Source organism: Halanaerobaculum tunisiense (assembly GCF_054657635.1).
In genome coordinates this window covers 1-57671 of record NZ_BAAHYI010000007.1, presented here as the reverse complement: position 1 = coordinate 57671, position 57671 = coordinate 1, and the positions used below count along the sequence as shown (strand labels likewise).

Annotated in this window: 53 protein-coding genes and 1 other RNA gene (1 of these 54 running past the window's edge); all 54 read left to right on the top strand. The window is 34.9% G+C overall.

What is annotated here, in order from left to right:
* Positions 1-484, top strand: partial view of a DNA repair protein RecO gene (recO, locus tag ACYQ3D_RS07720; RefSeq protein WP_459837567.1) — the 3' portion only. 272 nt of this gene lie to the left of the window's left edge; only the last 484 of its 756 coding nucleotides appear in the window; its start codon lies off the left edge, out of view; the stop codon is at positions 482-484.
* On the top strand, positions 484-936 hold the full coding sequence (locus tag ACYQ3D_RS07715; RefSeq protein WP_459837566.1) for a DUF4342 domain-containing protein: 453 nt from the start codon (positions 484-486) through the stop codon (positions 934-936). Before recO ends, ACYQ3D_RS07715 begins: the two co-directional genes overlap by 1 nt.
* Positions 937-1166: 230 nt before the next feature.
* Positions 1167-2051, top strand: a complete 885-nt coding sequence (gene glyQ / locus ACYQ3D_RS07710) for a glycine--tRNA ligase subunit alpha (RefSeq protein ID WP_459837564.1) — start codon at positions 1167-1169, stop codon at positions 2049-2051.
* Complete coding sequence (glyS, locus tag ACYQ3D_RS07705; RefSeq protein WP_459837562.1) at positions 2044-4122, top strand: glycine--tRNA ligase subunit beta; 2079 nt, start codon at positions 2044-2046, stop codon at positions 4120-4122. Before glyQ ends, glyS begins: the two co-directional genes overlap by 8 nt.
* A gap of 322 nt (positions 4123-4444) precedes the next feature.
* Positions 4445-5182, top strand: coding sequence for an ankyrin repeat domain-containing protein (locus ACYQ3D_RS07700; RefSeq protein ID WP_459837677.1), 738 nt, complete (start codon positions 4445-4447; stop codon positions 5180-5182).
* 66 nt (positions 5183-5248) lie between these two features.
* Positions 5249-6232, top strand: a complete 984-nt coding sequence (gene glpX, locus ACYQ3D_RS07695) for a class II fructose-bisphosphatase (RefSeq protein ID WP_459837560.1) — start codon at positions 5249-5251, stop codon at positions 6230-6232.
* An 18-nt stretch (positions 6233-6250) separates the two neighbouring features.
* Positions 6251-6595: a hypothetical protein gene (locus ACYQ3D_RS07690; protein WP_459837558.1), complete on the top strand. Its 345-nt coding sequence runs from the start codon at positions 6251-6253 to the stop codon at positions 6593-6595.
* A gap of 76 nt (positions 6596-6671) precedes the next feature.
* A complete protein-coding gene (ccpN, locus tag ACYQ3D_RS07685; protein WP_459837557.1) occupies positions 6672-7331 on the top strand; it encodes a transcriptional regulator CcpN in 660 nt (219 codons plus the stop codon).
* A gap of 19 nt (positions 7332-7350) precedes the next feature.
* Positions 7351-8160 carry a pyruvate, water dikinase regulatory protein gene (locus ACYQ3D_RS07680; protein WP_459837556.1) on the top strand — a complete coding sequence of 270 codons (810 nt, stop codon included), beginning with the start codon at positions 7351-7353 and terminating at the stop codon, positions 8158-8160.
* Between the two features lie 31 nt (positions 8161-8191).
* Positions 8192-8989, top strand: a complete 798-nt coding sequence (locus ACYQ3D_RS07675; RefSeq protein WP_459837555.1) for a pyruvate, water dikinase regulatory protein — start codon at positions 8192-8194, stop codon at positions 8987-8989.
* A 69-nt stretch (positions 8990-9058) separates the two neighbouring features.
* Entirely contained in the window at positions 9059-11731 is a 2673-nt protein-coding gene (ppdK, locus tag ACYQ3D_RS07670; RefSeq protein ID WP_459837554.1) for a pyruvate, phosphate dikinase, read from the top strand.
* Positions 11732-11880: 149 nt separating this feature from the next.
* Positions 11881-12345: a kinase/pyrophosphorylase gene (locus ACYQ3D_RS07665; RefSeq protein WP_459837552.1), complete on the top strand. Its 465-nt coding sequence runs from the start codon at positions 11881-11883 to the stop codon at positions 12343-12345.
* 365 nt (positions 12346-12710) lie between these two features.
* A complete protein-coding gene (gene dnaG, locus ACYQ3D_RS07660) occupies positions 12711-14543 on the top strand; it encodes a DNA primase (protein ID WP_459837551.1) in 1833 nt (610 codons plus the stop codon).
* Positions 14543-15778: an RNA polymerase sigma factor RpoD gene (gene rpoD / locus ACYQ3D_RS07655; protein WP_459837550.1), complete on the top strand. Its 1236-nt coding sequence runs from the start codon at positions 14543-14545 to the stop codon at positions 15776-15778. Before dnaG ends, rpoD begins: the two co-directional genes overlap by 1 nt.
* Positions 15779-15906: 128 nt before the next feature.
* On the top strand, positions 15907-16596 hold the full coding sequence (locus ACYQ3D_RS07650; RefSeq protein ID WP_459837548.1) for a tRNA (adenine(22)-N(1))-methyltransferase: 690 nt from the start codon (positions 15907-15909) through the stop codon (positions 16594-16596).
* Positions 16581-17684, top strand: coding sequence for a Nif3-like dinuclear metal center hexameric protein (locus ACYQ3D_RS07645; protein ID WP_459837547.1), 1104 nt, complete (start codon positions 16581-16583; stop codon positions 17682-17684). The genes ACYQ3D_RS07650 and ACYQ3D_RS07645 overlap by 16 nt, the downstream gene beginning before the upstream one ends.
* Positions 17685-17746: 62 nt before the next feature.
* Positions 17747-18457, top strand: coding sequence for a zinc ribbon domain-containing protein (locus ACYQ3D_RS07640; RefSeq protein ID WP_459837546.1), 711 nt, complete (start codon positions 17747-17749; stop codon positions 18455-18457).
* A 14-nt stretch (positions 18458-18471) separates the two neighbouring features.
* Positions 18472-18873, top strand: coding sequence for a ribonuclease HI family protein (locus ACYQ3D_RS07635; RefSeq protein ID WP_459837544.1), 402 nt, complete (start codon positions 18472-18474; stop codon positions 18871-18873).
* A 64-nt stretch (positions 18874-18937) separates the two neighbouring features.
* Positions 18938-19294, top strand: an RNA gene (rnpB, locus tag ACYQ3D_RS07630) — RNase P RNA component class A.
* A gap of 85 nt (positions 19295-19379) precedes the next feature.
* The gene (pheA, locus tag ACYQ3D_RS07625; RefSeq protein ID WP_459837542.1) at positions 19380-20222 is read left to right on the top strand and encodes a prephenate dehydratase; all 843 of its coding nucleotides are present in this window, start codon (positions 19380-19382) and stop codon (positions 20220-20222) included.
* Between the two features lie 68 nt (positions 20223-20290).
* Positions 20291-21055, top strand: a complete 765-nt coding sequence (locus ACYQ3D_RS07620) for a YebC/PmpR family DNA-binding transcriptional regulator (protein ID WP_459837540.1) — start codon at positions 20291-20293, stop codon at positions 21053-21055.
* 101 nt (positions 21056-21156) lie between these two features.
* The gene (locus ACYQ3D_RS07615; RefSeq protein WP_459837539.1) at positions 21157-21858 is read left to right on the top strand and encodes a BofC C-terminal domain-containing protein; all 702 of its coding nucleotides are present in this window, start codon (positions 21157-21159) and stop codon (positions 21856-21858) included.
* Between the two features lie 65 nt (positions 21859-21923).
* Positions 21924-22514 carry a Holliday junction branch migration protein RuvA gene (gene ruvA / locus ACYQ3D_RS07610; RefSeq protein WP_459837537.1) on the top strand — a complete coding sequence of 197 codons (591 nt, stop codon included), beginning with the start codon at positions 21924-21926 and terminating at the stop codon, positions 22512-22514.
* A gap of 34 nt (positions 22515-22548) precedes the next feature.
* On the top strand, positions 22549-23562 hold the full coding sequence (ruvB, locus tag ACYQ3D_RS07605) for a Holliday junction branch migration DNA helicase RuvB (protein ID WP_459837536.1): 1014 nt from the start codon (positions 22549-22551) through the stop codon (positions 23560-23562).
* Positions 23563-23574: 12 nt separating this feature from the next.
* Positions 23575-23772 (top strand): DUF2905 domain-containing protein, encoded by a 198-nt coding sequence (locus tag ACYQ3D_RS07600; RefSeq protein WP_459837535.1) that lies wholly within the window; start codon positions 23575-23577, stop codon positions 23770-23772.
* Between the two features lie 257 nt (positions 23773-24029).
* Positions 24030-25055 carry a tRNA preQ1(34) S-adenosylmethionine ribosyltransferase-isomerase QueA gene (gene queA / locus ACYQ3D_RS07595; protein ID WP_459837533.1) on the top strand — a complete coding sequence of 342 codons (1026 nt, stop codon included), beginning with the start codon at positions 24030-24032 and terminating at the stop codon, positions 25053-25055.
* A gap of 88 nt (positions 25056-25143) precedes the next feature.
* Positions 25144-26262, top strand: coding sequence for a tRNA guanosine(34) transglycosylase Tgt (tgt, locus tag ACYQ3D_RS07590; RefSeq protein ID WP_459837531.1), 1119 nt, complete (start codon positions 25144-25146; stop codon positions 26260-26262).
* 71 nt (positions 26263-26333) lie between these two features.
* Positions 26334-26621, top strand: coding sequence for a preprotein translocase subunit YajC (gene yajC, locus ACYQ3D_RS07585; RefSeq protein ID WP_459837529.1), 288 nt, complete (start codon positions 26334-26336; stop codon positions 26619-26621).
* A gap of 31 nt (positions 26622-26652) precedes the next feature.
* The gene (gene lepB / locus ACYQ3D_RS07580) at positions 26653-27204 is read left to right on the top strand and encodes a signal peptidase I (protein ID WP_459837527.1); all 552 of its coding nucleotides are present in this window, start codon (positions 26653-26655) and stop codon (positions 27202-27204) included.
* 277 nt (positions 27205-27481) lie between these two features.
* Positions 27482-29722 (top strand): type I DNA topoisomerase, encoded by a 2241-nt coding sequence (gene topA, locus ACYQ3D_RS07575; protein ID WP_459837526.1) that lies wholly within the window; start codon positions 27482-27484, stop codon positions 29720-29722.
* Between the two features lie 95 nt (positions 29723-29817).
* Positions 29818-30483 (top strand): HD domain-containing protein, encoded by a 666-nt coding sequence (locus tag ACYQ3D_RS07570; protein WP_459837524.1) that lies wholly within the window; start codon positions 29818-29820, stop codon positions 30481-30483.
* Between the two features lie 127 nt (positions 30484-30610).
* On the top strand, positions 30611-31831 hold the full coding sequence (gene secD / locus ACYQ3D_RS07565) for a protein translocase subunit SecD (RefSeq protein ID WP_459837523.1): 1221 nt from the start codon (positions 30611-30613) through the stop codon (positions 31829-31831).
* A 5-nt stretch (positions 31832-31836) separates the two neighbouring features.
* On the top strand, positions 31837-32703 hold the full coding sequence (gene secF, locus ACYQ3D_RS07560) for a protein translocase subunit SecF (RefSeq protein ID WP_459837521.1): 867 nt from the start codon (positions 31837-31839) through the stop codon (positions 32701-32703).
* A gap of 140 nt (positions 32704-32843) precedes the next feature.
* Entirely contained in the window at positions 32844-33182 is a 339-nt protein-coding gene (locus ACYQ3D_RS07555) for a phasin family protein (protein WP_459837519.1), read from the top strand.
* On the top strand, positions 33172-33645 hold the full coding sequence (locus tag ACYQ3D_RS07550) for a DUF456 domain-containing protein (RefSeq protein ID WP_459837518.1): 474 nt from the start codon (positions 33172-33174) through the stop codon (positions 33643-33645). The genes ACYQ3D_RS07555 and ACYQ3D_RS07550 overlap by 11 nt, the downstream gene beginning before the upstream one ends.
* Before the next feature lie 13 nt (positions 33646-33658).
* Complete coding sequence (locus tag ACYQ3D_RS07545; RefSeq protein ID WP_459837516.1) at positions 33659-35326, top strand: ABC1 kinase family protein; 1668 nt, start codon at positions 33659-33661, stop codon at positions 35324-35326.
* A gap of 73 nt (positions 35327-35399) precedes the next feature.
* The gene (gene recJ / locus ACYQ3D_RS07540; RefSeq protein ID WP_459837513.1) at positions 35400-38690 is read left to right on the top strand and encodes a single-stranded-DNA-specific exonuclease RecJ; all 3291 of its coding nucleotides are present in this window, start codon (positions 35400-35402) and stop codon (positions 38688-38690) included.
* Between the two features lie 21 nt (positions 38691-38711).
* Complete coding sequence (locus ACYQ3D_RS07535; RefSeq protein ID WP_459837512.1) at positions 38712-39224, top strand: adenine phosphoribosyltransferase; 513 nt, start codon at positions 38712-38714, stop codon at positions 39222-39224.
* Positions 39225-39254: 30 nt separating this feature from the next.
* Positions 39255-41423 carry a RelA/SpoT family protein gene (locus tag ACYQ3D_RS07530; protein WP_459837511.1) on the top strand — a complete coding sequence of 723 codons (2169 nt, stop codon included), beginning with the start codon at positions 39255-39257 and terminating at the stop codon, positions 41421-41423.
* Positions 41424-41533: 110 nt separating this feature from the next.
* A complete protein-coding gene (locus tag ACYQ3D_RS07525; RefSeq protein ID WP_459837509.1) occupies positions 41534-42157 on the top strand; it encodes an MBL fold metallo-hydrolase in 624 nt (207 codons plus the stop codon).
* Positions 42158-42171: 14 nt separating this feature from the next.
* Positions 42172-43653, top strand: a complete 1482-nt coding sequence (gene hemZ, locus ACYQ3D_RS07520) for a coproporphyrinogen dehydrogenase HemZ (protein ID WP_459837507.1) — start codon at positions 42172-42174, stop codon at positions 43651-43653.
* 67 nt (positions 43654-43720) lie between these two features.
* Positions 43721-45289: a peptidylprolyl isomerase gene (locus tag ACYQ3D_RS07515; RefSeq protein ID WP_459837506.1), complete on the top strand. Its 1569-nt coding sequence runs from the start codon at positions 43721-43723 to the stop codon at positions 45287-45289.
* Positions 45290-45321: 32 nt separating this feature from the next.
* Positions 45322-46584 (top strand): histidine--tRNA ligase, encoded by a 1263-nt coding sequence (hisS, locus tag ACYQ3D_RS07510; RefSeq protein ID WP_459837504.1) that lies wholly within the window; start codon positions 45322-45324, stop codon positions 46582-46584.
* Between the two features lie 18 nt (positions 46585-46602).
* Positions 46603-48381 (top strand): aspartate--tRNA ligase, encoded by a 1779-nt coding sequence (aspS, locus tag ACYQ3D_RS07505; protein ID WP_459837502.1) that lies wholly within the window; start codon positions 46603-46605, stop codon positions 48379-48381.
* A 128-nt stretch (positions 48382-48509) separates the two neighbouring features.
* The gene (locus tag ACYQ3D_RS07500) at positions 48510-49400 is read left to right on the top strand and encodes a glycine betaine ABC transporter substrate-binding protein (RefSeq protein WP_459837499.1); all 891 of its coding nucleotides are present in this window, start codon (positions 48510-48512) and stop codon (positions 49398-49400) included.
* 64 nt (positions 49401-49464) lie between these two features.
* Positions 49465-50034: a 5-formyltetrahydrofolate cyclo-ligase gene (locus tag ACYQ3D_RS07495; protein ID WP_459837496.1), complete on the top strand. Its 570-nt coding sequence runs from the start codon at positions 49465-49467 to the stop codon at positions 50032-50034.
* A gap of 256 nt (positions 50035-50290) precedes the next feature.
* A complete protein-coding gene (locus ACYQ3D_RS07490; RefSeq protein WP_459837494.1) occupies positions 50291-51082 on the top strand; it encodes a Cof-type HAD-IIB family hydrolase in 792 nt (263 codons plus the stop codon).
* A 5-nt stretch (positions 51083-51087) separates the two neighbouring features.
* Entirely contained in the window at positions 51088-51678 is a 591-nt protein-coding gene (locus ACYQ3D_RS07485; RefSeq protein ID WP_459837676.1) for an HAD hydrolase family protein, read from the top strand.
* A 56-nt stretch (positions 51679-51734) separates the two neighbouring features.
* Entirely contained in the window at positions 51735-53045 is a 1311-nt protein-coding gene (locus tag ACYQ3D_RS07480) for an AAA family ATPase (protein WP_459837493.1), read from the top strand.
* Positions 53046-53340: 295 nt separating this feature from the next.
* On the top strand, positions 53341-53967 hold the full coding sequence (locus ACYQ3D_RS07475; protein WP_459837492.1) for a YigZ family protein: 627 nt from the start codon (positions 53341-53343) through the stop codon (positions 53965-53967).
* 124 nt (positions 53968-54091) lie between these two features.
* On the top strand, positions 54092-54550 hold the full coding sequence (locus ACYQ3D_RS07470; protein ID WP_459837490.1) for an RrF2 family transcriptional regulator: 459 nt from the start codon (positions 54092-54094) through the stop codon (positions 54548-54550).
* A 58-nt stretch (positions 54551-54608) separates the two neighbouring features.
* Positions 54609-55772, top strand: coding sequence for a cysteine desulfurase NifS (gene nifS / locus ACYQ3D_RS07465; RefSeq protein ID WP_459837674.1), 1164 nt, complete (start codon positions 54609-54611; stop codon positions 55770-55772).
* 16 nt (positions 55773-55788) lie between these two features.
* Positions 55789-56190 (top strand): Fe-S cluster assembly scaffold protein NifU, encoded by a 402-nt coding sequence (gene nifU / locus ACYQ3D_RS07460; protein WP_459837489.1) that lies wholly within the window; start codon positions 55789-55791, stop codon positions 56188-56190.
* 19 nt (positions 56191-56209) lie between these two features.
* On the top strand, positions 56210-57286 hold the full coding sequence (gene mnmA, locus ACYQ3D_RS07455) for a tRNA 2-thiouridine(34) synthase MnmA (protein WP_459837487.1): 1077 nt from the start codon (positions 56210-56212) through the stop codon (positions 57284-57286).
* Positions 57287-57671: the final 385 nt, after the last annotated feature.

Below are 57671 nucleotides of genomic sequence, written 5' to 3'. Positions count from 1 at the left end.
AACGGCTTCTTATCTGGCCGAATTGATTAATGAATTAACAGTTCTTTATCAGGCTAACCAGGATATATTTAAATTATCAGTCTTGACTCTGCAGTTATTAACTCAGCTTGAGGAATTGGATTTATTAATTAGGGCTTTTGAATTAAAGTTATTGGCTTTATTAGGTTACCGACCACAATTAAGTAATTGTATTAAATGTAATAGTCAGTTAGATGAAGAGATCAAATTTAGCTTAACAGAGGGTAGCTTAGTCTGTGCTAGTTGTGCTAGTGGAGAAGTAAGAGACATTAGTTGGGGGACTGTCAAGTTTATGCAACAGTTATTACAACTGGATTATAGACGGCTATTACGTTTGCAATTACCAGACTATGCTAACCAGCAATTAGCTACAATCATTCCTGCTTATATTGAGATGATTATTGAAAAAAGATTAAAGTCTCTCTCCTTTTTACAGAATCTATCAGATATCCAAGGAGGAAAATAATGGAGGAACTAAATAAACTAGACATTATAGTAGAACGGACAGGAGCTAGTTACAAGGAAGCTAGTAAGGCTTTACAAGATGCCCAAGGAGATATTTTGGAAGCAGTACTTGCTATTGATAATCAAGCTACCTCTAATAATAGAAGTACTAATCAAGAACAGACTAGGCAAAGAGAGACTGGAGAACAAGAACAAGACACTAAAAAACAGCACCAGAAGAAGCGAAGATCAAATCGTTTTCAAGTAGGCGGTGACCAGTTAGTTGCTAAAGTAAAAGAGTTGCTTAAACAAGGGAATGTGACGCGAATTATTATTAATAAAGAAGGACAGGTGTTAGTGGATATTCCTGTTACTGCTGGAGTAGTGGGAGTTATTTTAGCCCCTTATTTATCAGCAGTAGCTGCTATAGCAGCTGTAGCTTCCCAGTACGATATCAAAGTGGAGCGTCGTTAGCAGGCTAAATTGACAAGTTAAGTAATCTTTGATATATTAAGAGAAAAAAATGCTGCGATAAAGTAGCAGGGTGGAGGCAGCCTCGTCCCTGGTAGGTGACTATTAGGGAGGGGGTTTTTTCTGATGAGTTGATAGTTAACAGTGTATAGTTTATAGTTTTTTAACTATTCACTGTTAACTATCAATTATCAACTATCAACTGTCAACTAACATATGGGAGGGAATTCGTTGTGGAGTTTCAGGAAATAATTAATACTTTAAATCAGTTTTGGTCCGAACAAGAATGTGTTATTAGACAACCCTATGATGTAGAAGTAGGGGCAGGAACAATGAATCCATCTACTCTTTTACGGTCTTTAGGCCCTGAACCATGGAATGTAGCTTACGTAGAGCCCTGTCGAAGACCAGATGATGGACGATATGGGGAAAATCCTAATCGGTTACAACATTATTATCAATATCAGGTGATTATGAAACCTTCACCGGATAATATTCAAGAAATTTATCTTAAGAGTTTAGAAGCTTTAGGTATTGATCCAGGAAAGCATGATATTCGTTTTGTAGAGGATAACTGGGAAAATCCAACAACAGGTGCTTGGGGACTTGGTTGGGAAGTCTGGCTTGATGGAATGGAGATTACGCAATTCACTTATTTTCAGCAAGTTGGTGGCATTGAGTGTCAGCCTATTCCTGTAGAACTGACTTATGGCTTAGAAAGAATTGCTATGTATTTACAAGAAGTAGATAGTGTCTATGATATTGAGTGGGTGGCAGATGTTAAGTATGGAGATGTCCACCATCAAGGTGAAGTAGAACATTCTACATATAATTTTGAAGAGGCAGATATTGATAAGTTATTAACTTTATTTAACTTATATGAGGATGAAGCTCAAAGTGTAATCGATAAAGGTTTAGTACTTCCGGCTTATGATTATGTACTAAAGTGTTCTCATACATTTAATCTGTTGGATGCTCGCGGGGCTATTTCAGTTACAGAACGGACTAGTTATATTAGTCGGGTCCGCGATTTAGCTAAAGCTTGTGCTCGAGCTTATGTTCAGCAGCGAGAAGAGTTAGGTTATCCATTGTTAAAGGAGGGACAGAATGATGAGTAAGGATCTATTATTAGAGATTGGGACCGAAGAAATTCCGGCTAGATTTATGCTCTCTACTTTTGAACAATTAGAAGAGTTGGCCCAAGAAAAATTTTCTAACCAGCGGATTGAAGTAGGTAATATTAAGGCAACTGGTACTCCAAGGCGCTTGGTATTATACCTTAAAGATGTAGCTGATAAACAGGATGATTTACATAAAGAAATCCGTGGTCCAGCTAAAAATATTGCTTTTGATGAGGAAGGAAATCCTACTAAAGCTGGTAGTGGGTTTGCTAAAGGACAAGGGTTAACTCCAGAAGAATTAGAAATTAGAGATACTGATAATGGCGAGTATGTTTTTGCTTGTAGTACAGAACAAGGAAAGAATACAGAAGAGTTACTACCAGAAATTTTACCAGAAATAATTACTGACTTGGAATTTCCTAAGGCTATGCGGTGGGGCAACCAAGAGATGAGTTTTATTCGGCCGATTAAGTGGTTGTTAGCCTTATACGGAACAGAAAAGATTGACTTTTCTGTAGCTGGAGTCGAGACTGCTACTTGGAGTAGAGGACATAGATTTTTAAGTTCTGGTCAAGTAGAAGTCACTCAGCCAGCTGCTTATTTTTCCACTCTAGAAGAAGAGTATGTGATTGCTGATCATCAGCAGCGCCAAAAGATGATAGTAGACCAGATAGAAGCGATTGAAGCAGATCAAGGAGTTAATGTTATTGTAGATGATGAATTGTTAACAGAGGTTAACTTCTTAGTTGAGTATCCTACTGCTTTATGTGGTAGTTTTGAGCAGCAGTTTTTAGAGTTACCATCTGAGGTACTAATCACTTCTATGCGTGAACATCAATGGTATTTTCCAGTAGAAAATAATGCAGAAGAATTAGAAAATCTATTTGTCACTGTTAGAAATGGAACTGCTGAACATATTGCTACTGTCCGAGAAGGAAATGAAAAAGTACTTCAGGCTCGGTTAGCAGATGCTAAGTTTTTCTACGAAGAAGACCAAACAGAAAGTTTAGAGTCTAAAGTAGAAGAGTTAAAAGATATTATCTTCCAGGAAGATTTAGGTACTATCTATGATAAGGTAGATCGAATGATTGCTTTAGCTGAGGAATTTGGTCAGCAACTAGAGTTAACTTCTGGCCAAGTAGACCAGGCAACTAGAGCAGCAAAGTTAGCTAAAGCTGATTTGGTAACAGAAATGGTTAATGAATTCTCCAAATTACAAGGAGTAATGGGCCGTGAATATGCTTTATTGGATGGAGAAGACGAAGAAGTAGCTACAGCTATCTTTGAACATTATCTACCACGCTATGCTGAGGATATTTTACCAGAGACTAAGGTAGGTCAAGTAGTCAGTATTGCTGATAAGATTGATAATATTGTAGCTTGCTTTAGTGTCGGAATAATTCCGACAGGTTCGCAAGATCCTTATGCTTTAAGACGGCAAGCCCAAGGAATTGTAAGAATTATTGCTGAGACGGAATTAGATATTACCTTAGATAGTTTAATTGATCCTGCTTTAAAGTTATTAGCTGATAAGATTCAACGATCAGAAGCTGAGGTTAAAGAAGATATAATTGACTTCTTTAAGTTAAGATTAGAGAAGTTATTAGAAGAAGAAGGTATAAGATATGATGTTAGAGATGCTATTTTAGCTACTAATTATGTTGATCTAGATGATACTCTAACAAGAGCTAAGGCAGTAATGGACTTTAGAACTAATGAGCAATTTATAGATTTAATTGAAGTCTTTAATCGAGTCAATAATTTAGCTCAGAAGGCTCCTGAAGAAGTCGAAATCGATCAGGAATTATTTACATCTGATGCTGAGGAAGAATTATATACTACTTATAAAGAATTAAAAGCTAAAGTAGATCAACTATTAGCTGAACAGGATTATAGTACAGCTCTAGAGGAGTTAGTTACTATTAAAGAGGCAGTTGATGCTGTATTTGATGCTGTACGAGTTATGGCTGAAGATCAGGAAATAAAAGAAAATCGCTTGAGTTTATTAAAATTAGTAGCGAAGTTATTATCACAAGTAGCTGATTTAGAGCAGATTGTAATTGATTAACAACTAAATCAATTTAAAGTTGGCCCTGGATCTATTTTAGATCCAGGGTTTTTTTTAGCTGATTTATTGAAATATATATAATAAATGTTATAATATGGATATAAAAAATATTAGGAAGATAAAAAAAGGAATAGCACTCATTAAAAGTACAATAAAAAGGATATAGTGTACTACATTAAACCTAATATGATAAATAATTATACTTTTTAAGCTAAAAGTGTTGCATTTTATCTCTTTAATCAGTATAATATAGTTGAAAGATGAGTATAATACATGGTAGAGAAATTGATTTATATCTTGAGGAGGGATTAGTTTGGTAGCTATGTCAATGAGAACAGATAAAAAGTCAAGAGAAAGAAATAACTATGGAGATACTATGTTGATGCAGGCCTTACAAAATAATGCTGATTTAGATACAGTTAAGTCACTAGTTGCTTCAGGAGTTGATGTTACAGCCCGTAATAGAGCAGGAACGACTGCTTTGATGTTTGCAGCTTGGTATAGTACTAATCAGGAAGTAATTACTACTCTAATTTCTGCTGGGGCCAATGTTAATAGTCATTCTGGAGTGGGGAAGACGCCTTTAATGTATGCTGTACGGTATAATACTAACTTAGAGATAACTAAAGCTTTATTGGCGGCTGGAGCAGATGTGAATGCCCAAGAAGGATTAGGGAGAACAGCACTAATGTATGCTACTGAAAATGAAAAGAGTCAAGATTTAATCTCAATTTTACTTACAGCTGGAGCAGATATTAATCAACCAGACCATTCAGGAATCACTCCTTTAAGTTGGGTTATTAAAAATCATCCTCAGCCAGAATTATTAAATAAATTAATTGCAGCCGGAGCAAATGTTAACTCTAGAGATCAGAAAGATAGAACTCCTTTAATGATAGCGGCTCAAGATAGTGATTGGCAGACAATGTCTATTTTACTTGAGCAGGGAGCCGACCCCCAAGCAGTTACTGTTAATGGATTAACAGCTATTGATTATTTACAGGAAAATCAGGATATTCAGGATAATAGAATTTATAGAGAGTTAAAGCGAGCAAATTAGTATTGTTGGGTAGGTAGTGTAGTATTAATTATAAATTTACAAATATAGAGGAGTTGATCAGCAGGTATGAATTCGTTAGCTTTAAAATTTGTTAAAGTAACAGAGCAGGCTGCTTTAGCTGCTTCCCAATTGGTTGGTAAGGAAGATAAAATTGCAGTTGATCAAGCTGCAGTAGACGCTATGCGAGAAACTTTTGCTACTATTAATATTAAAGGTGAGATAGTAATTGGAGAAGGACCGAAAGACAAAGCTCCAGCTTTGTATACTGGAGAAAAAGTAGGGTGTGGTAGTAAAGAATTAGATATAGCAGTTGACCCGGTTGAAGGAACTGATTTGGCAGCTAATGATTTACCTAATTCTTTAGCTATGGTGGCTGCTTCTGATAAAGGTAACTTATTTAAGGCGCCTGATATGTATATGGATAAAATAGCTGTTGGTCCTGAAGCTAAAGGGATAATTGATTTAACAGCTACTCCAACTGAGAATATAAAAGCTATAGCTAAAGCTAAAGGAGTAGATGCTTGTGAGTTAACAGTAGTTATTTTAGATAGACATCGTCATAAAGAGTTGATTAAAGAAGTAAGAAATACAGGAGCTAAAGTTAAACTAATAAATGCTGTAGATTCAGTTGCTGGAATAGTTACTGCATTAGGTGAAATAGATGTTGATGTATTAATGGGAATTGGTGGTGCTCCAGAAGGAGTTTTAACAGCAGCTGCTCTAAAATGTTTGGGTGGAGATATGCAGGTTCAATTACATCCTCGTAATCAAAGTGAAATTAACCAAGCTTTAAAAATGGGGATTAGTGATATTAATAAGGTATTTACTATTGATGATTTAGTTACAGGAGAAAACATTATTTTTGCTATGACTGGGATAACAGATGGTGAGTTATTAACTGGAGTACAGGAGAATAAAACACATTCTCTTGTAATAAGTAGCCAACCAGGAAATCAATATATTAGAGAGATAAGAACTTTAAGTGATAACCAATTAACTAAGGTTAGTGCAAGTAATAAGCAAGTAGCTAAAGTTGAATTATGTAGTTAATGAAAGAGGAGGATTAAAATGAATAATTTAAATCAAAAGCAAAAACAAAGTAGTGTAGAAATTTTAGGTATGTTAGATCAGTTTGGATATTTATCTGTAAAAATTAGTAATTGCATATTGTCAGTAGAAGAGATTAAATTTTTTGGAGTAGAACAATTTGGATTTCAAGTTACTGGAGATGGGGTTAGTGTATCTCAAATAAAAAAAGTCGGAAAAGATTTAATTGTATTATTTGATATTAGGGAGTTATTGAGTAAGAAGCAGATTAATTCACAAATTGTAGAAGGAGTTATTAAAGTAGACGGACGGGAAATTGGAAGGGATAAACTTAGTATTTCTTCATTTATTAATAGTGTGAAATAATTGCTAGTTTTTTCAAATGACTTATTACTTATTATAATAGATATGTAATTAAATATAGGATTTAGGTTGAAAGGGAGTGGTTGCTATCAATTTAAGTAAACGGCAAAAGAAAATAATTGAAATAGTAAAAAATAATGAGCCGATTCCCAGTAAAGAAATAGCTAAACAATTAAATTTAACTAGAGGAGCTTTACGATCTGATTTATCTGTTTTAACTATGGCTAATATATTAGAAGCAAAGCCTAAAGTAGGTTATTTTCATTCTCAGGATAATTCATATTTAAACGATTTTGATGAATTATATGGTAAGAAAGTGAAGGAAATTAAATCAGCCCCTGTGGTAATAAAAGAAGAAAATAATTCTATTTATGATGCAATAGTAACTTTATTTTTAGAAGATACTGGATCTATTTTTATAATAGATGATAGTGAATCTTTAGTGGGTGTTATTTCTAGAAAAGATTTATTAAAAATAACAATGGGAGAAACAGATATGAATCAAGTTCCAGTTAGTATAGCTATGACTAGAATGCCTCATATTGTTACTGTTAAAGATGAAGATACTATTTTAGAAGCAGCTAAAAAGATAGCTGATTATGAAATTGATGGAGTACCAGTAGTTGAAGAATTAGATAAACAGTTAGATGATTCTAAAGAACGCAATTTAAAAGTAATTGGAAAGGTAAGTAAAACTAATATTACTCGAGTGTTTGCTGATTTTGGAATAGAAATTTAAGAAGGAGGAATTGATCATAGTGATTGATAGTAATTATATTATATATTTAATATCAGATTCTACTGGTAAGACAGTTGAAACAATGATTAATTCGATAGTTATTCAATTTGATATGGAGCAAATTGAAAAAAAGAAATTTACTAATGTATCTACAATAGATAATTTAACGGATATAATTAGTCAGGCTAAAAAGGAAGAACAGAATGTGATTTTAGCTTATACTTTGATATTACCAGAGTTATGTGAGTATATAGAGGAAGAAGCAGCTAAATATGATATTCCAATAATGGATATTATGGGACCATTTATGAATCAGTTTTCACAAATTTTAAACCAACAACCTCAGTTAGAGGTAGGATTAAGTCATAATGTAGATCAGGGAGTTGTTAAGCGCAAGTCTTGTATGAATTTTAACATTAGATCAGATGATGGAAAGGATCTAAATAAATTAACTGAAGCTGATTTTGTACTAATTGGAGTTTCTAGAACCTATAAAACTCCATTAAGTATGTATTTGGCTCGGTATAATCATAAAGTTGCTAATATTTCTTTATCGCCAGAAGTAGAAATTCCACAAGAAGTTTATAATTTACCTTCCGAAAAAATAATTGGACTAACAATTGATCCGGTTACATTACAAAGAATTAGACAACAAAGATTGAAGTTAATGGATGTTAACTATAAGATTAGTTATATTAAGTTAGAAAGAATCAAAGAAGAATTAAAATATGCTCAACAGATTATGAATAAGTTAGATTGTCAAGTTATTGATATAACTGATACTTCTATTGAAGAGATATCCAGTCAAATATTATCTATGTTAGATTGAAGGAGGGACAAAAATTACTGCTGATGGGAAATTGGTAATATTTATTATATCTGATTCTACTGGTAAAACAGCTGAAACTGTAGTTGATGCAGTAGTTAGTCAATTTAATCCTGATACAATTGAAATAAGAAAATTTAATAAAATAACGAATATGAATAAATTGACTAAAGTAGTTGACAGAGTAAAAAAAGAGCAAAAAGTTATTTTAATATATACTTTGATAAAACCAGAATTATGTAATTACATAGAAGATAAAGCAGAGAAATTTAATATTCCGGTAATAGATATTATGGGGTCAATTATTTCTAAATTTACCCAAGTGTTAAATGATTCACCCCAATTAGAGCCGGGTTTAAATCATAAGATTGATAATAAATATTTTGAAAGAATAGATTGTATAGAATTTACTGTAAATTGTGATGATGGACAGTGCATAGAAAGGTTAGGAGAAGCAGATATAGTTTTAATTGGGATTTCTAGGACATCTAAGACTCCGTTAAGTATGTATTTAGCACATCAAGGTTATAAAGTAGCTAATATTCCTCTAATTCCTAAAGTTTCTCCTCCTGTAAAATTATATAGGTTATCATCTGATAAGATAGTAGGTTTAACAATTGATCCTATGGCTTTACAACAGGTTAGAACAGAAAGAGTGAAAGAAATGAATTTTAATTATCAATCTGATTATACGCAAATGAGTAAAATTTTAGATGAAATTAGTTTTGCAGAAAAAATTATTAATGACATAGGAGATATGAAGATTAATGTAACTAATAAATCAATTGAAGAAGTAGCAAGTAAAATTTTGTCTAACAAAAGTTTCTTATAAATTAGTTAACTAATTTATAAGAAACTTAAATAGAAATAAATTTATTTCTTAAAAAAGAAAGGGGATAAAATGGCTGTTAATAAAAAAGCAATTAACAAAAAAGATACTGATGAAAGATATATTTATTCTTTTGAGGAAGGTTCTTTAGATTTAAAATCATTATTAGGGGGTAAGGGTGCTAGTTTAGGAGAAATGACTAGTTTAGATCTACCTGTTCCTCCTGGAATGACGTTAACTACAGAAGTTTGTAATCTTTATTATCAAAATAATGAAACATTGCCTAACTTTTTACAGGAAGAAATAAAAGAGCGTTTATCAGATTTAGAGAAAAAAACTGGTAAACAATTTGGAGATAAGGATAATCCATTATTGTTATCAGTTCGTTCTGGAGCAGTAATTTCTATGCCAGGTATGATGGATACTATTTTAAATTTAGGATTAAATGATCAATCAGTTAAGGGATTAGCTAAAAAAACAAGTGAGCGGTTTGCTTATGATTGTTATCGTCGGTTTATTCAGATGTTTGGGGATGTAGTATTGAAAATTGATTCTTATAAATTTAATAATATATTAGATAGACTAAAAGAGAGATTAGATTTAGAAAATGATTTAGAGTTAACAAGTGAAAACTTAAAGAACTTAGTTTCTAAGTATAAATCTATTATTAAAGAAGAAGCTGGAATTGATTTCCCACAAGATCCAAAAGAGCAGTTGATTACTGCGGTAGAAGCTGTTTTTGGTTCTTGGAATAACAAGCGAGCTATTGTTTATCGTGATGCTCACGATATTGATCATGATTTAGGAACGGCAGTTAATATTCAAACAATGGTATTTGGAAATATGGGGGATGATTCTGGAACTGGTGTTGTATTTACCAGAAATCCATCTACAGGAAAAAAAGAATTTTATGGTGAATATTTATTAAATGCTCAAGGAGAAGATGTAGTAGCTGGGATTAGGACTCCTAGTTCTATTAAATCTTTAGAAGAAAAGCTACCAGAGGTTTTTGAACAATTAGTAGGTATAACTAAAACTTTAGAAAATCACTATAGAGATATGCAGGACATTGAGTTTACAATTGAAGAGGGAGAATTATATTTATTACAGACTAGAACTGGGAAGAGAACTGCTAAGGCTGCTATTAAAATAGCTTCAGATATGGTTGAAGAAGGCTTAATAACCGAAGAAGAAGCTTTGTTGAGGGTTACTCCTGAGAATATTGAAAAAGTGTTACATAGACAAATAGATCCTGAGATTGATAAGGATGTTATTACTGAAGGTTTACCTGCTTCTCCTGGAGCAGCTGCTGGTAAAGTAGTATTTTCAGCAGATGAGGCGGAAAAGTTAGCTGAAAGAGATGAAAAAGTAATTTTAGTCAGTTTAGAAACAACTCCTGAAGATATTAATGGTGTATTAGCTTCAGAAGGTGTATTAACTACTCGAGGTGGAATGACCAGTCATGCTGCAGTGGTAGCGAGAGGTATGGGGAAACCTTGTGTTTGTGGTTGTAAAGAAATTAAAATTGATTTTGAAAATGAAGAATTTTTAATTGGGGAACAAAAAATAACTAGAGGAGATTATATTACGATTGATGGTACGACTGGTGAGGTAATTTTAGGTAGTGTAAAAATGATGGATTCGAAGTTAAGTCCAGAGTGTCAACAGATATTAGAGTGGGCTGATGAATATAGGGAATTAAATATCAGAACTAATGCAGATAATAGAAAAGATACCAAAAAAGCTTATGAGTTTGGAGCAGAAGGAATTGGGCTTTGTAGAACGGAACATATGTTTATGGCATCTGATAGATTATCAATAATGCAAGAGTTAATTTTAAGTGATTCGGAAAAGCAAAAACAAGAAGCTTTAGCAGAATTAGAATTAATCCAACAAGATGATTTTGAAGAAATTCTTACTGAAATGGAAGGTTACCCAGTAACAGTACGTTTGTTAGATCCACCATTACATGAATTTTTACCTGATTTAATAGAATTAACTAAAGAAGTAACAGAATTAAAGTATCAAGAAAAAGAAACGGAGCTACAAGAGAAAGTAGATTTATTAAAACAGGTTAAAGAAATGAACGAATCAAATTCAATGCTAGGCTTTAGAGGATGTAGATTAGGAGTAAAAATACCTAAAATATATGATATGCAAGTTCGAGCTTTAATCAAAGCAGCTATTAAATTAATAGATAATGGTATAGAACCTAAATTAGAAATTAAGGTTCCATTAGTTACTCATGTTAATGAATTCAAGTTTTTAAAAGAAAGAATAGAGCAGTTGGCAGATGAATTATTAGAGCAAGCTGGAGTGAATCTAGAATATAAAGTAGGGACTATGATTGAATTGCCAAGGGCTTGTATGACAGCAGATCAAATTGCTGAAGTAGCTGACTTTTTCTCTTTTGGAACTAATGATTTAACTCAGACTACTTTTGGGTTTAGTCGAGATGATGCTGAAGGTAAGTTTTTGAATTATTATTTAGATGAAGGAATTTTAGAAGATAATCCATTTATTACTTTAGATGCAGCTGGAGTAGGAAAGTTAGTTAAATTTGCTACTGATCTGGGGAAAGAAGTTGATGAAGATTTAAAGGTAGGAATTTGTGGAGAACATGGTGGAGAACCAAAATCAATTGCCCAATGTCAAGAATATGGTTTAGATTATGTTAGTTGTTCTCCTTATCGAGTACCAGTAGCTCGATTAGCAGCTGCCCAAGCTAAAATAGAATCTAATTAATAAAAAGAAAAGTTTGGTAGATTATCTACCAAACTTTTTGATTTTTTGTAAAGGCTAAAAATATTGCCATTATTATTCATGGGGGGGATAATGAATTAATAATAATCTTAACTATCCAATAATAATATTTTTGGATAGGAGGTTTAATAATGGTTGAATTAGAAAAAAACTATAATACAAAAATAAAAGCAATAGAATTTACTGTAGCAGCTGATGATAGATTGGATTGGGCTAAGTTAGATAAGGCAGATATTATTTTAACCGGTGTTTCTTGTACAGCTAAAACTCCTCTAGCTTTGTCTTTAGCTTATCAGGGACATAAAGTAGCTAATTTTCCTGTAGTACCTGAACTGGATTTTAAATTATCTAAATTAGTAACCTATCAAGCTAAGATAGTGGGCTTAACAATTGCTGCTTATCAGCTAAAGAAGTATAGAAAAGAAAAATTATTAAACTTAGGGTTGGAGTTAGCTACTGAGTATACTACCCAAGAACGAATTCAAGAAGAACTAACTTACTTTCGGCGAATAATGAATGAACTAGATTTGCCAGTTGTTGATGTAACTGATAGACGGGTTGAGGACTTGGCTAAACAGATTAATCAACTTAAGTAAGTTCTTCTCCTAGGTAGTTGCCTAGGAGTTTTTGGTTAAGAATTTAGATTTTGAATTGGCTAATAGCTAATAATTTATAATTCAGGGGAGGAATTTCAATTATTATCTTGTAATTATAATATAGTGGTTAAATTAATAGTAAAAATGTCTTTTGGTGATAGATTACGTCGAAGAATGTAATTGATTTAAATTGCAGATTTAGTATGAGTCATCTGCTATAGGAAATAATAATGAATAGATTTTTTAAGTTTGGAGCAGGAATTTGTATAGAATTGTCGAAAGTCTTTTAGTGCCGTAGAAGGCACTTTACTAGTTTATAAAGGAGGATGACTTAGGGGATAATAGTTGCTAAAGGGTGAATCATTTTGAATCATGGTTATTATAGTGATGATTTAATTGAAAAAATTAGGTATAGTAATGATTTAGTGGAGATTGCTAATGAGTATACTAAGTTAAAATCTAAGGGCAGTAGTTATATGGGCTTATGTCCTTTTCATCAGGAAAAAACCCCTTCTTTTAATGTTAATCCTGACCGGCAGTTATATTATTGTTTTGGCTGTGGTGTAGGAGGCAATATCTTTAATTTCGTTATGGAAGTGGAAGGGCTTAGTTTTGTAGAGGCAGTAGAATATTTAGCTGATAAAGCTAATATTGATCTGCCTGATCAAGAGACTTCTGTTCAGAATAGAAAAAAGAGAAATCAAAGGCAACAATTGCTTGAAATTCATAAGTTAGCTACTAGGTTTTACCAGTATTTATTATTGGAATCAGATATTGGGGAAGTAGGTTATAAATATCTTAAAGAACGAGGCTTCACCGAAGAAATAATGGAAAAATTCAAATTAGGCTTTGCCCCTGATAGGTGGGAACAGTTATATAAATTTTTACAAAAGAAAGGCTATTCGGATGAAATTTTAGCTAAATCAGGGTTGGTGATTCCTCGTAAAAATTCTGCCGGATATTATGATCGGTTTAGAAATCGGATTTTGTTTACTATTTGTAATCATCGTGGACAACCTATTGGTTTTGGAGGCCGAGTATTAAGTCCAGATGATGAGCCAAAATATTTAAATTCGCCCCAAACTACAGTATTTGATAAAAGTTATAATCTGTATGGCTTGGATCAAGCTAAACAATCAATTCGCCAGCAAGAAGAAGCAATAGTAATGGAAGGATATACTGATGTGATCACTGCTTATCAGCACGGGATCAAGAATGTAGTTGCTTCTTTAGGAACTTCTTTAACTCAAGGTCAAGCTGAGCTACTCCATAGATACGCTGAGAAAGTTTATATTGCTTATGATGCTGATATAGCGGGTGCTGAAGCAACAGTGCGTGGGCTAGATGTCTTAAAAAAAGAAGGATTGGCTGTAGAAGTTATTCAGTTACCTGTCGATCAGGATCCAGATGATTTTATTAAAGCAGAAGGGGCTAGCTCTTGGCAAGAATTGATCAAGCAGGCTGTTCCGTTAGTCCAGTTTAAAATAGATAATGTTTTAGAGGCTAATACACTTCAAGATGTAGATGATAAGCTAGCTATAGTAGAGGAATTATTGCCGATTTTAGCTAATATTGAGGCTGATATTGAACGAGATGAGTACTCTAAACTAGTAGCTGCAGAATTAAATATTGACTTGGGAGTACTTAAAAAAGAAGTTAATCACTACAGGAACTATCGAGTTCAAAGTAATCAGGATAGAAAGAAGCAAACTAGGTATAATATTAATAATGATTTAGCAGAAGAATTAGATGATAAACAGGTAAGTGGATATGATAGTGCAGTAGAAGGATTAATCAAGATTGTGATCAATCATCCTGAATTTATAACTAAACTACAACAAGAATTATCTCCTAATGATTTTAATAATAATAAATATCAACAGATTATTTCTCATATTTATAATTATGCTGCTGAAAGTGATAGATTTGTAGTGGCAGATTTAGTAGAGCAAGTTGAGGCAGAAGAACTCAAAAACTTGTTACTTAAGTTGTCGGTAGAAGGCGTAGTTAATGGTGACTTAAATAAAATGTTTGCTGATCATATAAGTAAAGTAAAGGAGTATCAATTAAGAATGAAAATTGCAAGTTTAGATTCCGAAATTAAGCAGGCTGAAGCTGAAAATAATGTTAGTAAATTAAATCAATTATTACAAGAATATCAAAAGTATCAACGTTTGTTGCGAAAGGAGGGTAACTAATGGCTGCACAACCACAAATGATGCAAGAGGAAATCAAAAGTTTATTAGATAAAGGTAGAGAGGCTGGTCAGTTGTCTGAGGATGATATTCAGCAGACTTTATCTGATGTGGATTTAGATGAAGAACAACTAGAGGAAATTTATGATATCTTTGCTGCGGAAGGAATTACAGTAGTGGATCAGGATGATGCATCTGCTACTAATGCTAGCCAAGAAGATGACTCGGAGTATGATGCAGTAGATACCGCCTCATTATTAGAGGAATTAGGTTTATCAGTAGATGATGGTGAAGATGATCAAGATGCAGCTGAAGATGAAGAAGAAGATTTAGATAAGGAAGCAGAAGAAGATGATGAGGAGGAAGATTTTGACTTTAGTGATATAGATTTTGGAGTGCCTGATGCAGCTGGCATTGATGATCCAGTTAAGATGTATTTAAAAGAAATTGGTAAGGTTCCATTGTTAGATGCTGATGAGGAAAAAGAGTTGGCCCGGAGAAAAGATGAAGGAGATAAAGAGGCTAAGCAGAAGTTAGCAGCTGCTAACTTGAGGTTAGTAGTTAGTATTGCTAAAAAATATGTAGGTCGTGGGATGTTATTTTTAGATTTAATCCAAGAGGGTAATTTAGGATTGATCAAAGCAGTGGAAAAGTTTGATTACACTAAAGGATACAAATTTAGTACCTATGCTACTTGGTGGATCAGACAGGCTATTACTCGTTCTATTGCAGATCAGGCTCGAACAATTCGAGTACCCGTGCACATGGTAGAAACAATCAATAAATTAATTCGAGTAACTAGACATTTAGTTCAGGAATTAGGTCGCGAACCTACTGATGAAGAGATTGCAGATGAAATGGACTTAAATCCAGAAAAAGTACAAGAAATTAAGAAGATTGCTCAGGAGCCTGTGTCTTTAGAAACTCCAATTGGGGAAGAGGAAGACAGCTATTTAGGTGATTTTGTTGAAGATGAAAATTCACCAGAACCAGCAGCTGCGGCTTCTAGAATGTTACTCAAGGAACAGTTAGATGGAGTAATGGATAGTCTAACAGATAGAGAGAAAAGGGTATTAGAACTTCGCTTTGGAATTGAAGATGGTCGTTCTCGTACTTTAGAGGAAGTAGGAAAAGAGTTTGGTGTTACTCGAGAAAGAATTCGTCAGATTGAAGCTAAGGCTTTACGGAAACTAAGACATCCTAGTAGAAGTAAAAAGTTAAAAGACTATTTAAACTAAGAAGCAACTCCATCTAGTAATAGGTGGAGTTTTCTCGTTTTGAATTCAATGTAATTTTAGGAAAATACTTGATATCAAGCGATTAATTTAGATATAATACTAACAAAACCTATAATAAGGAGTGGAGTATGAACTTATCCCCGCGTTTAAAAAAGATAGTATCTGTCTTGGAGTTGCCTACTAGTCTGTCTGATATTGGAACAGATCATGCTTACCTGCCAATTTATTTGGCGCGTAATACAGAGTGTACTAAGTTAATTGCTAGTGATTGTAATCGACAACCTTATCAGGCTGCTATAGATCATGTTAGGGAAGCTGATGTGGCAGACAAGGTTGATGTTAGATTAGGTTATGGTTTATCAGTTTTGGATAAGTATGAAGTCAATACAGCGGTGATTGCTGGCATGGGCGGCCAGACTATTCGCCAGATTTTGGCTGAGGATTATGATTTAGCTCATAGTCTAAAGCGGATTATTTTACAACCTATGGTGGGGGCTGGTGCTTTAAGAAAGTGGTTAGTGGAAAATAAATTTGAGATTATCAATGAAGCATTAGTGGCCGATGATGACCGGTTTTATCAGATTATTGTAGTTACGCCAGGAGCAATGGAGTTAAAAGATGATTTTTTATTGGAAATTGGCCCTAAATTATTAGAGACAGAAGATCCTTTATTAGATAATTACTTAACTGATTTAGAAGAAAAATGGCAGACTATTAAGTCTGATATCACTACTGAAGCTCCTCAACATCCTAAAATAGAAAGATTAGAAACTAAGTTAAGAAGAATTCAGGAGGTAAAAGAATGGCTGTCAAATTAGAGAAGATAATTGCTGCACTAGATGATTTAGCTCCATCTAGCCTAGCAGCGGAGTGGGATAATGTTGGTTTGCAGTTGGGGGATTCTAAGCAAGCTATAGATAAAGTATTAGTTACTTTAGATATTAATCAACAAGTGTTACAAGAAGCAATTAATAATAACGTTGATTTGATAGTTGCTCATCATCCTTTTATCTTCAAGGGACTCTCTCAAATTGATTTTACTACTCCTAAAGGGCAAATTATTCACCAAGCAATTAAGGAGGATATTGCTTTTTATGTAGCTCATACTAATTACGATATTGCTCCTCAGGGGCTAAATGATTTATTAGCTGCTAAGTTAAAAGTAACTGAGACAGAAGTTTTAGAAGTTACTAGTAGTCAACAATTAAAAAAGTTAGTTGTTTTTGTACCTCAAAAGGCCCTTGATCCAGTTAGAGAAGCTATAGCTCAAGCAGGAGGAGGTTGGTTAGGAGACTATAGTCATACTGCTTTTTATCAAGCAGGAACTGGAACTTTTAAGCCTTTAGAGCAAGCAGATCCCTATTTAGGTCAGCCAGGTGAGGTCAATCAGGTTGCAGAATATAGATTAGAGACAATAGTTTCTATAGATAAATTAGATCAGGTAATTAATGATTTGCTAGCAGTTCATCCTTACGAAGAAGTTGCTTATGATATTTATCCTCTTGATAAGCAAGGTAGTCAATTTGGATTGGGAAGGATAGGCAAGTTAACCACAGCTACTACTTTAGAGGATTATAGCCAATTAGTTAAAGAAGAATTAGATTTAGAGCAAATTAAGGTTGTAGGGGATTTAGAGGCTCAAGTAAAAAAAATAGCTCTGTGTAGTGGTAGCGGTGCTGATTTGATTACAACTGCAGCTAATAAACAGGCTGATGTACTAGTTACTGGAGATGTAAAATATCATGAAGCTCAAATGGCTAAGGAGAATGAACTATATTTAATTGATGCTGGACATTATGGGACAGAAAAAATCATGGCCCAAGGTATGGCTGAATGTTTACAACAAGAGATTACAGTTGAGGTAGTACCGTCGCAAATTAATACGAATCCGTGGAAGGTAATTTAGGTAGGTCAGTAGTTGACCTACCTTTTTTCTATGACACTAGTTTAGAAAAAGGGGGAGTTATAATGAGTAAGATTGACTTATTATATCAATTACAGAGTTTAGATGAGCAGATGACAGAAATAGAAGAAGGTAGTGGAAATGATTCACTTGAGGAAGAGATTGCAAGTTTAAAAGAGGAGATAGAAAAATTAAAGCAAAAAAAGGAAGTTACTCAGGCTGATTTAGCTCAGGTAGAAGAAAAGATTAAAGAACAGGAATTCGTAGAATCAAGAGTAGAAAGACAGAAAGAAGATTACGAAAAACAATTGTATAGTGGGGAAAATTCTAACCCTAAAGAGTTAGAGCAGTTAAAAGAAAAATTAGAGTCAATTTCCTTAGAGAAAGAAGAATTAGAAGAAAATTTATTAGAGCTCATGGTGCAAGCTGAAGAAATAGAAGAAGAGATTAAGCAGTTAGAAGAAAAAATTGCAGAGCAAAAGAGAGAATTATCCGCTGTAAAAGAAAAAAAGGAAGAACAAGAAGAGGAACAAGTCCAGGAATTAGAATCTATAAAAGAAAGACGCCAAGAAATTATAACCAGTCTAGACGAGGAAGTATTAGCTAAGTATGATCAGTTATTAGCAAGTAAGAATGGTAAAGCAGTAGTCAAAGTAGAGGATGGTTATTGTCTGGGGTGTAGAATGTCCTTGCCTATAAAATTGGTTAGTAAGGTAAAAGCTAATCAAGAGTTGATCTTGTGTAATAGCTGTGGTAGAATATTATATTGTAATTAAGGAGGAGTGGATTAATGAATTTAGTAATGTATACTGATGGAGGATCAAGAGGTAATCCTGGTCCAGCAGGAGTAGGGGCAGTTGTTTATAAAAATAAGGAACCAATTAAAGAAGTTACTGAGTATATTGGAAAAGCTACTAATAACGTAGCAGAGTATCAAGCTGTAGTTTTAGGACTTAGATCTTTACTAGAAGATTATAGTCAGGCTAAGATAGAAGTTAGAGCTGATAGTCAATTATTAGTTAAACAATTAACTGGGGAATATAGGGTTAAAAGTGATAATTTACAACCACTTTATACAGAGGTTACAGAATTAATAGATAATTTTAAGGAAGTCCAATTTATTCATATTCCTCGTGAACAGAATCAGAAAGCTGATGAATTAGCTAACCAAGCTATGGATCGAGGTATTTAGTTTAAATTATATTGACAACTCTTTTAATTCGTGTTATAATTACTTTAGAATTGAATAATTGTAATAAGTAGATTGGATAGTCGTAAGTATAGCGTAAGGCTATATTTGAGGAAAGTCCGAGCTTCACAGAGCAGGATGCTGGATAACGTCCAGCCGGAGTAATCCGCGGGAAAGTGCCACAGAGAGTATACCGCCTAGCCTAGCTAGGTAAGGGTGAAAGGGTGCGGTAAGAGCGCACCGGGTCTCTGGTGACAGATCCGCAGGGTAAACCCCATCCGAAGCAAGGTTGAATAGGGGGAGGTTAAGAGCTGCTCGCTCAGCTTCCCGGGTTAGCCGCTTGAGGTGGTAGGTAACTGCCATCCTAGATAGATGACTGTCGCCTGCAAAGGTACAGAATTCGGCTTATAGATCTACTTATTACTATTTCAGGGCATCCTTAGGGGTGCCTTTTAATTATATTAGAGGATGTTTATTTTTAAATTGATTAGTACTAAGGAGTGGATAGAATGAAGATGGGATTTTTAGGTCCGCAAGGTACTTTTGCTGAATTAGCAGCTCAAAAATACCAAGGGGAGGTAACTGAATACTTAGCTTATCCTGACTTAAGAAGCTTAGTAACAGCAGTTAAAGAAGAAACAATTAATGGAGCGGTATTACCGATTGAAAATTCATTACAAGGAGCAGTTACTTTAACTTTAGATTTATTAGTAGAATTTGATTTGTGGATTACAAATGAGATTATAATCCCTATAGAACATAGTTTGTTAGGAAGAGATGATGCTTTAGCAGGAATTAAACATATAATTTCTCATCCTCAAGCTTTGGCTCAATGCCGTAGGTTTTTGGAGACTAATCTAGGAGATTATAAAGTACATACAGCTAATAGTACTGCTTCAGCAGTTAGAAGACTTCCCAATTTAGATAGTACTTGGGCAGCAATTGGTAATCAACATGCTGCTCGGAAATATCAACTTCATGTTTTAGAAGAAGGGATTCAGGACAATCAAGAGAACTGGACTAGGTTTATTGTTTTAGCTAAAACTGATAATCAGCCGACTGAGCAAGATAAGACTTCTTTGATTTGTTCTCCGCTAGAAGATCATCCAGGAGCCTTATATAATATTTTGGATGAATTTGCCCAGCGGAATATCAATTTAACTAGGATTGAATCACGACCAGCTAAGAAGTTACTAGGGGATTATATATTCTTTATAGATTTTGTAGGCCATCGCCAAGATAATAAAATTCAGCAGACATTACAGGAGTTACAGGCGAAAACTTCCTGGTATAAAATGCTGGGTTCATACCCTAAATCAACAGTTATTGAAGACTATTCTGCTGACCAGTGAAAATTGAAAATAGCTAAGTGGTATGTTAAAATAAATAATTGATACTTATATATTAGGGGGGGATTCGGATGGCTGGACACTCTAAATGGAGTAATATTAAACATCAGAAGAAAAAAGAAGATAGAAGACGGGCCAAATTGTTTTCTAAGTTAGTTAAAAAGATTACTGTTGCTGCTAGAGAAGGTGGTGGCGACCCAGAAGTTAATAGTGATTTGGATTTAGCAATTCAAAAGGCTAAAGATGCTAATATGCCTAAGGATAATATTGAACGGGCTATTAAGCGAGGAACTGGAGAACTAGAAGGTGTTGATTACGAAGAATATGTCTATGAAGGTTATGCTCCAGCTGGAGTGGCATTATATATGGAAGTAATGACGGATAATAAGAATAGAACTGTCTCTGAATTAAGACATTTATTATCTAGTCATGGTGGTAATTTAGGTGAAGATGGCTGTGTAGCTTGGATGTTTGAGAGAAAAGGGCAGTTAGTAATTGATCGGTCTGATTATGAAGTGGTTGAAGAAGATGCTATGTTAGATGCTATAGAAGCAGGAGCTGAGGACATAGAATTTAATCAGGAAACTGTTGATATTTATACAGATCCAGAGGATTTACAGGATGTGCGAGGAGTTTTAGAAGATGATGGGTATCAATTTGACTCAGGAGATTTAGTGATGATACCTAATAATGAAATCACTTTAGATGATCCAGCTGAGGCTAAAAAAGTAGTCAAGGTAATGAATAAACTAGAAGACCATGATGATATTCAGGATGTCTATGCTAATTTTAATATTTCTGAGAAAGTGATGGAGGAAATTGCAGACGAAATATAATTTTAATTGCGCCTCTTCAATCTGGTTGGGAAGTAAATGTTTACTGGAGCCTATTATAGGGAATAATAAAGGGTGACAGTATAAAGGTTGGAGGGGTTTTAATGAAAGTTATTAAAAGTATTTTAGCAATAGTAGCTTTTATCTTTTTGGTTGCTGTAATAACTTATTTAGGTTTAAATGGACTACAAGTTTCTGGAAGTGATTATTTCTTTGGCTTAGATTCTAAAACTGATAATGAACCTGAACAAAGTAAAGAGTTAAAAGATTTAGTTAAAAAAGAACAACAGAAGTTAAATCAACGACAATCTGATCAAAGGCAGGTTGATGTAGATACTGAATTGATTCTTAAACAAGTTAATTCACTGGAAGAAGAGAAGATACTCACTCATCAACAGACTGATGATTCTTTGGTAGGTTTATCGCAAGAAGAATTGGCTAATCAATTAACTACTGGAGAGATTACTCAATTTAGTCCTCAAAAAGTAGTTATTGAGGTAAAAAAGGAACAACAGACTCAACAACCACCTAAGTTACAGGATATAATTGATACTGATCAAAATTCGGAGTCTGAAGAAGATTCCAGTCAGGAATCTAATAACCTTTATTTGGGGATTAAAGATGGTTATGTAGCTGTTTATCGCGGAGAAGTTTTAGGCGAGCATGAAGTAGTGGAGATTAGAAAAGATATACGAGTTGAGGATCTATCTCAACAAGATCTAAAAGAGTTACAACTAGGAATTAAAGTAGAAAGTAGAGAAGAAATGTTAAGTTATTTAGAAGGTTTAGCTAGTGCTACAAACTAATCTTTGCTAGTAAAACAGTCTATTGGTGACTGTTTTTTTCTTTTGGTTAAGCGGGGAGGGATAACATGATATCTTATTTAGAGGGCCAACTTCTTAGACAGGGACTGGATTATGCAGTGGTTAAAGCTCAGGGGGTAGGCTATAAAGTTTATCTACCAACTAGTTTACAAGATAGTTTAACTGCTAATAAGCAGATTGAATTACATATTTATACTTATGTTCGAGAAGATGCTATTAGATTATATGGTTTTGCTACAGTAGAAGAATTGGAATTATTTGAGAGGTTGCTTGGTGTGTCTAAAATTGGCCCTAAGGTTGCCTTAGGGGTGCTAGGAAGTCTATCGGTTAGAGAATTTAAACTAGCAATTATTAATGGAGAAACTGAGACTTTAAAGCAGATCAAAGGAATCGGGAATAAGACAGCTAAACGTCTGATTTTAGAGTTGCAGGAAAAAGTAGAAGTAGAGCAACTTACTGAGTCAAGTCAGGAACCAACAGTATCTAATAATCAAGTTAATGAGGCAGTGCAAGGTTTAGTTAATTTAGGTTATACTAAGTCTCAAGCTCGTCAGGCGGTACAGAAGGTTACCCAGGAAGATGCCAATCAAGATGTGGAGTCGATAATTAAAGCTGGCTTACAGTGTTTGAGTCAATAAACTATAAATTTTTAATTACATAGGGGGTGAAAAGATGGAAGAAAGATTTGTATCTGCTGATCAGAGGGCAGATGATGACTTGGATTTAAACTTACGACCACAAAGCTTTGCAGATTATATTGGCCAAGAGAAGGCAACAGAAAATCTTAAAGTCTTTATTCAGGCAGCCAAAAATCGCGGTGAATCTTTAGATCATGTTTTATTGTCTGGGCCCCCTGGTTTAGGGAAGACAACTTTAGCTAATATTATTGCTAATGAATTAGGAGTTGATATTAAAGTTACTTCTGGGCCAGCAATTGAAAAACCAGGTGACTTAGCAGCAGTATTAACTAACTTAAAGCCCCATGATGTGTTATTCATTGATGAAATTCATCGTTTGAATCGGGTGATTGAAGAGATTTTATATCCGGCTATGGAGGATTATTCTTTGGATATAGTAGTCGGGAATGGGCCTAATGCTCGTTCTGTAAGATTGGACTTGCCTACTTTTACTTTAGTAGGAGCTACTACTAAAGCTGGAAGCTTAACTTCTCCTTTGCGCGATAGATTTGGAGTTTTAAGCAGATTAAGTTTTTATCAAAAAGAGGAGTTGGCCCAAATTGTAGTTAGGTCTGCTCAAGTATTAGGGGTCAACATAGAAGAAACAGGAGCTTATGAGATTGCTCGTAGATCGCGGGGAACACCTAGAATTGCTAATCGATTTCTAAAAAGAGTCAGGGATTTTGCTCAAGTAGAAGGCGAGGGGATTATCACTCAAGAGATAGCTCATAAATCTCTATCCCGTTTGGAAGTGGATGAACTTGGCTTGGATAGAATCGATCGTAAAATCTTAACAACTATTATAGAGAAATTCAGCGGTGGACCAGTAGGGGTAGGTACTTTATCAGCAGCAATTAATGAAGAACAGGAGACAATCGAAGACGTTTATGAACCTTATCTATTACAACTAGGCTTTTTAGAGCGGACTCCTCGCGGAAGAAAGGCTACTAAATTGGCTTATGAGCACTTTGATTATCAGTTTGAAGAAGCAGAGGAGAGCCTCTTTTAAGGAGGGAAAGTTATGAAGTTACCTAATCTAATAATTTGGTTAGGAATTATTTTGATTAGTGGTGGACTAGCTTGGAAAGCTGGATTACCTATAGGTAACTTACCTGGAGATATTCATATAACAGGGGATAACTTTAGTTTTTATTTGCCGATCACTACTTCAATATTAGCCAGTATAATTATTTCTTTGTTATTGCGATTAATTCAGTAGAGAATCTTATAAGCTAGAAAGGTTTCGAGTGTCTTTTACACTGACCTTATAATTTTTTGTTCATGGGTGTGAAATAGAAGGTGAAATGAGATTGGGTTAAGCAAATTTATTATTTGGTTAATCTCATTTCACCTGGAATGTAACACGAACAAAAAAGTATCCGAAGGAAAAAAGTTCTCGAAACCTGATTACAAAGTAAAATATTAGATCAAATATTTTTTATATTATAAATGCTATCTAAGTTTGGAGGAATTAAGATGAAAGTAGAAGAATTTGATTTTGATTTGCCAGAGGAATTAATTGCCCAAAAACCTGTTGAACCACGAGATGAGTCACGGTTGATGGTAGTTGACCGTCAACAAGATGAACTCAAACATCAAACTTTTAACCAGATAGTTGATTATTTTAAACCAGGAGATGCTTTAGTGCGCAATAATACTAAAGTGATTGCAGCTAGATTATTTGGTTCTAAAGTAGAAACAGGTGGTAAAGTTGAGTTTTTGCTACTAAATCGGGTTGAACTTGATACTTGGGAGACCTTAGTTAAGGCTAATGGCAAGGTTAAAGTAGGAACCCAAATTGTATTTGGAGAAGGAGAATTAATGGCTACAGTACAAGATGTAACTGATTTTGGAGGCCGAGTAGTTGAGTTTGAGTATGAAGGAGTCTTTGAGGAAATTTTAGATAAATTAGGTAACATGCCTTTACCTCCTTATATTAAAGAAGAATTAGATGAGCCAGATAAATACCAAACGATTTATGCTGAAAAAAGAGGAGCTGCAGCAGCGCCGACAGCAGGTTTGCATTTTACAGAGCGTTTGTTACAGGAGTTAAAGGATAAAGGAGTTAAGATTATCGATATTACGCTTCATGTTGGGTTAGGTACTTTTAGACCAGTTAAAGTTGATCAAGTAGAAGAGCATGATATGCATGCCGAATATTATGAGGTATCTAAAGAAGCTGCTCAGTTGATTAATGAGACTAAAGAAGCAGGTAATCGAGTGTTTGCAGTGGGTACAACAACTACTCGTACATTAGAGACAGTAGCAAATGATAAAGGACAAATAGAGGCTGAGCAAGGTTGGACTGATATCTTTATTTATCCAGGTTATAATTTTAAGGCAATTGATGCTTTAATTACTAATTTTCATTTACCCCAATCAACATTAATTATGATGGTAGCTGCTTTGGCGGGACAGGAGAGAATCTTAACTGCTTATCAAAAAGCAATTGAAGAGGAGTATAGATTTTATAGTTTAGGTGATGGAATGCTTATTTTATAGTGTACAGTGTATAATGTAGAGTTGATAGTTGAAAAACTAATTAAAACCTAATTGTAAATTGTAAACTAAAAACATTGGAGGGACTAAGATGGCAAAGTTTGAGTATGAATTGGATAAAAAGTGTTGTGATACTAAAGCTAGAGTAGGAGAGTTAGCAACTCCTCATGGTAAGATAGATACTCCTATTTTTATGCCTGTAGGAACTAAGGCTACAGTTAAGGCGATGAGTCCAGAAGAATTAACGGAGATTGGGTCCCAGATTATCTTAAGTAATACTTATCATTTATATTTACGCCCTGGTCATGAATTGATAGCAGAAGCTGGTGGATTACATGAATTTATGAATTGGGATCGTCCTATCTTAACTGATAGTGGTGGGTTTCAAGTCTTTAGTTTAGGTGATTTAAATGAGGTGACAGAAGAAGGCGTGGAGTTTCAGTCTCATCTTGATGGATCTAAACACTTTATTAGTCCTGAACGATCAGTTGAGATCCAGATGAGTCTTGGGGCTGATATTATTATGGCTTTTGATGAATGTGCTCCTTATCCAGCCGACAAGGAGTATATTGAAGAGTCTTTAGAAAGGACAACTAGATGGTTAGAAAGATGTATTGAAGCTCATACTCGAGATGATCAAGCTTTATTTGGAATCATGCAAGGAGGTATGCATCAGGATCTTAGAGAAAAAAGTGCTGCTCAAATTACTCAGTTTGATCTACCTGGGTATGCTATTGGGGGCTTAAGTGTTGGTGAATCTAAAGAAGAAATGTTAGAGGTGCTCGATTATGCTCCTGAGTTACTACCAGAAAATAAGCCTCGTTATTTGATGGGAGTAGGAACGCCTTATGATTTATTTGAAGCAGTTATGCGTGGTGTAGATATGTTTGATTGTGTTTTTCCAACTAGAGTAGCTCGTAATGGAGCTGTCTTTACTAGTCACGGACGGATTACAATTAGAAATGCTCAGTTTAAGAAAGATTTTACTCCTATGGATCCGGAGTGTGATTGTTATGCTTGTCAAAACTATACTCGAGGTTATATTAGACATTTAATCAAACGGAATGAGATTTTAGGGTTAAGGTTGACCACTTATCATAATTTATACTTTTTATTAGATATGATGGAACAGATCCGAGAAGCAATCCAGGAGGATAGATTTTTGGAATATCGAGCAGAATTTTATGATAAGTATGGATTAGAAAGTTAGATTTTTCTGTAAAAGCCAGGAGTTTAAAGTTGTATCTTGAATATATAAATTAAAGAATAGGAGGAATAGGAATGAGTAAATTATTGATTAGTGTAGCTCCATGGATTATTATGTTTGGGGTATTTTGGTTTATATTCATCAGACCACAGAGAAATAAGCAACAACAGCACGAGGAGATGATAGCTAAGTTAGAGCAAGGTGATCAGGTAATAACTATTGGGGGGATTAAAGGACAAATTACGGAAGTAAAAGATGATGAGCTAGAATTAAAAATTGCTTCTGAAGTGGAGATTAATATTTCACGTAATTCAGTGCGTAGCTTAGCTGAAGAAGAAACAGCTGAATCAGAAGAAGCTTAGGCAGAAGAGTAGGTTAGGGAGGCTAACTAAAGTGGTCAATAAGGAAACCATTAGAGAAGTTATAGAATCAGTGGTTATTGCAGGAGTTTTAGCATTTTTTATTATAACTTTTATCATTCAGTCTTTTATAGTCCAAGGCCATTCAATGGAAGATACTTTACATGATGGAGAAAGATTATTTGTTAATAAATTCATCTATTATTTTCAGACTCCAGAACGAGGGGACATTATAGTGTTAGAACCTAAAGGTGGCTCAGGAAGTAAGTATATTAAGCGAGTCATTGGTTTACCAGGGGATACAGTAGAAATTGTATCAGGTAACTTATATGTTAATGACCATCGAATCAAAGAAGATTATATTTTAGAACCAATGTATGGTAATTTTGGCCCTTATCAAGTACCTAAGGAACATGTTTTTGTTCTGGGGGATAACCGAAATCATAGTTCAGATAGTAGAATGACTTCTTTAGTAGGTTATGTACCTTATGATGCTATTAGTGGGCGAGGTTTTTGGGTTTACTGGCCACTGACTAACATGAGGATTATTGATGATGTTTCTTATCCCAAATTGAATAGCAAGTAAAAAAACTAATAAGTTGCTCATATGAGCAACTTATTAGTTTTTAAAAGTTAATATTTATATCTCTTCTCCACATAATAAAAATGATAGGGATGATACTTTTTAATAAAAACTCCCGAATGCGGGGGTTTTTATTTTTGCTGATTAGGATAGTAATTTAGAGTTTATTATATAGATTGGTTGATTAAATGCTATTATCTGCTATAATTATTTGTAAACTGATTTAAATAGTAAAGTAAAAAACTGATATAAATTGGTAAAAGGAAGGAGATAATTTGTTATGGAATACGATTTAGTTGTAGTAGAGAGTCCAGCTAAAGCTAAAACAATTAGTAAATATTTAGGAGAAGGATATAAAGTAGAACCTAGTTTAGGTCACTTTCGTGATTTACCAAAAAAGGAATTGGCAGTGGATATAGATAATGATTTTGCTCCTACTTATGTCATTACTAATTCTCAAGCACTAAGTAATTTACAAGAATCGAACAAACAGGCTGATACTGTTTATATAGCAAGTGACCCTGATAGGGAAGGAGAAGCAATTGGGTGGCATGTTAAAGAAGCTCTTGATTTACAAGATGATGATTATCAACGAGTTACCTTTAATGAGATAACTAAAAGTGGGGTTCAGGCTGGGATTAATAATCCTCGTGATATAGATATCAATAGAGTTAATTCACAACAGACAAGACGGATTTTAGATAGATTGGTAGGCTATAAGTTATCGCCTTTATTATGGAAGTTTATCAGACGAGGCTTATCAGCTGGTCGAGTCCAGAGTGTGGCTTTGCGAATGGTAGTAGATTTAGAACGAAAGATTGAAGTTTTTGATCCCCAGGACTACTGGATTATAAAAGGGGCATTTGCGACTAATTTAGAAAATTTCAAGTTAAATAAAGTAGCTGATAAACCAGTTAAGAAATCTAGATTATATAAACAGGACCAAGTAGAGAAATTAAAAGAAGATTTAGCTACTGGTGATAAATTTAAGATAACTGGGTTACAGACAGAGAAGAAAAAGAAATATCCTTATCCCCCTTTTACAACATCTACTCTCCAACAGACAGCCTATAAAAAATTGAAGTTTTCTTCCAAAAAGACTATGTATCTGGCTCAACAATTATATGAAGGAATAGAAGTGAATGGGGAAACTGTAGGTTTGATTACTTATATGAGAACAGATAGTACTCGAGTTAGTAAGCAAGCCCAAAGCCAAGCCCAAAAATTTATTGCTGATAATTTTGGTCAGGATTATACTTATAGTTATTCTCGTAATGTTTCTAAGCAGGCGCAAGATGGTCACGAAGCTATTAGACCTACTTCAATTTATCGAACCCCGCAAAAAGTAAGTAATAGTTTAACTCAAGACCAATATAAGTTATATAAGTTAATTTGGAATAGTTTTTTAAATTCTCAATTATCGCCAATGGAGTATCAACAACTAGAGATTTTGGTTAACAAAGATGGTTATGAATTTAGAGGGCTAGTTAATAAGATTATATTTGAAGGATATTTTGTTAATCTGAATCGGGATAATTCTAACTATAAAAGTCAGTTACCAGAGTTAAGCCAAGGTGAAAGATTAAAGTTATCCAATTTAGCTGTCAATAAAAAAGAGACTACGCCACCTAGGAGATATTCAGAAAGTAAGATGGTCAAGACTTTAGAAAAAAAGAATATTGGGCGGCCCTCTACTTTTAGTAATATTATTTCTACTCTAAAGAAAAGAAAGTATATCAAAGTTGAACATGGTAAATTCTACCCTACTACTTTGGGGATCAAAGTTAATGATTTTTTAGTCGAACATTTTCCTAATCTAATCAATGTTGATTTTACAGCTAAGATGGAAGAGGGACTGGATACAATTAGTGATGGTGATTTAGATTGGCAAGAATACTTACATGATTTTTGGTCTACTTTTGAACCTGAGTTAGATGAGTTGGCAACTAAGGAAGTGGATAAAAAGGCGTATCAAATTAAAACTGATATGAGTTGTAGTGAATGTAATAGTGATTTAGTATTAAAGGAGGGTAAGACTGGTAAATTTTTAGGTTGTGCTAATTATCCGGACTGCCAGAATACAGTTAATATTCCCTCAGGAATTGAAATTGATAGTAGACAGATTAAGGATGGTTATTTAGAAGTTAAAGAGCAAATTAAAAAAAGACAACAACAGATAGAGAAGCAAAAATCTCAACCAGTAAAGACAGATTATCGTTGTTCTAATGGTCACCCTATGGTAGTTAGAGATGGGAAACAGGGGCCATTTTTAGGTTGTAGTAAATTTCCTAAATGTGATTGTGAGGATACAATTAGTATTCCTGATGGCTTTAAGTTGCCAGAAGGGGAAAATATTGTTATTAAAGAAGATCTAGAGCAGTATAAAGAGGCTGGAGGGAAGTATGGTCACTGTCCAGAATGTGAAGGTTTACTAAGGAAGGTTTCCGGTAGAAGAGGGGCTTTTCTAGGTTGTAGTAATTATCCTCAGTGTAAGCACACTGAACAATTAGAGGATAATTAATTACCACCTTAGTAGGGTGGTTTTTTCTTTTTTTGAATAGGTTAGATATATCCTAGCATACTAAAAATAGGAGTAACTAGGAAAGGAGACTGATAATGAGTGATATTACCCTAAAAGATATCAGAAATAGTAGTCGTGTTAAAGCTTATATCCAGGAAGCAAATGATCATTTAGGCAGTCTTGGTTATACTGAACATGGGTTTCGCCATGCTAGTCTAGTAGCAGAAGTAGCCGGAAGAATTTTAGCCGAATTGGATTATACGCCCCGGCAGGTGGAGTTGGCCCAGATTGCTGGTTATTTACATGATATAGGCAATTTAGTTAATCGAGCTGACCACGCTCATAGTTCTGCTTTATTAGCTGAGAGAATATTAACTGAATTTGATGTCTCCTATCAAGAAATTGGAGTTATTACCGGGGCTATAGGAAGACATGACCATCGAGATGGAGCAGCTGTTGATCCTGTGACTGCTGCTTTGATTATTGCCGATAAATCTGATGTACACTATAGTCGAGTTAGAAATAGAGAGGTTGCTACCTTTGATATTCATGATCGGGTGAATTATGCTGCTAAGGGCTCAGATATAGAGATTAATCAACAGGAAAAGACTATTACTTTAGATGTAGAGATTGATACTGAAGTAAGCTTGGTTATGGAGTACTTTGAGATCTTTCTAGATAGAATGGTAATGTCTAGAAAAGCAGCTGAGATTTTAGATTGTCAGTTTCATTTACTGATTAATGGGGCGCAAATAATGTAGTGTTCAATAATTGATTTGCTATAGATATAGTAATCAATTGACAAGCCACCTTGTCAGAAGATATAATAAAGTTGTTAGTATGATTTAAATTATAGTATTAGAAAGGAATAAGGAAGGGGCAACAGAAATGAATTGGAGACAAAAAAGAATTGGTAAAGTTGTTAGTATGATAGCTTTACTATTATTAGCTACTTATTTTCTTTATCCGTTAAATGAAAGTATTAAGTTAGGGCTTGACTTACAAGGTGGTACTCATGTAGTCTTAAGAGCTCAAGATACGGAGCAAAATCAGGTAGATGATAAGGCGATGAAAAGGGTTATGAGTGTTATTAATCGCCGAGTGAATGAAATGGGGTTAACTGAACCAGTTATTCAACGGCAAGGTGAAGATCGAATTATAGTTGAATTACCAGGTGTTAATGATCCTAATGAAGCAATTGAAACGATTGGTAAGACAGCTCAATTGAAATTTAAGGATGAAGCAGGGAATGTCTTAATGACAGGTGAATATTTACAAGAAGCAAAAGCTCGTTTTGGCGGACAATTTAACCAACCTGTGATTGTTATTAAATTAAATGATGCAGGTAGTGAAAAATTTGCTGAAGTAACGAGAAATAATGTAGGAAGAAGAGTAGGAATTTATTTAGATGATGAATTATTAACTAATCCTAATGTTCAGGAGCCAATTACTGGTGGTGAAGCTAGTATTACTGGCTATGAAAGTCTTAAAGAAGCCCAGCAAGATGCTTTATTGTTGAGAGCAGGTTCTCTACCTGTCCCAGTTAAGGTGATTGAAAATAGAACTGTGGGTCCTACTTTAGGTCAAATTTCTATTAATAAGAGTATTAAAGCAGGGATTATTGGTCTGGCTTTAATTGTTTTATTTATGACTTTGATGTATAGATTACCAGGGTTTTTAGCTTCTATTGCTTTAGCTTTTTATTCAGTAATAGTCTTAGGAACTTTAGCTGGTTTAAATGCTACTTTAACTCTACCAGGAATTGCTGGTTTAATCTTATCAATTGGTATGGCAGTTGATGCTAATATTATTATCTTTGAACGGATTAAGTATGAATACCAAGCCGGTAAAACTATTAAGGCAGCAGTTGATTCTGGATTCCAGCGAGCTTTTAGAACTATTTTAGACTCCAATGTAACGACTTTAATTACAGCTGCTATTCTGGCTTACTTTGGAACCGGAACTATTAAAGGATTTTCTATTACCCTTAGTATTGGTATTTTAGCTAGTATGTTTACTGCTATTATAGTTACTAGAATGCTTGTTAATTTAGCTTTAAATACTGATTTACTTAAGCAAGATAAACTTCTCGGTTGGTCAAGGAGGTAATTGGCGTGAATATTATTGAAAATAGAAAGTTATGGTTTATTATATCTGGTTTTTTAATTACAGTAGGGTTGATTTCTATTTTAACCCAAGGCATGAACCTAGGAATAGATTTTTCTGGCGGAACAATTATGGAGTTTCAATTTGATGAAAAAGTAATGACTGATGATGTTCGTGATATTTTAGCTGATTATGGATTAGACAAAAAGAGTACGCTCCAGACAACTGGGGGCCCAGGAATTATAATTCGAACCCAGAAGTTAGACCACGATCAAGTTGTTTCTTTACAGCAGAAGATTGAAAGTGAATATTCTACTGCTGAGATGCTAAGGACTTCTGTAGTAGGGCCAACTATTGGACAAGAGTTGCGGGCTAATGCTTTTTGGGCGTTAGTGGTAGCAGCTTTAGCTATCGTAGCTTATATTAGTTTTAGATTCCAGTTTAGATTTTCAATTGCTGCTTTATTGGCTTTAGGACATGATATTTTGCTAGTTATGGGTCTTTTTTCTCTGCTAGGTCGGGAGATTAATAGTCCTTTTGTAGCAGCTGTATTAACTATTGTAGGTTATTCTATCAATGATACAATTGTTATCTTTGATAGAATTAGAGAACGGATCAGATATGCTAAACGGAATGAATCTTTTGCCAAAATTAATAATCAAGCGATAATGGAGACAATACCACGATCTATTAATACCTCAATTACTACCTTATTGCCGATTTTAGCGGTTTTATTCTTAGGTGGGGCTACTATTCATACCTTCATGTTAGCTGTATTAATTGGGATGTTATCAGGAACGTATTCTTCTATTTTTGTAGCTAGTCCTATATTAGTAGCCTGGAATGAACGAGAGGAAATGAGCCGTCAAATATAGTTATTCAACCTGCCTCAGTTAAATCAGACTGGGGCTTTTTAATTTATGGAATAAGATTTAATTGGGAATGGTTAAATAGTGTGATATAATAAGTAATGAAGTTGGATATATTAGTTATATAACCTATTGGAGGTGGGCTGATGAATAATTTATTTCGTGAGTTGATGGTTAATGGTTTAGGAGCTTTATTTTTAACTAGAGATAAGTTAAAAGAACTTATGGATGATTTAGTAGAACAAGGTAAGATGAATCGGGAAGAAGCAGAAAATTTTATTGATGAGATGATGACTGGAGCTAGAAAGCAACGGGAGAAATTAAAAGAGAAGATTAAATCTGAGCTACAGGATAGTTTACAGGATGAAGAACGAATTAAAGAGTTAGAAGAACAGGTAAACAAGTTGGAGTTACAAGTAAAAGCTTTGGAAAAAGAAGTAGAAAATAAATCAGACCAACAGAGGATAGAAGTTGATGATGCTTAAGGTAATTGCTATAATCATTTCTATTTTTGGAGTGTTAGGAACTTTATTGCCTGGTCTTCCTGGCACTCCTTTAATCGTTTTATCGGCTTTATTTTATGGTTTGATTGCTGGAGGAGAAGTAATTGGATGGCAATTGGTAGTAGGTTTGTTATTGTTGAGTCTGTTAGCTGAATTTAGTGAATATTTATCTGGTCTAGTAGGAGTTAAGTATTTTGGAGGCAGTAAGTATGGTTTGATAGGAGCAGTGGGAGGTTTTGTAGTAGCTGTTATTTTCTTAGGTCCGTTAGGAATTATCTTCGGACCGTTATTAGGAGCGATTATAGTTGAATTAATTACCGGTAAAAAATTACAGCAGGCGGTTAAGGTAGGTTTAGGCACTATTGTTGGCCAGTTAAGTGGTTCTGTTATTTCTTTGTTAATTTCATTAGTTATGATTAGTTGGTTATTGACGAGAATTTTCTAGGATGGTGGAGTAAATGTTACGAGGACTAACCAGAAGTTACCGACATATTAAGCGTTATCGTCAGATAGTAGAAGTATTGATCAAACATGGTTTTGGTTATTTAGTAGAAGTAATGGATTTGTATCATCTAGTTCCCCTCCGGAAGAGATTTAAGACTTTAGATTCTTCCCAACCATCTAAGGATACCCGAGCAATTAGATTAAGAAAGGTGTTAGAGGAATTAGGTCCTGCTTTTGTTAAACTAGGCCAGTTATTAAGTACTAGACGTGATTTATTACCTCGCCGATATATAGAAGAGTTAGAGAAGTTACAAGAAGAAGTTCCCCCCATGGAGTTTAAGCAGGTGGTTGAGATATTAGAAGAGGAATTAGGAGAGAATTGTCAACAGTATTTTACTCATCTATCAGCTACACCTTTAGCTTCTGCTTCAATTGGTCAAGTCCACCAAGGTACTTTAAATAATGGTGAACAAGTAGTAATTAAGGTACAGAGAAAAGAGATTGAGAGTGTAATTGAGACTGATTTGGAGATTATGGCTAATTTGGCCCAGGTATTAGAGAAGCAATTATTTAGTAATTCTTTTATTAGTCCGATAGAGATAGTTGATAATTTTTCTGAGTTTATCACTAAGGAACTGGATTATAGAATTGAAGCCCGGAATGCTAATAAATTTGCCAAAAATTTGGCTGATGATGCAGAGATTAAGATAGCAGCTCCTGTTTGGGAGTTAACAACTCGTCGTCTCCTAACAATGGAGTTTATTGCTGGTCGTAAACTTGGTGATCTAGAAGACAAAGCTGTTAAGCAAGAAATAGCTGAGAGAATAACTAAATCATTTATGAAACAAACCCTACTTCATGGTTTCTTTCATGGGGATTTACATCCGGGGAATATGATTATTACTGTTGATAATAAATTAGCTTTAGTTGATTTTGGACTAGTTGGTCAGCTAAGTCGTCCTGATCGCGAGGCAATTGCTACTTTATTTATTGCCTTGATTAAAAAGGATACCGAAAGAGCAGTTAAGGAATTATTAAAGTTAGGAGCTGTTACGCAAGAAGTTGATCGGCAAGAATTACAGAGAGATTTTTATAAATTAATAGATGATTATTACGGAGCTACCTTAGAAGAGATTGAATTAGGTCCAGTTATCAATCGGATGTTAGATCTGGCTTTTGAATATCAGATTAAACTTCCTTCGGAATTTATTTTGTTGACTAAATCGCTAGTGACTGTTGAAGGAGTAGTCTCTAATTTAGCACCTGAGCTAAATATTTTAGCTTTAGCTAAACCTTTTATCTACAAATTATTTAAAAAACGCTATCATCCGAAAGAATTAATTATGTCGTTGACGAGAGAACTAAGAAGTATTACAGAAGTTATGACTGATCTACCTGATGACTTACAACAAATTATGCACTTGCTTAAAGATGGTAGTCTGACATTTAAAATTGAACATACTAAGTTAGATGATTTAATCTGTAAATTAGATATTATAACTAATCGTTTATCTGTTTCACTAATTGTTTCGGCTTTAGTCATTGCTTCTTCACTAATGATGTTGACAGATAAAGGCGCAACCGTCTTGAACTTTCCAATAATTGGAATTTCTGGTTATTTGATAGCTGGAGTGTTAGGAATCTGGTTAGTGATTTCTATTTTTCGATCCGGTAGATTTTAATAGTTGACAATTAATAATTGACAGTATACAATAAAAAAATGTGAGTAAACTACTAAATTAGGAGCTGGAGACTGTGCAACAGGATATAATCTGGCAGAGGAAAGAAATTGATTCTAAATTGGTAACAGAATTAAGTACTAAGTTAGATATTAGTAGAATTACAGCTTGTATCTTAGCTAAACGAGGGTTTAGGGATTCTCAGAAAGTAAAACAATTTTTAAAGTTTGATTTGTCTGATTTACATAATCCGTATCTATTATCGGGGATGAAAAGGGCAGTAACTAGAATATGTAAGGCTCTGCAGGCCGAAGAACAGATAGTAGTCTATGGAGATTATGATGTAGATGGGATTGCTAGTACTAGTTTGCTAGTTGATTATTTAACTGGTTTGGGTGCTCAAGTGGATTATTATATACCTAACCGGTTAACAGAAGGGTATGGGTTAAACAAAGAAGCTTTAGCGCAATTAGCTCAGCAAGGAGTGGATTTAATAATAACGGTTGACTGTGGAATTAAAGCTCACCAGCAGATAGAGTATGCTACTCAGCAAGGGATAGAGGTAATTGTAACTGATCATCACACCCCAGCTGCTGAGGCTCCTGTAGCGGAAGCGATAATTAATCCTCACCAAGATAATTGTTCTTATCCTGATCAGGATTTATGTGGAGTCGGGGTTGCTTTTAAGTTAGCGCAAGCTTTAGCTTTAGAGTTAAGGTCAGAGGGGCAATTACCCTTGTTAACTGAGTATTTATCCTTAGTTGCTTTAGGAACAGTAGCTGATATTGTTCCTTTGCGGGGAGAAAATAGGATAATTACTAGTTATGGTTTAGAACAGTTAAATCAACTTAGCTGCCAAGAAAATCCAGGGTTAGCAGCTTTGGTGGAAGTGGCTGGTTATAGCGAACGAAAAATTAAAGCGGGAAATATAGCTTTCCAATTAGCTCCGCGAATTAATGCTGCTGGTAGGTTAGCTAAACCTAGTCAGGCGGTAGAGATGTTATTAGCTGCTGATTATAACCAAGCTAAGAAATTAGCTAGTAATTTAAATGAGCTGAATAATAAGCGCCAAAAGATTAGTGCTAGAATTCTTACTGAAGCTGAAGAAGCAATTAAAGACTTTGATTTAGAGGAAGAATTAGTTTTAGTTCTTGCCTCACCTAACTGGCATGCTGGGGTAATTGGGAATGTAGCTTCTGATCTGCAGGAAAAGTATCATCGACCGATAGTTTTAATTGCTCTAGATGAAGAAGTAGGTCAGGGTTCCTGCAGAAGTATTACTAATTTTAACATCCACACTGCTTTAGCTGAGTCTGCTGAGTTACTAGTTGATTTTGGGGGACACAAGCAAGCAGCAGGTTGTACAATTGCTAAAGAGCAGATTCCGCAGTTAAGAAAACAGCTTAATCAGTATGCTCGCCAGGTATTAACAGAAAAAGATCTGCTTCCTAAACAAAGAGTTGACTATCAAGTTAAGTTAAAGGACTTATCTTTTGCTTTATTAGCAGAGTTAAATCAGTTGGCTCCTTTTGGTTATTGCAATCCTCGGCCTGTTTTAGAAGCTAATAATCTGACAGTTGATAGATTCCAGGTAATAGGTAAAGATAATAATCACTTAAAATTATTTTTTGCAGTTGGTGAGCAAGAGAGAGAAGGGATTGCTTTTAATCAAGCTGATTTTAAAAATAAATTAGTCGGTCAGCAGATAGATTTATTATTTAACTTAGATCGCAATGAATGGCAAGGTAGAGTTAACTTACAACTTAAGGTCAAAGAAATTAAAGTAGCTAATTTGCAATTATCGGATAAACTACAGGCTGTTAGTGAGGAAATTTTGGCTGCTAGAGAACCTAAAGAGGAGGCAACTTTAGATTGGTTTTATATCTCTTTAACCGAGATTCAGTCAGCCCAAGTAACTAATTTAAGTTTAGGAGAAGAAGTATTTTTGCTACCGGAGGGTAAAGAAGAAATTGTTGTTTTATCTAGTAAACAAGTTCGATTAGGGCTGTTGCCTGTTGATCTAGCAGCAGAACTAGTGCCTTATTTGGAGGCAGGAGTTAAATATCGCTCTTTTGTTAGTGGGATTAATCAGTCCCCAGCTGAGGTTAAGCTATTTATAACTAGAGAGTTGAATTACAAATCTCAGGTAGAAGAGATGATAGTTGCTAAAAAGCAAACAGAGGTTACTGCTGTTAAATTAAATACTGAGCACGAAAGATTTAATTTACTTCGTGATCTGACTGTTACTCGAGCTAATCAGGAGGCTACTTCACTAGTAGTTTGGCCTAGAAAGCAGTTAGTAGAAGAAGAATATCAGAACCTTAAACTGAAGTTACCAGAAGTGAATCTTTATCGAGGCCATAGTGCTCTCTCTTGTAGACAAGAAGAGCTATTGTTAGCAGCTTTAAGGTCAGGAGCAGTTGATATTTTACTGGCGACACCTGAATTTATTAGCGCTTATAAGCAAATACTTATTAATAAGATTACTAATTTAGTTTTAGCTGATTGTCCTCAGGATAAAATAGTTAAGTTAAGTAATCTTTTTTCTCCAGCCCAAAAACTAAGTTTATCTTTAGCAAGTAAGGTGGATAATATTGAAGTGATAGACCACCGAGGTCTGTTGGCAGCTGAAAAAATAGATTATTTAAATGATCTACTGAAGCAAGACCAACAGATATTAATTTATGTTGCTAATAAGCGAGAAAGTGTGGAATTAACTTCTCGGTTATGGGCTAGTCAGTCACACCTGAGAGACCAAGTGGCCTATTATAATTCTTATCTGGACCTAGCAGATAAAAAACAATTAATTAATCAATTTAAACAGGGCCAACTAAGCTGTCTAGTAGCTACATCTGCTTTCAAACCACAAGTTACTCTGTCGCAGTTAGAGAGAATAGTACTTTATCAGCCTAGTTTTAACCGACTGGAGTTTCTCCAGCAGGTTAGTTATTTACAGAATAAACAAGTTTCTTCTCAACTGGATTTATTATATAACCAACAGGATTTACAACAGCAAGCAGAATTAATTAACTCGATAGCACCTAATCGGGAATTATTGCAGGAGTTATACCGACTTTTATTTAAGTTAACAGCTGATAGAGAGAAGATTACTATATCTAATAACCAGTTAGTAGATAAGTTACAAACTAGAAGTCAACAACTAATTACAGTAACCACTATTCAGACTGGGGTAGGTATTCTAGCTGAGTTAGGCTTGCTAACAAGAAGTAAAGGGCTAAATAAAGAGATTAGTTTAGCTCCACGACCGGAAAAGAAACTAGACTTGACTAGCTCTGTACGTTATAATGAATGCGTTGCTGAACGAAAGGCGTTTATTGAGTTCAGAGATTTTTTGCAAACTATTTAGAAGTGAAAGGGGAGACAGATAATGAATTTAGCAGATAAAATTAGAACTATTTCAGATTTTCCAGAGGATGGAGTCGAGTTTAAGGATATTACTACTCTATTAAAGGATGCAGATGCTTATCAGGAAGCGATTGAGAGGATTGCTAGTCGCTATCAAGAGGAAGAAATAGATTTAGTGATTGGGATTGAAGCCCGGGGCTTTTTAATTGGAGCACCGTTAGCTTTGGAGATGAATAAAGGATTTGTACCTGTCCGGAAGCCAGGTAAGTTGCCAGGAGATTTAGTGAGAAAAGAATATGATTTAGAATATGGTAGTAATACTTTAGAATTACATAGGGATTCAATTAATGAAGGGCAGAATGTTTTAATCGTTGATGATTTATTGGCTACAGGTGGTACTGTTGGTGCTACTGCTGAATTAGTTGAAGAACTAGGAGGCAATATTGTAGAAATTGCTTTCTTAATGGAACTGGAATTTTTAAATGGTAGAGAACAGATAGAGGATTATGATGTCTTTTCTTTGCTAAAGGAATAGCCTACAAAGTAGTGGAGGAATATAATTATTATGGCGTCATTAGATGAGATTTTAAGAGAGGTAGAGACTTATATTGAGCAGCCGGATTTAGAATTAATTAAAAAAGGATATTATCTAGCTAAAGAAGCTCACCAGGGCCAAGCTAGGCTTTCTGGTGAGGCTTTTGTTAGCCATCCTTTACAGGTGGCTAAGATCTTAGCTGAGTTAGAGTTGGATGTAGTCTCTATTACGGGAGCTTTATTACATGATGTGGTCGAGGATACAGCGATTACAGTTGAAGAGATTGAAGAGGGATTTGGATCTGAAATTAGATTACTAGTTAATGGAGTTACTAAATTAAATAAGATTGATTTTAAGACCCGCGAAGAACATCAAGCTGCTAGTTTACGGAAAATGTTTTTGGCCATGGCTGAAGATATTAGAGTGGTGTTAATTAAACTAGCTGATCGGTTACATAATATGCGGACTTTAAATTATCTTGGTGAGGAAAAACGAAAGCGAAAAGCTAATGAAACAATTGAAATTTATGCTCCTTTAGCGCATCGTTTAGGGATGTCCCGGTTAAAATGGGAATTAGAGGACTTAAGTTTTAGATATTTGGAACCAGATAAGTATCATGAATTAGCTAATAAATTAGCTAAAAATAGAGCCGAAAGAGAAGCTTATATTGAAAAAGCAATTGCTATCTTAAGAGAGAACCTAGATGAAGTTGATATTGCAGGGAAGATTTATGGTCGACCTAAGCATTTGTATAGTATCTATCAAAAGATGATTAATAAAGAGAAAAGCTTTTCTGAAATTTATGACTTAACAGCTTTGCGGGTGATTGTTGATACAGTCAAAGAATGTTATCAAGTATTAGGGATTTTACATGAGATCTGGAATCCAATGCCTGGCAGAATTAAAGATTATATAGCCATGCCTAAATCTAATATGTACCAGTCACTACATACTACAGTAATTGGCCCTAAAGGAGAACCACTAGAGATCCAGATTAGAACCTGGGAAATGCACCGAATAGCTGAATATGGAATTGCTGCTCACTGGCGTTATAAAGAAGGGAGTCCAGCTGATGAAGACTTTGAAAAGAAGATTTCTTGGTTACGTCAGCTTTTAGAGTGGCAGCGAGATTTAAAAGATGATAAAGAATTTATGAAGAATTTAAAGATTGAGTTATTTGAGGATGAGGTATTTGTCTTTACTCCCCAAGGGGATGTTATTCCCTTGCCTAAAGGGGCTACCCCAGTTGATTTTGCCTATCATATTCACACTGATGTAGGGCATAATTGTGTCGGAGCTAAAGTTAATAGTAAGATGATTCCTTTGGAGTATAGTCTGGAGAATGGAGACATTGTTGAAATCTTAACTTCTAGTGCTAGCGGGCCTACTCGAGATTGGCTTAATTTTGTCCAGACTTCTCGGGCTAAGAGTAAAATTAAGAAATGGTTCAGAAGCCAACGGAAGGATAAAGCAATTGCTAAGGGCAAGGAAAAGCTAAACAAAGAGTTAAGTAAAGAACAGATAAGTCTTAGTGAAGAAACTAAACGGGAAAAGTTAGCTGAGATTGTTCAGGATTCAGGTGTAGCTAATATCAAGGGATTATACGCTGAAATTGGAAATGATAAATTTTCAGTAGCTAGTATAGTGGATAAATTACGTCCTCCAGAACAAACAGAAGCAGAAGATATTTCGCCCCAAGAAGAATTAGATAAGCTACAGCAACCAAAGGTAAAAGATACTTCTAATAATCAAGGGGTAGAAGTCAAAGGCATGGAAGGCTTACTAGTTAGAATAGCTAAGTGTTGTAATCCAGTGCCTGGAGATGACATTATAGGCTATATTACTAGAGGACGAGGGGTTTCAGTTCATCGGACTGATTGTCATAATCTAAGAGAGTTAAAAAATAATGAACCAGAAAGAATTATCGGTGTAGGATGGCAGGTGGATCAGAAAGCTTCCTATGATGTAGAGCTGGAAATTAAAGCTTTAGACGAGCATTCTTTATTAAATGAATTAACTTCTGTGATTTCTGATGCTGGAATCAATATTTCTTCAGTTAATGCAAGAACGACTAAAGAAAAAATAGCTTATATTAACTTATTAATTGAAATCAGTAGCCTTGATCATATGAAGGATGTAATCAATAAATTAGAGAGCATTGATGGAGTGCTGAAAGCACAACGAGCTAATCCAAATTAATTTGGTTTCGTCATATTCTCGTAAAAAACATAGTCTATAATAATTATTGTAGAGTCAAGATAGAACTTATTTTAAGAATTTAACCTGTTTTATTAAGTGAGGGATATCCAATGTTAGTAAAAAGAATAGTAGTCGGAAATCTAAAAGTTAATTGTTATCTAGTAGTTGCTGAAGAAACTAACCAAGCCTTAGTGATTGATCCTGGTAGTGAAGCAGACAAAATACTAACAGCAATTGCTGATCAAGGATGTCAGGTGGAGTATGTAGTGAATACCCATGGTCACGCTGATCATATAGCAGCTAATGAAGAATTATTAGCTGCTACTGGAGCGCAATTACTGATCCATGAGACTGATAGTAACTTTTTACAGGATTCTGATTTGAATTTATCATCTTCTCTAGGTGACCCTAGAGAAGAGGTGGTTTCTCCTCCAGCAGATAGATTACTTACGGCAGGAGATAAGATTAAGTGTGGTGCTCTGACTTTAGAAGTGATCTATACTCCAGGACATACTCCTGGTGGTATCTGCCTAAAGACTGACCAAGAATTATTCAGTGGTGATACTATCTTTAGTCAGGGAGTAGGTAGAACTGATTTGCCTCATGGAGCTTTAGAGGATTTGCAAACATCTTTAGATAAGATAGCAAAGTTGCCAGAAGATTTAAAATTATATCCAGGCCACGGGCCAACTTCTACTTTAAAAAAGGTTAAAAGAAGTAATCCTTATCTTTAGAAAGGATTGAAAATATGCAAGTAGGACTTGATCTACCAGAGAAATATTATGGAGCAGTTAAAGGAATGCTTAATGTCTTGCTACCCGAGTTAGAAATAGCTCGCATTACAGAAGGTAATAATTTTACCTTACAAGTTAAAACTACTTTAAATACTACAGAAGGAATTAAAGTAGTTAGTTCTATTGTAGAGAACGAAGAATATAGAGAAGAAATAGTAGACCAGGAAATTTTAGCTAATGAGTATAATGAACATGATGTTAGTAAGAGATGTAGGAACAGAGTTAAATTAAGTATCTATCGTCTACTAGCTGATTATTTAGAGCAACCTTTGAGTCCTTGGGGGATTTTAATTGGGGTTCGACCTACTAAACTTGTTCATTCACTCTGGGATAGAGGATTTAGTCAGTCCCAAATAGATCATCTGTTAGCTGATGTCTATGGGTTGGCCCCGAAAAAAAGAGAGCTACTATTGACTATAGTTGCTAAAGAGCGGAAGTATTTGCCCACTCCTCAAGAGGCTACAGAAAAAATTAGTCTTTATGTAGGAATTCCTTTTTGTCCGACACGATGTGCTTACTGTTCTTTTGCCTCTTATCCGCTTACATCTCACGAAGAATATCTAGCTGATTTTTTATCCACTTTGGAGTATGAAATAAAAGAATTAGGCCGGAAAGTAGTTGAGTTGGGTTTAACTGTTGATACACTTTATTTTGGTGGGGGGACACCAACTATCTTATCAGCTAAGCAGTTAAAGAGCATAATTTCGCAGTTAAAAAAGGAATTTCCTCTGGCTGATTTAAGGGAATTTACTATAGAAGCTGGGCGTCCCGATACGATTACTGCGGATAAACTCCAGACTTTTCAGCAAGCAGGAGTGGATAGAATTAGCATTAATCCGCAGACTATGAACCAAGCTACTCTGGATCGGATTGAGCGTCAACATACAACCAAGCAAGTTAGAGATAGTTTTTATTTAGCTAGAGAACTTGGATTTGATAATATCAATATGGATTTGATTATAGGTCTACCAGGCGAGCAGGTGGCTGATGTAGAAGCTACGTTAGCTGCTATTAAAAAGTTAGCTCCTGCTAGTTTAACTGTTCATACTTTAGCTGTCAAGCGGGCAGCACGCTTAGATGATCAAGTCGAGCTTCCTAGTGGTCAAGAGGTTACAGAGATGTTAACAGCTACGAAAAAGTTGGCCCGGGAGTTAGGTTTAGAACCTTATTATATGTACCGGCAAAAGAATACGGTAGGTAATCTAGAGAATATAGGTTATGCTCAACCTGGTTTAGAATCTATTTATAATATTTTGATGATGGAAGAAAGGCAGACAGTAATTGGTTTAGGTGGGGGAGCATTTACTAAATTAATTGATCCTGAGGATTGGTCCTTGGAAAGAGAGATCAATCCTAAGTTTCCTGCTCAGTATATTGCAGAAGTAAAAACTAGAACTAATAGAAAAATAGAGAAATTGACATCTCTAATAAGATAAGTTACAATATTAGGTAGCAGTGTGCAAAGTTGAGTTAATTTAAACCCTAAAGGGAGGCAAAATTAATATGTTAAACTTTTTTAGGAGAAATACTAAAATTATAGCAGCTATAGTTGCAGTTCTTTTTGTAGCTGGTAGTGCATTAGTTTATTTGAATACAAGCGGTAATCAACAGGCTAATCAAGCTAAAGCTTCTAATAGACCGGTTGCTACTGTGAATGGAGAAGATATTAATTATCAAGAATTTAATTCTCAACTAAGTCAAGTTATGCAACAGTATCAACGATCACAAGGTCAGGTTTCTGCTGATAGAATTTTGCCACTTAAGTCTAGAGTGTTAAAGGGAGCAGTTGAACGTGAATTATTAAATCAACGAGCAGCAGAGGAAGGATTTAAGGAACGAATTACTGATGAAGAGGTTCAAACAGAATTAGATAATTATATTGAACAAATGATGCAACAAGCTTCTGTTTCTTCCGAAGAAGAGCTAGATAAGTTATTGAAGAAGAGAGGACGTAGTTTAGCTGACTTTAAAGAAAGAGTTAAAGGGAGAGTTAAAGAAGTATTAGCTTTACGAAAATTACAGAATAAGATCACTGGTGATGTGGAAGTATCTGAATCTGAGATCAAAGAACAGTACGAAAAAATAACAGCTAGTCATATTTTATTCAAAACCAATAATAATCAGACTGCTGAAGAAGCAAAAGCAAAAGCTGAAAAGGTATTAGCTAAAGTTAAAGAAGGACAAGATTTTGCTCAATTAGCTAAAGAGTACTCTGAAGGACCGTCAGCTGATAAAGGAGGCCAGTTAGGTAGCTTTGGACGTGGTAAAATGCTACCTAGTTTTGAAGAAAAAGCATTTTCTCTAGAAGTAGGAGAAGTTAGTGAACCAGTTAAGACCAAGTCTGGTTATCACTTAATTAAGGTAACAGATAAACAAGAAGCTGAAGGAGAAGAATTCGAAAAGAAAAAGAAAGATATCAAGCAGAAATTATTACAGAAGAAACAAAAGAAAGTCTTTAGTAACTGGTTAGAGGATGCTAAAGAAGAAGCTGAGATTACAATTCATGAACAGGAGATTAAAGCTTATAAAGCTTATCAAGACAAAAATTATCAACAGGCGATCTCTGGTTACAAAGCTGCATTAGAGAACAAACAGGAAAGTGCTTCTTATTTGTATAATAATTTAGCTCAAGCCTATCAAAAGCAAGACAAGACTGATCAGGCAATTGAGACATATAAAACAGCAATGGAGAAGTATCCTAAGCAAGTAACTTTCCACAAAAACTTAGCTGGTTTGTACCAGAAAACAGATCAACCTGAAAAAGCAATTGATGTGTATGAAACAGCTCTTGCTAAAGAAGAAAGTGATGCTCAATTACACTTTAATTTAGCTAATTTATATCGCAAGTTAGATAAAAAAGATAAAGCTTTAGAACAATATGATAAATTCTCTGAATTATCCGGCGATAACTTAATGGCCCATTATAGATTATATACTATCTATCAAAAGATGGGATTAACTGAAAAAGCTAAGCAGGAGAAGAAAAAAGTACAGGAGCTTCAGAAGAAAAAACAACAACAGCAAAAGAAAAAGCAACAACAAATTAAGCAACAACAACAAAATCAGCAGTAAATAATTATTAATTTGCAATAAGGAGGATGGAAATGAAGTATCAAGCTGCTAGAGGAACTAATGATATTTTACCTCAAGATACTGCCAATTGGCAGTATCTTGAGAATATTGCTCAAGAAGTATTTAGTACATATAATTATCAAGAGATTAGAACACCTATTTTTGAAACAACTGCTTTATTCCAACGAGGAATTGGGGAAGCCACTGATATTGTGGAGAAAGAAATGTATACTTTCCAGGATAAAGGAGATAGAAGTTTAACTTTAAGACCAGAAGGTACTGCTTCAGTAATGCGTTCTTTTTTAGAAAATAAGATTTATGGCCAAGCCCAACCTACGAAATACTATTATATGGGACCTATGTTTCGTTATGAAAGACCACAATCCGGACGTTACAGACAGTTCCATCAGTTAGGGGTTGAAGTGCTAGGAACTGATGATCCAGCTGTTGATGCTGAGATTATGGCCTTAGGAATGCAGATTATTAAAAAGTTAGGACTTGATAACTTAGAAGTTCATTTAAATAGTGTTGGATGTCCTGATTGTAGAGCTGAATATAGAGAAAAATTATTAAATTATTTTGAGCCCTACTTAGATCAATTGTGTTCTGATTGTCAAGATCGCTATGAACGCAATCCCTTGCGTATTTTAGATTGTAAGGAAGATAGAGATAAAGAGTTTATGACAGATGTTCCTAAATTATATGAAGAGTTATGTACTAGCTGTGCAGAACACTTTACTAGTGTTCAGGAGTATTTGGATTTATTAGATATTGATTATGCTTTAGATGCTACATTAGTGAGAGGACTTGATTATTATACTAAAACAGCTTTTGAAGTTATTTATAAAGGTTTAGGAGCTCAGGATACTGTCTTTGGCGGTGGCCGTTATGATGGTTTAGCCCAAGAAGTAGGAGATCGTGATATTCCTGGAGTTGGTTTTGCTATGGGAATGGAGCGGGTTTTACTAACTCTAGAAGAGCAAGGAATTGAACTACCAATTGATACAGGGATTGATTTATTTATTACTACAATTGGAGAAGAGGCTAAACAGGAAGCCTTTGCTTATCTTTATAAATTACGCCAAGCTGGTTTAAGGGTAGAGATGGATTATTTAGATCGTAGTGTAAGTGGACAGATGAAACATGCTGATCGTAATAATGCTCAATACAGCATTATTTTAGGTGGTAATGAATTAGAGTCTGGAGTAGCGACTATTAAGAATATGGAGACAGGAGATCAAGAAGAGGTTGCATTAGGTAATTTAGTTACTAAGATGGAGGAACTTATACAATAGCATAGGAGGGAAGCAATAATGAAAGGAATAACTAGAAGCCACTTGTGTGGTCAATTAAATAAAAAACAAGTTGGAGAAGAAGTCACTCTTACCGGTTGGGTACAGCGAAGACGAGACCATGGTGGTGTTATTTTTGTTGATTTAAGAGATAGATTTGGACTAGTTCAGGTAGTATTCAATCCAGAAGGTAACCAGGAAGTATTTTCTCGGGCTAATGATTTAAGAAAAGAATATGTAGTTGCTATAACTGGTGAAGTAAAAGCTAGACCAGAGGGAATGATTAACGATGAGTTAGCTACTGGAGAAATAGAGGTGCAAGCTTCTAGCTTAGAGGTGCTAGATGAAGCTGCTACTCCCCCATTTATGATTGAAGATGATATAAAAGTGGGAGAAGAATTACGATTAAAACATAGATATTTGGATCTGCGTAGAAAATCAATGCAGGATAATATTGTTCTGCGTCATAAAGTAAAGAAGGCAGTTAGAGATTACTTAGATGAAGAGAAATTTTTAGAAATTGAAACTCCTATTTTAACTAAGAGTACTCCGGAAGGTGCTAGAGACTTTTTAGTACCTAGTAGAACTAATCAAGGCCAATTTTTTGCTCTACCTCAGTCACCGCAATTATTTAAGCAATTGCTAATGGCTTCGGGGATGGAGCGTTATTTCCAGATTGCGCGTTGCTTTAGAGATGAGGATTTACGAGCTGATCGTCAGCCTGAATTTACTCAGATTGACATGGAAATGTCCTTTATGAAACAAGATGAGATTATGGAGTTAGTAGAAGGTATGATTCAAGAGGTTTTTGCAGTAGCAGAGTTAGAAGAACCGACTGAATTTCCGCAGATGAGTTATCAAGAAGCTATGGATCGTTATGGTACAGATCGGCCTGATACACGATTTGGGATGGAATTAATAGATATTTCTGATATTGTAGCTGATAGTGAGTTTAATGTCTTTAGCGGTACCGTTGCTGATGGTGGCCAAGTAAAAGGGATCAATGCTTCCGGATGTGCTGGTTTTTCTCGCGGAGAGATAGATGATTTGACTGATTTTGTAGGAGTTTATGGTGCTAAGGGATTAGCTTGGATTAAAGTAACTGAAGAAGGAGTTGACTCTCAGATTGCTAAATTCTTATCTGAAGAGGAGATTACAGATATCGTAGATAAAATGGAAGCTCAGCCAGGTGATTTATTATTATTCGTAGCTGATACTCCTGAAGTAGTTGCAGCTTCTTTAGGTAACTTAAGATTAAAATTAGGTGAAGAATTAGATCTGATTCCAGAAGATGAATTTAACTTCTTGTGGGTAACTGATTTCCCACTAGTAGAATGGGATGAGGAACAGGGGCGCTATGTCTCCTTACATCATCCATTTACTAATCCGCAGCCTGAGGATGTAGAGCTATTAGAAAAGAAGCCAGAAGAGGTAACAGCGCAAGCTTATGATTTAGTCCTTAATGGAATTGAAATCGGTGGAGGAAGTATTAGAATCCACAATAGTGACTTACAAAAGAAAATTTTCAATCTTTTAAATATGTCTGAGGCAGAAGTGGAAGAAAAGTTTGGATTTTTACTAGAAGCTTTTGAGTACGGGACTCCACCGCATGGAGGTATTGCTTTTGGACTGGATAGATTAATTATGTTACTTGGTGGATTAGATACTATTCGCGATGTAATTGCTTTCCCTAAAACGCAGCAAGGCACTTCTCCATTGACTGATGCGCCATCAGATGTATCGCAAAGACAACTTGATGAGTTAGGAATTGAGATAGAAGAAGAAATAGAATTAGAGTAGTAAGTAAAGGCTAGCCTTTAGGCTAGCCTTTTTCTATATTAAAACAGTTTATACCTTGACAATTAGAGAGGGTTGTGTGATAATGCATTAGCAGTGTTGGACGAAAAAAATAGGGAGGTACCAGATTATTGACTAAGGAGAGTAAGTTATTGGTATTGGTGATTTTGCTTATTAGTAGTATTTTACTTTTAGTAGGTTGTGGAGGGACTAAGAAGAATAATGCTAAATCTAAGACTGACAAGGGAACGATTAAAATTGGTATGAATAATTGGGCGGAAAATATAGCTATCTGTAATATGTGGAAGATTTTATTAGAGGAACAGGGGTATGATGTAGAGATATTTAATGGTCGTAAAGCTCCCATCTGGGCTGGATTAGAAGAAGGGAGTATAGATTTTTACCTTGATGTTTGGCTTCCTAAAATTGATGCTCCATACTGGAAGAAATATAAAGATGATTTAAAGAAATATGGTCCTTGGTTTAAAAATACAGGAATGGGACTGGTTGTTCCTGAGTATGTAGATGTAGATACTATTGAAGAACTGAAGAACAATAAGGGTAAATTTATGAAAAGTGGAGAACCTACTATTGTAGGAGCTGATGCTGGAGCTAGTGTGATGCGAATGACTAAAGATGCAATTAAAGAGTATGATCTTGATTATGAATTAATGGCTAGTTCTGGACCAGCAATGACTAGCGCTTTAAAGCGAGCTTATCAGAAGAAAGAACCAATAGTAGTAACTTTATGGAATCCACACTGGGTATTTGCAGAGTTTGATTTAAAATATTTAAAAGATCCAAACCATATTTATGGTAAATCGGAAGATGCTTTTGTAGTAGCAAATAATGATTCTGCCAAGCAGTATCCAGAAGTTATTAAGTCGCTTAAGAAATGGAAAATGGATGACCAAAGTTTAGGAGAACTAATGTCTGTAATTAATAAAAGTGATGATGCTCAACAAGGTGTCCAAGAATGGGTAGATAATAATCGAGAGTTAGTTAATCAGTGGTTAGATTAAATAATAAGGTCAGCCTTTGAAGGCTGACCTTATTTAGTTTAGAATGGTAGGAAGGAGATAGCCAATGACTAAAGTGAAACAAAGGAAGAAATTACTAGCTAGAAGGGATAATTTAAGCCCCCGGGCCAGAGCAGAAAAGAGTAGACAAATAAAAAAATATCTATTTGCTCAACCAGAATTTAAAGAGGCTAGTCGGATTATGTTTTATGTTGCTTTTCGTAGTGAAGTGGCAACGAAAGCAATGATTGAACAAGCTTTAGAATTAGGAAAAGAGATAGTAGTGCCGATAACCAATTCAGAGGAAAAGACTTTACAGTTGTCGTTGCTGACAGATTATGAGCAGGAATTAGAGCCAGGAACTTATGGTATTTTAGAACCTAAGGCTCAATACCGTAGATTGGTTAAGCCCCAAACAATGGATTTACTTGTTGTACCTGGTAGTGGTTTTGACAAACAGGGAAATCGGTTAGGCTATGGAGGCGGCTACTATGATAGGTTATTTGCTGCTGTAGGTAATCCCCCTAAGCTAGCTATAGCTTTTGCAATCCAAATAGTAGCTGAGATCAAGACTGAAGCTCATGATATCTCAGTGGATAAAGTAATTACTGAGCAGGGTGTGATCAATAATAGTTAATGGCAAAAAATGCTTGCTAATGAATCGTTATCAAGAAGCTCAGTTTGCTTGATAGAATGCTTGTACCAAGGAAGAGACAATTCCTAAGTGTGGTGAGTTAGATATTGAGACTGGTGAGCTAATTCGCCTCCCTTTTGGTTTAGCTCCTATAGAAGTGATGGCTAGAGGGTTCTTAAAAAGTTAAAATTTTAGCCAGGAATTTAGAGTACAGACTAGAAGTAATATAGTGATATAATCTACTTGGAGGAGATAAAATATGAATTATAAGTTAGTAGCAATAGATATGGATGGTACATTACTTAATAACGAAAATCAAGTACCACCTAGAAATAAAGAAGTTATTGCTAGATTAGCTGATCAAGGAGTGCAGTTTGTTTTAGCTAGTGGCAGACCTTATCAATCGCTTCATCCTTATACTGATGAGTTAGAAGTTTATCTACCTTTGATTACAGCTAATGGTTCTATAGTAAAGTGTTCAATAACTGATAAAGTGTATCACAAAGTACAGCTACCTCTAGATTTGGCCCAGGAAGTTTTAGATTACGGGCTGGCTAATGATTATGGAGTTAGTCTCTATTTTGAAGATGAAATTTATACCTGTGATCAAGAAATGGCTGCTGGTCATCAGGAATTAGAAGGAGTTGAACCAATAATATTTGATTGTGATTTAGAATTAGAAACAGCGCCAGTAAAGATTATTTATTATGATCAGCCAGCTGAGATTACTACAGCTTTTAGTGAATTATCTAAGAAATATCAAGATAAGTTATATATTACTCGTTCAGATGATCATTATGTAGAAGCAATGAATTTAAAAGTTTCTAAAGGGCAAGCTTTAGAATATTTGATGGAGCAGATGAATTTATCTTCGCAAGAGGTAATAGCGATTGGTAATAATCATAATGATGTAGCAATGTTTGAAACAGCAGGATTGGCAGTAGCAATGGAGAATGCTCCAGAAGAAGTTAAGGATCAGGCTGATTTTGTGACTACAAGCAATCAAGAATGTGGCGTTGCTGATGCTTTAGAAAAGTTCATAATTAACTAGATAGAATAAAGGGGTTAAGAATTATTTTAGCTAGTGGTCGCTCTTATCAATCAATGCTTAAATTTGCTATTGAGCTTGATTTAATGACTCCTTTAATTTCTAATAACGGGGTTTTGGTAAAGAAACCTAATCAGGAGATGATTGCTCAGAAATTTATTGCTCCCGAGATAGCTAACAGGTTATTGGAGCACGCCCAAGATAAGGAATTACATATTAGCTTTTATTTTCCTGATTGTATTTGTGTAGAGGAGATAACTGAGAAAGCTGATGTACATATTAAAGAAGAAAAAGTGATGCCTAAAGCAGTTGGTGATTTAGCTAAGACACTAGATAAGGATTTGATTAATGTCTTATTTAATATTGCTAGTGATCTAATAAATCAGGTAGTAGCTGATTTATTAGATCAATATCAGATTAGTCCACAAGAAGTGATTAGTTTTGGGAATAATTATAATGATGTAACAATGATAGAATTAGCAGGTTGTGGTGTAGCAATGACTAATGCACCTGCTGAAGTAAAAGAAGCGGCAGATAAAGTAGCTAAGGATAATGATCAAGCTGGAGTAGCAATCATGTTAGAGAAGATATTCTTATAGGGTTAGACGTCAGGGTTAGTTAACCTGGCGTTTTCATTTTAGATGGAGGTGAAATGATGGATTTATTTAGTCAACAAGCTACTAAAAATAATAATGATCAGCCATTAGCAGCTAGAATGAGACCTAGGACTTTAGCTGAATTTATCGGGCAAGAGGAGATAATAGGAGAAGGATGTTTACTACGACGGGCTATTGAAGCTGATCGTTTACAATCGGTTATCTTTTATGGTCCACCAGGTACAGGTAAGACTACGTTAGCTAGGATTATTGCTAATACTACTGCAGCAGAGTTTGAAAGTTTAAATGCTGTAACTTCTGGCATTCAGGATTTGCGAGAAGTAATTAATCGGGCTCAAGAGAGAAGAGGGATGTATGGGACAGATACAGTTTTATTTATAGATGAAATTCATAGATTTAATAAGACTCAACAGGATGCTTTATTACCAGCAGTAGAAGAAGGAACTGTGATCTTAATTGGAGCTACAACTGAAAATCCGTACTTTGAGGTTAACTCGCCCCTAGTTTCTCGGTCTCGAATTTTTCAATTACAGGCATTAACTAAAGAAGATATCATTAAGATTTTACAACAGGCCTTAGCTGATAAGGAGAGAGGATTAGGTAGATATCAAGTGGATATCACCTCAGAAGCTATAGATCATTTAGCTACAGTAGCTAATGGAGATGCTAGGCAAGCTTTAAATGCTTTGGAATTGGCTGTGTTGACAACTCCAGAGACAGAAGCCGGAAGAAAGGAGATTACTCTAGAGGTAGCAGAAGAATCAATCCAACAGAAAGCAATTAATTATGATCAGACAGGAGATCAACATTATAATGTTATTTCTGCTTTTGTTAAGAGTTTACGAGGCTCAGATCCTGATGCTGCTTTGTATTGGTTAGCTAAGATGATTAAAGCTGGAGAAGATCCAATGTTTATAGCTCGCCGGATGATTGTTCATGCTGCTGAAGATGTAGGTAATGCTAATCCACATGCTTTAATGTTAGCTGTTTCAGCAGCTAGAGCAGTTGAGTATGTAGGGTTACCTGAAGCGCGGATCCCGTTGGCCCAAGCAGCTATTTATATTTCTAGTGTTAACAAAAGTAATGCAGCTATTAAAGGAATTGATCAAGCAATGAAGATAGTAGAAGGAGAGAGTACTTCTGGAGTTCCTCAACATTTAAAAGATAATCACTATAGTGGTGCCCAGAATTTAGGTCATGGTCACGGATATCAGTATCCACATGATTATGAAAATAATTATATTTCTCAGCAGTATCTACCTGATGAGCTAGTAGGAAGTAAGTTTTATGAACCAACTACTAATGGTTATGAAGAAAGAATTAAGAATTTTTTAGAGCAATTAGATTAAGGACTATTGATATAAAGTGGCACTTTCGTGCCACAGTTATCTGTCGTCTGCTGTGTGTCGTGAGCTAATTCAAATTCAAAACCATAGACCTAGTTTAAACTCTTAAAACATAGTAATCTTGAGGAATTAGATTTTGAATTTAAAGGTTTTGAATTGGCTGACCCTACAAGTTTCACAGAAACTTTTCGTGATGAAAAGCATCCGCACACAGCACACGACTGACGACTGTGTCACCATAAGTGACACAATATATCAATATTGCTTAATTGTTAATATAGAGTAAGGTGGTTTTAAGATGACAGATAGTTATCAGACAATAAAGCAAGCTAGAAGAGTTCAGACTAAAATCAAAAAGTGTAAATTTATAACTTCAATCAAGAATGTTAATACTGTTAAAGAGGCTGAAGAATTTATTGAACAGATTTCAGAGGAATTTGCTGATGCTACTCATAATGTTTTTGCTTTTAAAATTGGTTTAGGAGATAAAGCAGTTACTAGATGTAGTGATGATGGTGAGCCTAGTGGTTCTTCTGGTCCGCCTGCGTTACAGGCTTTAGAAGGAGCAGAGGTTACTAATGTAGCTGTGGTAATTACTCGTTATTTTGGTGGAGTTAAGCATGGAGTCGGAGGTTTAATTAGAGCTTATGGTGGCTGTGTAAGAGAAGCAATTAAAGAAGCGGGGAAGGTAAAACGAACTAGGTACATAAAGTTAATGATTTCTGTGCCTTATGATCAAATGGGCCAAGTGATCAATGATTTGGAAGGACACCAAGGTCAAGTTAGAGATACCAGTTATACTAACCAAGGAGCTAAAATTACAGCTTTATTACAACCGAGTTTTGTAGCTAACTTTAAAGATAGAATTACAGATGCTACTAGAGGACAGGCTGAATTTAATAAACAAGGGAATGTATTTAAGTAGTTATTGGTGAATACTTGATTAAAGTGAGGAAAATAATAAATTTGAATTGACAAATCCCAAGTAGTATGGTAGAATTAACTTACAAATTCCAACTGTAAAGGTAGGGATTAAAGGGGGACTAAGAATGAAGCTATCAACTAAAGGACGTTATGGTGTCCGAGCAATGTTTGATTTAGCTCTCCACCAAGGAGATGGTCCTATACCGTTGCGTAGTATAGCAGAAAGACAAGGTATTTCTGAAAATTATTTAGAACAACTAGTTGCTACTCTAAGAAATGAAGGGTTAGTCAATAGTGTTCGGGGAGCTCATGGTGGTTATATGTTAGCTAGAGAAGCTGAAGAGATAACAATTGGAGATATTATTAGAGTTTTAGAAGGGCCAATAGCTCTCACTGATTGTGTTTCTGAAGATATAGATGATGAATGTGATAAGAGTGATGAATGTGTAATAAGTTTCATCTGGCAGCAAGTAAAAGATAATATTGATGAAGTATTGGATTCTATTACTCTAGAGAATTTGCGTCAGGAAGCTATTAATGCTAAACAAGAAGGCAAACAACATGGATATATGTATCATATTTAACTAATGTACAAATTGGAAAACTAACAAGTAAGGGGGACTAAAAGTGCCAAGAATATATATGGATAATGCTGCTACTACTAAGACAGACCCGAGTGTTTTAGAAGCAATGGAGCCTTATTTTGGAAAAATGTATGGGAATCCTTCTAGTTTCCATTCCTTTGGTCGAGAAGCTAGAAATGCTATTACAGAAGCTAGAGATTCTGTGGCAGATTTAATTGGAGCTGATAAATCTAAAGAAGTGATTTTTACTAGTGGAGGGACTGAAGCGGATAATTATGCTATTAAAGGAGTAGCTGAAACCCTGTCTGATACAGGCAAACATATTATCACTTCTTCTATTGAGCATCATGCTGTATTACATGCCTGTGAATACTTAGAAGAAGAGAGGGGATTTGAAGTTACTTACTTACCAGTTGATGAAGAGGGACTGGTTGATCCTCAAGATGTTAAAGATGCTATTAGAGAAGATACAATCTTAATTACTATTATGTTAGCTAATAATGAAATGGGGACTATCCAACCTATTTCAGAAATTGGAGCAATAGCTAAACAAGAAGATGTTACTTTCCATGCAGATGCTGTACAGGCAGTGGGGAATATACCGGTAGATGTTAATGATTTAAATGTGGATTTACTTTCTTTATCGGGGCATAAATTTTATGGTCCAAAAGGAATTGGTGCTTTATATATTAGACAGGGGACTAAAATTAATAAGTTTTTACATGGTGGGGCGCAAGAAAGAAATAGAAGAGCTACTACTGAAAATGTGCATGGGATTGTAGGAATAGGTAAAGCAGCAGAATTAGCTAAAGAGGAATTAGAGGAAAAACAAGATAAATTAATTGCATTGCGGGATAAATTAATTACAGGAATTGAAGAAAGAATTGATTACGTTAAGTTAAATGGACATCGAACACAACGATTACCGAATAATGTTAACTTTAGTATTCAGTATATTGAAGGGGAATCAATTTTAATGAGATTAGATCTAGAAGGAATAGCTGCTTCTAGTGGTTCGGCTTGTACTTCTGGTTCTTTAGATCCTTCTCATGTTTTATTAGCTATGGGGTTATCTCATGAAGTTGCTCATGGTTCTTTACGTTTGTCACTAGGTAAGTATAATACGGAAGAAGAAGTCGATGAAGTGTTAGAGACTTTGCCAAAAGTAGTTGCTGATTTAAGAGCTATGTCTCCTATATATAATCAAGAAATTAAAGAATAATAGAGGGGTGATAGAGATGAAAGATTATTCAGATGAAGTGATGGATCATTTTACTGATCCGCGGAATGTAGGTGAACTTGAGGATGCTGATGGTGTTGGAGAAGTTGGTAATCCCCAGTGTGGAGATATTATGAAGATGTATATTAAAGTTAATAATGAACAAATTGAAGATATTAAATTTAAAACTTTTGGTTGTGGAGCTGCTATAGCTACAAGTAGTATGGCCACTGAATTGGTAAAAGGTAAGAGCTTAGAAGAAGCTAGAGAATTAAGTAATGAAGCAGTTGCAGAAGCATTAGGTGGCTTACCTGCGCAGAAAATGCATTGTTCTAATTTAGCAGCTGATGCATTACAGAAAGCAATTGATGATTATTTAGGTATTGAGCGAGAGTATGAGGAGGACCATCATCACGAATAATAAATAAAGGGTGACTGAGATGTTAGATAAAAATAAAGTTGTCGTAGCAATGAGTGGTGGAGTAGACAGTTCTTTGACTGCTGCTCTATTAAAAGAACAAGGCTATGAAGTAATTGGGATTACAATGCAGATTTGGCCAGCAGATGAGATGCCAGAGGAAAATGAGGGTGGTTGTTGTTCTTTATCAGCAGTTAATGATGCACGTAGAGTAGCCTCGCAATTGGATATTCCGTTTTATGTAGTTAATTTTCAAGAGTTATTTGAATCAACAGTAATTGAAGATTTTAAAGATGAGTATGCTCAAGCTAGAACTCCTAATCCTTGTGTAGTCTGTAATAAAGAAATTAAGTTTGAAGCCTTCTTACGTAAAGCTAAAGAATTAGGGGCTTATTATATGGCTACTGGTCACTATGCTGAAATAGAGCGGACTGAAGAGCGAAATTTATTAAAGAAAGCTAGTGATGAAGATAAAGATCAAACATATATGTTATATAATATGACGCAAAAACAGTTAGAGCATACTTTATTTCCGTTGGCTGATTATGAAAAAACAGAAACCAGAAAGTTAGCTAAGGAATATGATTTAAAGGTTTATGATAAACCTGATAGTCAAGAGATCTGTTTTATTCCTGATGATGATTACCAACGATTCTTAACGGATAATTATCCTGAGATTATTGAGCCAGGTCCTATACTTGATTTAGAAGGTAATAAATTAGGAGAGCATGATGGATTACCTTTCTATACAATTGGGCAGCGAAAAGGGTTAGGTTTAGAGACTCATAAGCGGTGGTATGTAGTTGAGTTAGACCCAGATAGAAATGCTGTAATTGTTGGTGATAATAAGGATGTATTTAGAGGAGAACTAGTAGCTGAGGAATTAAATTGGATTTCTATAGCAAAATTAACTGAGCCACAGGTAGTTGAGGCTAAGATCAGATATAATGCACCGGCAGCTGAAGCTACTATTTATCCTTTAGCTAATAACCAAGCCCGGGTTGTGTTTGCAGAAGAACAAAGAGCTATTACTCCTGGACAATCAGTAGTCTTTTATGATGGAGATTTAGTTGTAGGGGGAGGATTAATTAAATCATAGATATCAATAGCACTAGAGCTGACTGGTATGGATGTTGGCCCTAGTGCTTTTATATTATATATTACTGATTACTTGTTATTTTCTTATTGTTAGTTTAAAATTCACTGTTGACAGGTTTCTATAAAGATGTTAATATAATGAATGTCGTTTGAGAGAGAGATTTTTTTGCAGTTAACTTCTAATTTTATCTTGACAAACTTTAATTTATACACTATAATAGTAGTTGTGCTTGATGAGAGAGAAGAGATTTGTGTTTTTTAAAGAAACTTCTTGACAGCGATGAAAGCTTGTGATAATATAGTAATTGTCGCTTGAGAGAGAAATCATTTTTTCTCAGGACAAGTAAGAAAAAACGAAGAAAAGTCTTGACAAGTGATCACTTATT

Bases quoted from the DNA above. Each gene is read 5' to 3' on its own strand.
- ACYQ3D_RS07635 (WP_459837544.1), top strand. From the start codon at position 18,472: ATGAATTTAGTAATGTATACTGATGGAGGATCAAGAGGTAATCCTGGT.
- ACYQ3D_RS07475 (WP_459837492.1), top strand. From the start codon at position 53,341: ATGACAGATAGTTATCAGACAATAAAGCAAGCTAGAAGAGTTCAGACT.
- ACYQ3D_RS07570 (WP_459837524.1), top strand. From the start codon at position 29,818: ATGAGTGATATTACCCTAAAAGATATCAGAAATAGTAGTCGTGTTAAA.
- ACYQ3D_RS07470 (WP_459837490.1), top strand. From the start codon at position 54,092: ATGAAGCTATCAACTAAAGGACGTTATGGTGTCCGAGCAATGTTTGAT.
- ACYQ3D_RS07645 (WP_459837547.1), top strand. From the start codon at position 16,581: ATGGCTGTCAAATTAGAGAAGATAATTGCTGCACTAGATGATTTAGCT.
- ACYQ3D_RS07535 (WP_459837512.1), top strand. From the start codon at position 38,712: ATGAATTTAGCAGATAAAATTAGAACTATTTCAGATTTTCCAGAGGAT.
- nifU (WP_459837489.1), top strand. From the start codon at position 55,789: ATGAAAGATTATTCAGATGAAGTGATGGATCATTTTACTGATCCGCGG.
- hisS (WP_459837504.1), top strand. From the start codon at position 45,322: ATGAAGTATCAAGCTGCTAGAGGAACTAATGATATTTTACCTCAAGAT.
- ACYQ3D_RS07490 (WP_459837494.1), top strand. From the start codon at position 50,291: ATGAATTATAAGTTAGTAGCAATAGATATGGATGGTACATTACTTAAT.
- ACYQ3D_RS07480 (WP_459837493.1), top strand. From the start codon at position 51,735: ATGGATTTATTTAGTCAACAAGCTACTAAAAATAATAATGATCAGCCA.
- ACYQ3D_RS07600 (WP_459837535.1), top strand. From the start codon at position 23,575: ATGAAGTTACCTAATCTAATAATTTGGTTAGGAATTATTTTGATTAGT.
- secD (WP_459837523.1), top strand. From the start codon at position 30,611: ATGAATTGGAGACAAAAAAGAATTGGTAAAGTTGTTAGTATGATAGCT.
- glpX (WP_459837560.1), top strand. From the start codon at position 5,249: ATGAATTCGTTAGCTTTAAAATTTGTTAAAGTAACAGAGCAGGCTGCT.
- pheA (WP_459837542.1), top strand. From the start codon at position 19,380: ATGAAGATGGGATTTTTAGGTCCGCAAGGTACTTTTGCTGAATTAGCA.
- hemZ (WP_459837507.1), top strand. From the start codon at position 42,172: ATGCAAGTAGGACTTGATCTACCAGAGAAATATTATGGAGCAGTTAAA.
- ppdK (WP_459837554.1), top strand. From the start codon at position 9,059: ATGGCTGTTAATAAAAAAGCAATTAACAAAAAAGATACTGATGAAAGA.
- ACYQ3D_RS07495 (WP_459837496.1), top strand. From the start codon at position 49,465: ATGACTAAAGTGAAACAAAGGAAGAAATTACTAGCTAGAAGGGATAAT.
- ACYQ3D_RS07620 (WP_459837540.1), top strand. From the start codon at position 20,291: ATGGCTGGACACTCTAAATGGAGTAATATTAAACATCAGAAGAAAAAA.
- ACYQ3D_RS07715 (WP_459837566.1), top strand. From the start codon at position 484: ATGGAGGAACTAAATAAACTAGACATTATAGTAGAACGGACAGGAGCT.
- ACYQ3D_RS07545 (WP_459837516.1), top strand. From the start codon at position 33,659: ATGTTACGAGGACTAACCAGAAGTTACCGACATATTAAGCGTTATCGT.
- aspS (WP_459837502.1), top strand. From the start codon at position 46,603: ATGAAAGGAATAACTAGAAGCCACTTGTGTGGTCAATTAAATAAAAAA.
- yajC (WP_459837529.1), top strand. From the start codon at position 26,334: ATGAGTAAATTATTGATTAGTGTAGCTCCATGGATTATTATGTTTGGG.
- nifS (WP_459837674.1), top strand. From the start codon at position 54,609: ATGGATAATGCTGCTACTACTAAGACAGACCCGAGTGTTTTAGAAGCA.
- ACYQ3D_RS07665 (WP_459837552.1), top strand. From the start codon at position 11,881: ATGGTTGAATTAGAAAAAAACTATAATACAAAAATAAAAGCAATAGAA.
- ruvB (WP_459837536.1), top strand. From the start codon at position 22,549: ATGGAAGAAAGATTTGTATCTGCTGATCAGAGGGCAGATGATGACTTG.
- ruvA (WP_459837537.1), top strand. From the start codon at position 21,924: ATGATATCTTATTTAGAGGGCCAACTTCTTAGACAGGGACTGGATTAT.
- glyS (WP_459837562.1), top strand. From the start codon at position 2,044: ATGAGTAAGGATCTATTATTAGAGATTGGGACCGAAGAAATTCCGGCT.
- ACYQ3D_RS07640 (WP_459837546.1), top strand. From the start codon at position 17,747: ATGAGTAAGATTGACTTATTATATCAATTACAGAGTTTAGATGAGCAG.
- queA (WP_459837533.1), top strand. From the start codon at position 24,030: ATGAAAGTAGAAGAATTTGATTTTGATTTGCCAGAGGAATTAATTGCC.
- ACYQ3D_RS07690 (WP_459837558.1), top strand. From the start codon at position 6,251: ATGAATAATTTAAATCAAAAGCAAAAACAAAGTAGTGTAGAAATTTTA.
- mnmA (WP_459837487.1), top strand. From the start codon at position 56,210: ATGTTAGATAAAAATAAAGTTGTCGTAGCAATGAGTGGTGGAGTAGAC.
- ACYQ3D_RS07615 (WP_459837539.1), top strand. From the start codon at position 21,157: ATGAAAGTTATTAAAAGTATTTTAGCAATAGTAGCTTTTATCTTTTTG.
- topA (WP_459837526.1), top strand. From the start codon at position 27,482: ATGGAATACGATTTAGTTGTAGTAGAGAGTCCAGCTAAAGCTAAAACA.
- ACYQ3D_RS07555 (WP_459837519.1), top strand. From the start codon at position 32,844: ATGAATAATTTATTTCGTGAGTTGATGGTTAATGGTTTAGGAGCTTTA.
- ACYQ3D_RS07515 (WP_459837506.1), top strand. From the start codon at position 43,721: ATGTTAAACTTTTTTAGGAGAAATACTAAAATTATAGCAGCTATAGTT.
- ACYQ3D_RS07530 (WP_459837511.1), top strand. From the start codon at position 39,255: ATGGCGTCATTAGATGAGATTTTAAGAGAGGTAGAGACTTATATTGAG.
- ACYQ3D_RS07525 (WP_459837509.1), top strand. From the start codon at position 41,534: ATGTTAGTAAAAAGAATAGTAGTCGGAAATCTAAAAGTTAATTGTTAT.
- ACYQ3D_RS07550 (WP_459837518.1), top strand. From the start codon at position 33,172: ATGATGCTTAAGGTAATTGCTATAATCATTTCTATTTTTGGAGTGTTA.
- ACYQ3D_RS07700 (WP_459837677.1), top strand. From the start codon at position 4,445: ATGTCAATGAGAACAGATAAAAAGTCAAGAGAAAGAAATAACTATGGA.
- tgt (WP_459837531.1), top strand. From the start codon at position 25,144: ATGGCAAAGTTTGAGTATGAATTGGATAAAAAGTGTTGTGATACTAAA.
- ACYQ3D_RS07650 (WP_459837548.1), top strand. From the start codon at position 15,907: ATGAACTTATCCCCGCGTTTAAAAAAGATAGTATCTGTCTTGGAGTTG.
- rpoD (WP_459837550.1), top strand. From the start codon at position 14,543: ATGGCTGCACAACCACAAATGATGCAAGAGGAAATCAAAAGTTTATTA.